53 protein-coding genes (2 of these 53 only partly in view) are annotated in these 55500 nt (G+C 69.6%); 29 read left to right on the top strand and 24 right to left on the bottom strand.

The window, feature by feature from the left end:
- Nucleotides 1-1636, top strand: the 3' portion of a protein-coding gene (locus NGK70_RS21925; RefSeq protein WP_251970586.1) for a right-handed parallel beta-helix repeat-containing protein. The gene continues 263 nt to the left of window position 1, outside the view; 1636 of the gene's 1899 nt are visible here — the last part of the coding sequence; its start codon lies beyond the left edge, outside the window; it ends in the stop codon at nucleotides 1634-1636.
- A gap of 78 nt (nucleotides 1637-1714) precedes the next feature.
- Here NGK70_RS21925 and xth read toward each other — a convergent pair whose 3' ends face one another.
- A complete protein-coding gene (xth, locus tag NGK70_RS21920) occupies nucleotides 1715-2497 on the bottom strand; it encodes an exodeoxyribonuclease III (protein WP_251970585.1) in 783 nt (260 codons plus the stop codon).
- A gap of 69 nt (nucleotides 2498-2566) precedes the next feature.
- Entirely contained in the window at nucleotides 2567-3736 is a 1170-nt protein-coding gene (locus NGK70_RS21915; RefSeq protein WP_251970584.1) for an MFS transporter, read from the bottom strand.
- 153 nt (nucleotides 3737-3889) lie between these two features.
- Between NGK70_RS21915 and NGK70_RS21910 the strand changes: the two genes are divergently transcribed.
- Together NGK70_RS21910 and NGK70_RS21905 are read left to right on the top strand one after the other, a co-directional pair.
- Nucleotides 3890-4876, top strand: a complete 987-nt coding sequence (locus NGK70_RS21910) for a helix-turn-helix domain-containing protein (protein ID WP_251970583.1) — start codon at nucleotides 3890-3892, stop codon at nucleotides 4874-4876.
- Between the two features lie 185 nt (nucleotides 4877-5061).
- On the top strand, nucleotides 5062-5361 hold the full coding sequence (locus tag NGK70_RS21905) for an acyloxyacyl hydrolase (protein WP_251970582.1): 300 nt from the start codon (nucleotides 5062-5064) through the stop codon (nucleotides 5359-5361).
- A 24-nt stretch (nucleotides 5362-5385) separates the two neighbouring features.
- Here the strand turns inward: NGK70_RS21905 and NGK70_RS21900 are convergent, their stop codons facing one another.
- Nucleotides 5386-7302: an amylosucrase gene (locus NGK70_RS21900; RefSeq protein ID WP_251970581.1), complete on the bottom strand. Its 1917-nt coding sequence runs from the start codon at nucleotides 7300-7302 to the stop codon at nucleotides 5386-5388.
- A gap of 273 nt (nucleotides 7303-7575) precedes the next feature.
- Here NGK70_RS21900 and NGK70_RS21895 point away from each other — a divergent pair, with 273 nt between their 5' ends.
- The 8 genes from NGK70_RS21895 to NGK70_RS21860 all read left to right on the top strand — a co-directional run bounded on the left by NGK70_RS21895 (nucleotide 7576) and on the right by NGK70_RS21860 (nucleotide 17894).
- On the top strand, nucleotides 7576-8886 hold the full coding sequence (locus NGK70_RS21895; RefSeq protein WP_251970580.1) for a maltoporin: 1311 nt from the start codon (nucleotides 7576-7578) through the stop codon (nucleotides 8884-8886).
- Between the two features lie 158 nt (nucleotides 8887-9044).
- On the top strand, nucleotides 9045-10313 hold the full coding sequence (locus NGK70_RS21890; RefSeq protein ID WP_251970579.1) for an ABC transporter substrate-binding protein: 1269 nt from the start codon (nucleotides 9045-9047) through the stop codon (nucleotides 10311-10313).
- 60 nt (nucleotides 10314-10373) lie between these two features.
- Nucleotides 10374-11285 carry a carbohydrate ABC transporter permease gene (locus tag NGK70_RS21885; protein WP_251970578.1) on the top strand — a complete coding sequence of 304 codons (912 nt, stop codon included), beginning with the start codon at nucleotides 10374-10376 and terminating at the stop codon, nucleotides 11283-11285.
- Nucleotides 11282-12130: a carbohydrate ABC transporter permease gene (locus tag NGK70_RS21880; RefSeq protein ID WP_251970577.1), complete on the top strand. Its 849-nt coding sequence runs from the start codon at nucleotides 11282-11284 to the stop codon at nucleotides 12128-12130. The genes NGK70_RS21885 and NGK70_RS21880 overlap by 4 nt, the downstream gene beginning before the upstream one ends.
- Nucleotides 12131-12155: 25 nt before the next feature.
- Nucleotides 12156-13814: an alpha-glucosidase gene (locus NGK70_RS21875; RefSeq protein ID WP_251970576.1), complete on the top strand. Its 1659-nt coding sequence runs from the start codon at nucleotides 12156-12158 to the stop codon at nucleotides 13812-13814.
- Between the two features lie 20 nt (nucleotides 13815-13834).
- Entirely contained in the window at nucleotides 13835-14971 is a 1137-nt protein-coding gene (locus NGK70_RS21870) for an ABC transporter ATP-binding protein (RefSeq protein WP_251970575.1), read from the top strand.
- A gap of 24 nt (nucleotides 14972-14995) precedes the next feature.
- Nucleotides 14996-16750 (top strand): glycoside hydrolase family 13 protein, encoded by a 1755-nt coding sequence (locus tag NGK70_RS21865; RefSeq protein WP_251970574.1) that lies wholly within the window; start codon nucleotides 14996-14998, stop codon nucleotides 16748-16750.
- 124 nt (nucleotides 16751-16874) lie between these two features.
- Nucleotides 16875-17894, top strand: coding sequence for a substrate-binding domain-containing protein (locus tag NGK70_RS21860; RefSeq protein ID WP_251970573.1), 1020 nt, complete (start codon nucleotides 16875-16877; stop codon nucleotides 17892-17894).
- Between the two features lie 37 nt (nucleotides 17895-17931).
- Here the strand turns inward: NGK70_RS21860 and NGK70_RS21855 are convergent, their stop codons facing one another.
- Genes NGK70_RS21855 through NGK70_RS21845 form a run of 3 tightly spaced genes read right to left on the bottom strand, consistent with a single transcriptional unit; the run spans nucleotide 17932 to nucleotide 20485 of the window.
- Nucleotides 17932-19404, bottom strand: a complete 1473-nt coding sequence (locus tag NGK70_RS21855) for a sensor histidine kinase (RefSeq protein ID WP_251970572.1) — start codon at nucleotides 19402-19404, stop codon at nucleotides 17932-17934.
- Entirely contained in the window at nucleotides 19401-20063 is a 663-nt protein-coding gene (locus NGK70_RS21850; protein WP_251970571.1) for a response regulator transcription factor, read from the bottom strand. Before NGK70_RS21850 ends, NGK70_RS21855 begins: the two co-directional genes overlap by 4 nt.
- Nucleotides 20060-20485, bottom strand: coding sequence for a PepSY domain-containing protein (locus tag NGK70_RS21845; RefSeq protein WP_251970570.1), 426 nt, complete (start codon nucleotides 20483-20485; stop codon nucleotides 20060-20062). Before NGK70_RS21845 ends, NGK70_RS21850 begins: the two co-directional genes overlap by 4 nt.
- Nucleotides 20486-20612: 127 nt before the next feature.
- On the opposite strand from NGK70_RS21845, the gene NGK70_RS21840 reads away from it, so the two are divergent.
- Genes NGK70_RS21840 through NGK70_RS21825 form a run of 4 tightly spaced genes read left to right on the top strand, consistent with a single transcriptional unit; the run spans nucleotide 20613 to nucleotide 23979 of the window.
- Nucleotides 20613-21074 (top strand): DUF1924 domain-containing protein, encoded by a 462-nt coding sequence (locus tag NGK70_RS21840; RefSeq protein WP_251970569.1) that lies wholly within the window; start codon nucleotides 20613-20615, stop codon nucleotides 21072-21074.
- Nucleotides 21075-21097: 23 nt separating this feature from the next.
- Nucleotides 21098-21616, top strand: a complete 519-nt coding sequence (locus NGK70_RS21835; protein WP_428985546.1) for a diheme cytochrome c — start codon at nucleotides 21098-21100, stop codon at nucleotides 21614-21616.
- Between the two features lie 35 nt (nucleotides 21617-21651).
- Complete coding sequence (locus NGK70_RS21830; protein WP_251970568.1) at nucleotides 21652-22476, top strand: cytochrome b/b6 domain-containing protein; 825 nt, start codon at nucleotides 21652-21654, stop codon at nucleotides 22474-22476.
- A gap of 54 nt (nucleotides 22477-22530) precedes the next feature.
- A complete protein-coding gene (locus NGK70_RS21825; RefSeq protein WP_251970567.1) occupies nucleotides 22531-23979 on the top strand; it encodes an aldehyde dehydrogenase family protein in 1449 nt (482 codons plus the stop codon).
- A 31-nt stretch (nucleotides 23980-24010) separates the two neighbouring features.
- On the opposite strand, the gene NGK70_RS21820 is transcribed toward NGK70_RS21825, so the two are convergent.
- On the bottom strand, nucleotides 24011-24256 hold the full coding sequence (locus tag NGK70_RS21820) for a HypC/HybG/HupF family hydrogenase formation chaperone (protein WP_251970566.1): 246 nt from the start codon (nucleotides 24254-24256) through the stop codon (nucleotides 24011-24013).
- A gap of 187 nt (nucleotides 24257-24443) precedes the next feature.
- Between NGK70_RS21820 and NGK70_RS21815 the strand changes: the two genes are divergently transcribed.
- From NGK70_RS21815 to NGK70_RS21790, 6 genes are all read left to right on the top strand, one after another.
- Nucleotides 24444-25031, top strand: a complete 588-nt coding sequence (locus NGK70_RS21815) for a hydrogenase maturation protease (RefSeq protein ID WP_251970565.1) — start codon at nucleotides 24444-24446, stop codon at nucleotides 25029-25031.
- Nucleotides 25021-26115 carry a hydrogenase small subunit gene (locus NGK70_RS21810; protein ID WP_251970564.1) on the top strand — a complete coding sequence of 365 codons (1095 nt, stop codon included), beginning with the start codon at nucleotides 25021-25023 and terminating at the stop codon, nucleotides 26113-26115. The genes NGK70_RS21815 and NGK70_RS21810 overlap by 11 nt, the downstream gene beginning before the upstream one ends.
- A 3-nt stretch (nucleotides 26116-26118) precedes the next feature.
- Nucleotides 26119-26793, top strand: coding sequence for a nitrate reductase (locus NGK70_RS21805; protein ID WP_251970563.1), 675 nt, complete (start codon nucleotides 26119-26121; stop codon nucleotides 26791-26793).
- Nucleotides 26790-28142: a (Fe-S)-binding protein gene (locus tag NGK70_RS21800; RefSeq protein WP_251970562.1), complete on the top strand. Its 1353-nt coding sequence runs from the start codon at nucleotides 26790-26792 to the stop codon at nucleotides 28140-28142. Before NGK70_RS21805 ends, NGK70_RS21800 begins: the two co-directional genes overlap by 4 nt.
- 4 nt (nucleotides 28143-28146) lie before the next feature.
- A complete protein-coding gene (locus NGK70_RS21795) occupies nucleotides 28147-29889 on the top strand; it encodes a nickel-dependent hydrogenase large subunit (protein ID WP_251970561.1) in 1743 nt (580 codons plus the stop codon).
- Nucleotides 29890-29972: 83 nt separating this feature from the next.
- The gene (locus tag NGK70_RS21790; RefSeq protein ID WP_251970560.1) at nucleotides 29973-30554 is read left to right on the top strand and encodes an NnrU family protein; all 582 of its coding nucleotides are present in this window, start codon (nucleotides 29973-29975) and stop codon (nucleotides 30552-30554) included.
- Between the two features lie 40 nt (nucleotides 30555-30594).
- Here the strand turns inward: NGK70_RS21790 and NGK70_RS21785 are convergent, their stop codons facing one another.
- The 9 genes from NGK70_RS21785 to NGK70_RS21745 form a co-directional block, all read right to left on the bottom strand.
- Nucleotides 30595-31173 carry a DUF4337 domain-containing protein gene (locus tag NGK70_RS21785; protein WP_251970559.1) on the bottom strand — a complete coding sequence of 193 codons (579 nt, stop codon included), beginning with the start codon at nucleotides 31171-31173 and terminating at the stop codon, nucleotides 30595-30597.
- 2 nt (nucleotides 31174-31175) lie between these two features.
- Nucleotides 31176-31712, bottom strand: a complete 537-nt coding sequence (locus NGK70_RS21780) for a dihydrofolate reductase (protein ID WP_251970558.1) — start codon at nucleotides 31710-31712, stop codon at nucleotides 31176-31178.
- The gene (locus NGK70_RS21775) at nucleotides 31709-32638 is read right to left on the bottom strand and encodes a DMT family transporter (RefSeq protein ID WP_251970557.1); all 930 of its coding nucleotides are present in this window, start codon (nucleotides 32636-32638) and stop codon (nucleotides 31709-31711) included. Before NGK70_RS21775 ends, NGK70_RS21780 begins: the two co-directional genes overlap by 4 nt.
- A 30-nt stretch (nucleotides 32639-32668) precedes the next feature.
- Nucleotides 32669-33526 (bottom strand): thymidylate synthase, encoded by an 858-nt coding sequence (locus NGK70_RS21770; protein ID WP_251970556.1) that lies wholly within the window; start codon nucleotides 33524-33526, stop codon nucleotides 32669-32671.
- Nucleotides 33527-33653: 127 nt separating this feature from the next.
- On the bottom strand, nucleotides 33654-34055 hold the full coding sequence (locus NGK70_RS21765) for a hypothetical protein (protein ID WP_251970555.1): 402 nt from the start codon (nucleotides 34053-34055) through the stop codon (nucleotides 33654-33656).
- 40 nt (nucleotides 34056-34095) lie between these two features.
- On the bottom strand, nucleotides 34096-35280 hold the full coding sequence (locus NGK70_RS21760) for a rhodanese-like domain-containing protein (protein ID WP_251970554.1): 1185 nt from the start codon (nucleotides 35278-35280) through the stop codon (nucleotides 34096-34098).
- A gap of 92 nt (nucleotides 35281-35372) precedes the next feature.
- Entirely contained in the window at nucleotides 35373-36611 is a 1239-nt protein-coding gene (locus tag NGK70_RS21755) for a YeeE/YedE thiosulfate transporter family protein (protein ID WP_251970553.1), read from the bottom strand.
- A 126-nt stretch (nucleotides 36612-36737) separates the two neighbouring features.
- Nucleotides 36738-37106, bottom strand: a complete 369-nt coding sequence (locus NGK70_RS21750) for a PilZ domain-containing protein (RefSeq protein WP_251970552.1) — start codon at nucleotides 37104-37106, stop codon at nucleotides 36738-36740.
- 53 nt (nucleotides 37107-37159) lie between these two features.
- Nucleotides 37160-39016: an ABC transporter transmembrane domain-containing protein gene (locus NGK70_RS21745; protein ID WP_251970551.1), complete on the bottom strand. Its 1857-nt coding sequence runs from the start codon at nucleotides 39014-39016 to the stop codon at nucleotides 37160-37162.
- 121 nt (nucleotides 39017-39137) lie between these two features.
- Between NGK70_RS21745 and NGK70_RS21740 the strand changes: the two genes are divergently transcribed.
- From NGK70_RS21740 to NGK70_RS21720, 5 genes are read left to right on the top strand one after another with little or no spacing between them, the layout of a single operon-like run.
- A complete protein-coding gene (locus NGK70_RS21740) occupies nucleotides 39138-39707 on the top strand; it encodes a MarR family winged helix-turn-helix transcriptional regulator (protein WP_251970550.1) in 570 nt (189 codons plus the stop codon).
- Between the two features lie 5 nt (nucleotides 39708-39712).
- Nucleotides 39713-41284, top strand: a complete 1572-nt coding sequence (locus NGK70_RS21735) for an efflux transporter outer membrane subunit (RefSeq protein ID WP_251970549.1) — start codon at nucleotides 39713-39715, stop codon at nucleotides 41282-41284.
- Between the two features lie 57 nt (nucleotides 41285-41341).
- Nucleotides 41342-42592, top strand: coding sequence for an HlyD/EmrA/EmrK family protein (locus NGK70_RS21730; RefSeq protein WP_251970548.1), 1251 nt, complete (start codon nucleotides 41342-41344; stop codon nucleotides 42590-42592).
- Nucleotides 42585-44198, top strand: a complete 1614-nt coding sequence (locus NGK70_RS21725; protein WP_256490701.1) for a DHA2 family efflux MFS transporter permease subunit — start codon at nucleotides 42585-42587, stop codon at nucleotides 44196-44198. Before NGK70_RS21730 ends, NGK70_RS21725 begins: the two co-directional genes overlap by 8 nt.
- Nucleotides 44199-44255: 57 nt before the next feature.
- Nucleotides 44256-45077: an exodeoxyribonuclease III gene (locus NGK70_RS21720; RefSeq protein WP_251970547.1), complete on the top strand. Its 822-nt coding sequence runs from the start codon at nucleotides 44256-44258 to the stop codon at nucleotides 45075-45077.
- A gap of 9 nt (nucleotides 45078-45086) precedes the next feature.
- On the opposite strand, the gene NGK70_RS21715 is transcribed toward NGK70_RS21720, so the two are convergent.
- From NGK70_RS21715 to NGK70_RS21700, 4 genes are all read right to left on the bottom strand, one after another.
- Nucleotides 45087-45491: a type II toxin-antitoxin system VapC family toxin gene (locus tag NGK70_RS21715; protein WP_251970546.1), complete on the bottom strand. Its 405-nt coding sequence runs from the start codon at nucleotides 45489-45491 to the stop codon at nucleotides 45087-45089.
- Nucleotides 45488-45739 (bottom strand): type II toxin-antitoxin system VapB family antitoxin, encoded by a 252-nt coding sequence (locus tag NGK70_RS21710; protein ID WP_251970545.1) that lies wholly within the window; start codon nucleotides 45737-45739, stop codon nucleotides 45488-45490. The genes NGK70_RS21715 and NGK70_RS21710 overlap by 4 nt, the downstream gene beginning before the upstream one ends.
- 99 nt (nucleotides 45740-45838) lie before the next feature.
- Nucleotides 45839-46555 (bottom strand): hypothetical protein, encoded by a 717-nt coding sequence (locus NGK70_RS21705; RefSeq protein WP_251970544.1) that lies wholly within the window; start codon nucleotides 46553-46555, stop codon nucleotides 45839-45841.
- 21 nt (nucleotides 46556-46576) lie between these two features.
- Nucleotides 46577-49300 carry a protein kinase domain-containing protein gene (locus NGK70_RS21700; protein ID WP_251970543.1) on the bottom strand — a complete coding sequence of 908 codons (2724 nt, stop codon included), beginning with the start codon at nucleotides 49298-49300 and terminating at the stop codon, nucleotides 46577-46579.
- Between the two features lie 465 nt (nucleotides 49301-49765).
- On the opposite strand from NGK70_RS21700, the gene NGK70_RS21695 reads away from it, so the two are divergent.
- Complete coding sequence (locus NGK70_RS21695; protein WP_251970542.1) at nucleotides 49766-52207, top strand: hypothetical protein; 2442 nt, start codon at nucleotides 49766-49768, stop codon at nucleotides 52205-52207.
- 81 nt (nucleotides 52208-52288) lie between these two features.
- The gene (locus NGK70_RS21690) at nucleotides 52289-52723 is read left to right on the top strand and encodes a hypothetical protein (RefSeq protein ID WP_251970541.1); all 435 of its coding nucleotides are present in this window, start codon (nucleotides 52289-52291) and stop codon (nucleotides 52721-52723) included.
- Between the two features lie 36 nt (nucleotides 52724-52759).
- Here the strand turns inward: NGK70_RS21690 and NGK70_RS21685 are convergent, their stop codons facing one another.
- Genes NGK70_RS21685 through NGK70_RS21670 form a run of 4 tightly spaced genes read right to left on the bottom strand, consistent with a single transcriptional unit; the run spans nucleotide 52760 to nucleotide 54332 of the window.
- Complete coding sequence (locus NGK70_RS21685) at nucleotides 52760-53146, bottom strand: DUF488 domain-containing protein (protein WP_251970540.1); 387 nt, start codon at nucleotides 53144-53146, stop codon at nucleotides 52760-52762.
- Between the two features lie 19 nt (nucleotides 53147-53165).
- The gene (locus NGK70_RS21680) at nucleotides 53166-53540 is read right to left on the bottom strand and encodes an iron chaperone (RefSeq protein ID WP_251970539.1); all 375 of its coding nucleotides are present in this window, start codon (nucleotides 53538-53540) and stop codon (nucleotides 53166-53168) included.
- Between the two features lie 4 nt (nucleotides 53541-53544).
- Nucleotides 53545-54048: a GNAT family N-acetyltransferase gene (locus NGK70_RS21675; RefSeq protein ID WP_251970538.1), complete on the bottom strand. Its 504-nt coding sequence runs from the start codon at nucleotides 54046-54048 to the stop codon at nucleotides 53545-53547.
- Nucleotides 54045-54332, bottom strand: a complete 288-nt coding sequence (locus NGK70_RS21670; RefSeq protein ID WP_251970537.1) for a type II toxin-antitoxin system TacA family antitoxin — start codon at nucleotides 54330-54332, stop codon at nucleotides 54045-54047. The genes NGK70_RS21675 and NGK70_RS21670 overlap by 4 nt, the downstream gene beginning before the upstream one ends.
- 600 nt (nucleotides 54333-54932) lie before the next feature.
- Here NGK70_RS21670 and NGK70_RS21665 point away from each other — a divergent pair.
- A protein-coding gene (locus NGK70_RS21665) for a hypothetical protein (RefSeq protein WP_251970536.1) crosses the window boundary here: on the top strand, nucleotides 54933-55500 show its 5' portion. Its footprint extends 386 nt past the window's final position; 568 of the gene's 954 nt are visible here — the first part of the coding sequence; the start codon lies at nucleotides 54933-54935; its stop codon lies off the right edge, out of view.

Below are 55500 nucleotides of genomic sequence, written 5' to 3'. Positions count from 1 at the left end.
GTCCGACCCGGCCGATACGTCGGTCGCCGGTGCGGTCACCACGCCCAACCCGACGCTGCAGAACCTGACGGTGGAGTGGGCCTTCACCGGCGACGCCAACGCCAACGCGGTGGTCAACGTGCGCCACCGCCCGGTGGGCAGCAGCAGCTGGTCCACCGGCGCGCCGCTGCGCCGTGTGGCCGCCGGCAGCGCAGGGGGCTTCAGCTGGGCCACGCGCCACTCCGGCAGCGTGTTCGACCTGCAACCCGGCACGAGCTACGAGGTCGAACTCAGCCTCGTGGATCCTGATGGCGGCTCGGCAACTCGTAGCGTCACCGTGGCCACCCGGGCGGTGCCCCAGCCGCTGGCCGGCGGCACGATCAAGGCCGTCACGCCGGCCACCTTCAACAGCGTGATGGCTGGTGCGCAGCCCGGCGACATCCTGGAGCTGGGCGCGGGCACCTACGCCTCGCCCTCGGTGGAGAAGGACGGCACCGCCGCCCGGCCGCTGGTGATCCGCGCCGCCGCCGGCGCTGCCGCGGGCAGCGTGGTCATCAGCGGTGACCTCACCCTGATCGGCCGCCAGCACCTGCAGCTGCGCGGGCTCACCGTCAACGGCCGCATCCGCATCAACCAGTCGCTGGGCATCGCCGTGGTCGGCAACACCGTCAACGCCCAGGCCAGCGTCAACGACGGCAACGGCATCGTGATGCTCAGTCCGTCGGAGGACTGCTACATCGCCGACAACACCGTGGTCGGCACGACGGCCTGGAATGAGGCCGCCTACGGCACCAACGGCAACAACCGCGGCGAGGGCATCCTGGTCAACGGCCCCGGCCACGTGGTGATGAACAACCGGGTGCGGGGCTTCCGCGATGGCATCTCCACCACCGAGCTGAGCGAGGCCTCGCGCCAGTACAGCATCGACATCCTCAACAACGACATCAGCGAGACCGCCGACGACGCCATCGAGGCCGACTACTGCTTCCACAACTGCCGCGTGATGCGCAACCGCATCACCAACACCTTCACCGCCGTGTCGTCCCAGCCCGGCCTGGGCGGGCCGACCTGGTTCATCCGCAACGTGATCTACAACGCGGCCTACGTCGCCTTCAAGCTGCACAACACCTCGTATGGCGATGTGCTGCTGCACAACACGGTGGTGAAGAACGGCGACGCCTTCTCCTCCTACCCCGGCGTGCCGATCTACCACCTCCTCAGCCGCAACAACCTCTTCATCGGCGGTGCGGGCGGTACCTGGGCGGGCTACTCCTCCGGCACCGGCCGGGTGATCAACATGGCCTATGTGGACGTGGCGAGTTCGTCGCTGGATTACGACGCGCTGGGCTCGACGCTGGGCAGCTTCGACGCCTGGCTGGGCAGCACCCGCACCAGCACGCTGGCCGCCCTGCGCGCGCAGACCAGCGAGAAGAACGCGGTGCAGGTCGACCTGGGGACGTTTGCCGCCAGCATCCCCTTCCCGGCGCTGCCGACCACGCTGTTCGCGGTGCCCGACCTGCGCTTGCGCGCCGGCGGCGGTGCGGTCGACGTGGGCCAGGTGCTGCCGGGCATCAACGACGGCTACGCCGGTACCAGGCCCGATGCCGGCGCGTACGAACTGGGTGCGGCGTTGCCGGTCTACGGGCCGCGGCTTTGAGCGAAGGGCCTTGCCCCTTCTCCCCCTGCTGGAGAGGGTCAGGGTGAGGGGTTGGTCGACTGGGTGCCGGGACCGGCCTCAGCCCGCCAGCTCCACCCACACTGGCGCGTGGTCACTCGGACGCTCGTTCTTGCGCGGGGCCTTGTCGATGCCGCAGGCCCGCACCGCGCCGCGCAGCGCCTCGCCGACCAGGATGTGGTCGATGCGCAGGCCCTGGTTCTTGCGGAACGCCAGGTTGCGGTAGTCCCACCAGCTCCAGCTCTTGGGCGGCAGCTCGAACAGGCGGAAGGCATCCACCAGCCCCAGCCCCAGCAGGGCGCGGAAGTGGGCGCGCTCCTCGTCGGTGCAGTGGATCTGCCCGGCCCAGGCGACGGGGTCGTACACGTCCCGGTCCTCCGGCGCGATGTTGAAGTCGCCCATCAGCACCAGCCTCGGGTTGGCGGCCAGCTCGTCGCGCAGCCAGGCGGTGAGCGCCTCCAGCCAGCCCATCTTGTAGGCGAACTTTTCGCTGCCCGGCGCCTGACCGTTCGGGAAGTAGCCGCCCACCACGCGCACTTCACCCAGCGGGCTGCCCACCGTGGCGGCGATCACGCGCGCCTGTTCGTCCGCAAAGCCGGGGATGTTCTTCACCACCGCCGCGGGCGCGCTGCCGCGGCTGAGCAGCGCCACGCCGTTGTAGGTCTTCTGCCCGAACCAGGCCACCTGCCAGCCGGCCGCCTCGATCTCGGCGGCGGGGAACTTGTCGTCGGTGAGCTTGGTTTCCTGCAGCACCAGCACGTCCGGCTGCTGTTCGGACAGCCAGGCCAGCAGCTGCGGCAGGCGCACGGCCAGGGAGTTGACGTTCCAGGTGGCGAGTTTCATCGGCAGGGCTTTCGCAGGAGCGCCGCAGTGTAAGCGTCGCCCTGCGCCCACCAGCGTCCCCGCGCGTCATCACCCCACCCGCCGCGCCCCCACCGCCAGCAGGCCGGCCATCACCGCCACCACGCTCATTGCGGCGGTCAGCGAGACGGCCTGGGCGATGCTGCCGATCAGCGGCGGGCCGATCATGAAGCCGGCGTAGCCGATCGACGACACCGCGGCGATGGCGGCGGCGCGGCTCGTGCCGGGCACGCGGGTGGCGGCGTTGTAGAGGATGGGCACCACCGGCGCGAGGCCGGCGCCGACCAGCGCGTAGCCCAGCATCGCCACCACCGGGTGGCCGCTCAGCAGCACCACGGCCATCGCCACGGCGGCCAGGGCGGCGCTGCCGCGCAGCAGGCTGCGCTCGGGCAGCCGTGCGCGCAGCGCATCGCCGCCGAAGCGCGCCGCGGCCATCGCTCCGGTGAAGGCGGCGTAGCCCATGGCGGCCACGTCCTGCGTCAGGCCGACCTCCTGCTTCAGGTAGAGCACGCTCCAGTCGTACATCACGCCCTCGGCGCTCATGCCGGCGAAGATCATCAGCCCGATCACGAGCAGCAGGCCGCGCGGCCAGGCGAAGTGGGCCTGCGGCTCGTCCTCCGCCGCGGCGGGGTGGCTGGCCAGCATGCCTCGGGCGGCCAGCGCCACCAGGGCGGCCACGGCCGCGCCGATGGCCGCGAGTTGCAACGCCGGAGCGATGCCGGCGCGCAGCAGGGCGCCGGTGAGCGCGGCGCCGGCCATCGCGCCCAGGCTGAACATGCCGTGCAGGTTGCTCATCACGGCGCGGCCGGAGAGGATCTCCAGCGCGGTGCCCTCGGTGTTGATGGCCACGTCGAACAGGCTCATCGCAGCGCCGAACACCAGCATGGCCGGCAGCAGCCACGCGAGCGAAGGCCACCACAGCACCGAGGCCAGCATGGCACCCATCACTGCGGCCGCCAGCGTGCAGGCGCGCTGCACCCCCAGCTGGGCGATGACGCGCCCGGCGGTGAACAGCGCCAGCAGCGCGCCAACTGCGGCCGCCAGCAGCACGACGGCGAGAAGCGCCTCGCCCAGTTCGTACGCCTGCTTGACCGACGGGATGTGCACGCCCCAGGCCCCGGCGAGCAGCCCGAGCGCGGCGAACTGCGCTCGGCAGGCCCAGCGGGCCTGCCGCAGGGGCGGGGCAGGCGCCAGGGTGGGGACATCGATGGCAGAAATCATGGGCACGGGACAGAGGACGGCAGAGCAGGGCGGTCACGCTGGGAGGGCGCCGGCCACGTGACTCGCTCTATGGAGATGGCGAGCGACGAAGGGGACTTTAGGGTCGGACCGGCCTTCTGCTCAAGCATTGCTGCTGGCACAATCCTTGGAACGATGCAAAAAAACCTGGATCAGCTGGGATGCCCGGAGCGCCCCGATCTGGACCTGGCTGCCGGGGCCGACCCCTGGGTGTTCAGCGTCCAGCCCGGGCAGGCAGCCGCGCTGCGTGAGGCGCTGGCTGCTGCCGTGGCGGCGTTGGCGAGCGGGCAGTGGCCGATGTGGCTGGGGCCGCCAGCGGATGCGACGCAGCGGGCGCAGGGGCATTTCCACCTGGCGCCGGAGCTGTTCGTCCAGGTGAGTGGCAGCACGCAGTTTCAGTTTCCCGGTGGCGAGCGCTGTCTCGGGCCGGGCGAGCTGCTGCTGTTGCCGCCCCAGCTGCTGCACGCCGAACGGGTGCAGGCGGGTGCGGCGGGCGAGCCCTTCCGCAACCTGGTGATCTACGCCGAGGCCGGCGTGCTGAGCTGCCACCTGGCGCACGAGTTGCGGCCGGGGTTGCCTGGCGTCCTGCACCTGGAGGCGCGCCGGCATCCCCAGGCGCCGCACGTGCTCGCCTGGCTTGGCGACGCGCTGGACATCGGGCGGGCCCCCAGCGGCACGGCTGTGCCCGCGTGGGCCGCGGCCCAGCAGCGCGCCCTGGTCACCGCCGCCCTGGTCGGGGTGCTGCGCGCACTGGAAGAGCCGGCCGCCGACGACCCCGGCGAGCCGCCGCTGGTGGCCCGCCTGCGCGTGCTGATCCGCAACCAGCTGGGCGACCAGGCGCTGAGCGTGCGCTCGCTGGCACAGCAGTCGGGCTGCACGGCGGACTACCTGTCGCACCTGTTTCGCCGCAGCACCGGCGAGCACCTGGTGGCCTGCATCAACCGGCTGCGCCTGGAGCGGGCCGCCAGCCTGCTCGCCGAAGGCCGCCTGGCCGGCAAGGAGGTGGCCTGGGCCTGCGGCTACGCCAGCCACAGCTACTTCATCCGCAGCTTCCGGGCCCGCCATGGTGTTGCGCCCAGCCAGTGGCAGGCTCGCCGTGCCAGCGCGGCGCAAGGCGGCTGAGTCCAGGCCCGCGCTTGTGCGTCGACGGAACGTTGGATTCACAACGCCTGGTCGATCCGTGGCGGCTTCATCGGGCCGCGGCAGATCACGGGCGGGCATTGGGCGGGCATTGGGCGGGCACTGGGAGTTGAGTGCCGCGGCCTGGGTCCTCCACCCGTTGGTGCGACGGACAGGATAGCGGTGGCTTGGCCCAGATCGGCCTCACGCCGGTGCGGCGCTGGTGGCCGGGCGGCAGCAACCCGGCCACCGGCACCCACCTGGAAGGCGGCATCGGGCTGAACCTCATCATGCCGGTGTGCCGCAGCGCCGATCGGCGTTTCAGCACCTGGTTCAACTTCGGCGACCACCTGGCCTGGGGCTGCACCTTCGGCGCGGGGCGACAGCACGATGTGTCGCTGCGCTTCGAGCACTTCTCGAATGCCAGCATCCGCAAGCCCAACCCGGGGGAGAACTTCGTGCAGCTGCGCCATGCATGGCGGTTCTGACAGCATGGGCCCGCGGCCTCGACCTCAGTCGGGGCGATCGCTGCAGTCCAGCCACAGCAACTCGTAGGGGGCCAGTGTCAGTCCCTCGCGCAGCGGCCGCTGCCGCGCACCGAGCAGGTCGAAGGCACTGGCCGGCTGGGTGGCGAAGACTTCGGCCGGGCAGTGCTGGCCGAACTCGCTGAAGTTGGCCAGCACCAGCACCTGCTGGCCCAGCCGCGTGCGGGTGTAGCCCAGGACGCCAGGGTTGCGGCTGCGAAAGCCGGTCAACGTCCCGCCCGTGAAGGCCGGGCAGGATCGCCGCTGCTCGATCATCCGGCGCAGCCCCTGGTAGATCCGCCCCGCGGGCGTGGCGGGGTCGCTGCGCTGCGCGTGGAGCGCCTCGGCGCGGCGTGGGCGGTGCACCCAGCGGCTGTCACTGGCCTTGGCTGGGTCGTCCAGGTAGGTCGGGTCGTTGAGGGTGCCCACTTCGTCGCCCAGGTAGATCAGCGGGATGCCGCCCGTGCTCAGGGCCACGCCGTGCAGCAGCAGGATGCGCGCCACCGCGTGGGTGTCGCCCTGTTCGAGCCCGGCCAACGAGGCACAGGTGCCGCTGATGCGGCAGTCACCGGTGGCCGGGTTGTCCTGGAAGGGCACGCCGCGCGCGAAGCTGCCCGGAAAGCGGTTGACGTAGAAGCGGTTCAGGAACTGGCGGTGGTCGAAGCCCTGGATGCCTTCGCGGATGGCGTCCTCGTCGGCGAAGGTCCAGCCGATGTCGTCGTGGCTGCGCACGTAGTTGACCCAGGCGGTGCCCGCGGGCAGTGCGTGGCGCTCCTCCAGTGCCTGCTGCAGCAGGTTCACCTCGCGGGTGGCGAGCGTGTTCCACAGCAGCGCCATCTGCAGCGGGTTGTAGGAGATCTGGCACTCCTCTGGGGCGATGTACTTGACCACCTGGTCCGGGTGGACGATGGCCTCGGACTTGAACAGCAGCCCCGGGGCGGCGATGCGGCACACCGCGTTGAAGGCGCGGATCAGCGCGTGCGCCTGCGGCAGGTTCTCGCAGTCGGTGCCCAGCTGCTTCCAGATGAAGGCCACCGCGTCCATGCGCAGGATCTCGGCGCCCAGGTTGGCGATCGCCAGCATCTCGCCGGCCATGGCGGCGAACACTGCCGGGTTGGCGTAGTTCAGGTCCCACTGGAAGCTGTTGAAGGTGGTCCAGATCCAGCGCCCGTCGCTCAACTGCGTGAAGGCGCCCGGATGCTGGTCCGGGAAGATCTCGCGCACCGTCCGGTCGTAGGCGTCAGGCAGCCTGCGGTCCGGGAAGATCAGGTAGAAGTCCTGGCAGGCCGGATCGCCCGCGATGGCCGACACCGCCCAGTCGTGCTCGTCGGAGGTGTGGTTGAAGATGAAGTCCAGCACCAGGCTGATGCCCTCGCGGCGCAGCGCCGCGGCGAGTTCGCGCAGGTCGTCGATCGTGCCCAGGGCCGGGTTGACCTCGCGGTAGCTGCTGACGGCGTAGCCGCCATCGCTGCGATCGGCCGGGCACTTGAAGGGCGGCATCAGGTGCAGGTAGGTCAGCCCCAGTTCCTTGAAGTAGGGGATCCGGGCCATCAGGCTGCGCAGGTTGCCGGCGCAGAGGTCCACATAGCAGACGCCGCCCAGCATGCGCTCGGACTGGAACCAGTCCGGTTCAGCCTCGCGGGCTGCATCCAGTGCGCGCAGGTCGGCGGGCCGCTGGCGCCAGCCCTGCCAGGCAGTGGCGAGCACGCGGGCGAGCACATCGAGAAAGTCCGGCCGCTCGCCGTACACGCTGGCGAGCTCGTGTAGCAGCGCCGGAAAGTGCCGGGTCAGGCGGGCGTCGAAGGCCTCCCAGGCCGCGCCGCGGGCCTGACGGCCGATCTGCCGGGTCAGGGCGTGGCGGGTGTGGGCAAGCGCCAGGTGGGTTTGCTGATCGATCGTGAGCATGTCGTTGACTGCGGCGGAGGGTGGTTGGCGTGCCGGCGCAGGGAAAACAGTTGCCAGGGCGCGCCGAAGTGGCTCGGAAGCGCTTTGGATCAATGTATTCGATGCAGATGAGGTTTGTTTCAGGGTAAACCAGGATCGTCATTCAAAGCGCTTCGGATAAATTTCAAAGCGCTTTGGTTGTGGTCCAAATCATCAAAGGACTGCGCCAGGGCGATGTGAGTTCGATGCGCCGTGCGGGCGGTGTGCCCGCGATGAACTGTCTGAGGAGATCCCATGAGAACCCTGATCAGCGCCGCCTGTGCGCTTGCCGCTGCCGGTATCGCCGCCTCCGCGGCGGCTTCCCCGATCGACTTCCACGGCTACTTCCGCAGTGGCAGTGGGTCCAGCGATCAGGGCGGCAAGGAACTGTGCTTCCGCCTGCCAGGTTCGGCGGTGTGGTTCCGCCTGGGCAACGAATGCGACACCTACGGCAGCCTGACCTTCGCCTCCGAGCTGGGCAAGGTGGACGGCACGACCTTCCGGGCCCAGTTCACCACGGCCTACGGCACGCAGCAGCTGGCCAACTGGGAGCAGACCACGCCGTCCTTCCGCGAGGCCTTCGTCGAGGCGCAGGACATCGGCGCGGCGATGGGCATCGCCGGCCTGAAGGGCGCCACGCTCTGGGCGGGCAAGCGCTTCTACAAGAACCCCGACATCCACATGCTGGACTACGCCTACTGGGAACCGGCGCAGAGCCCGGGCTGGGGCCTGGACAACGTCGACGTGGGCATCGGCAAGCTGTCCTACGCCTACCTGCGCGCCGGCCAGGCCGATTGGTCGTCGAGCAAGTCGGTGGGCCAGTACCAGCCGGGCATCGTCGACGGCGGTGCCCGTGCCGCGACCTCGCATGACCTGCGCCTGCAGGACGTCGCCGTCAACCCCGGCGGCAAGCTGACGGTGGGCGTCAACCTGGTGGTCAAGGACAACCGCGACGACGCGGCGCTGGCCGATGGCGGCCAGACGGGCAAGAACGGCTTCGGACTGACGGCCGCCCACACGCAGGACAACGTCTTCGGCCTGGGTGGGTTCAATACCGTGATCGCGCAGTACACCAAGGACGCCACCGCGCTGAAGGGCTTTGCCATCGTGGCCAGCAACGACTCGCGCAAGGAGTGGATGCTGGCCGACCAGTGGGTGATCGAGCCGCAGGGCTCGCCGCTGACCGCCTCGATGACCGCCGGCCTGCGCCAGTCCGAGGTCAACGGCAGCAAGACGCGCGACATCTGGGTCGGTGCACGCCCGCAGTACCACATCAACAACGTCTGGAGCCTGATGTCCGAGGTGGGCTACCAGCAGGTCAAGCCCGAGGGCCAGGACACCCGCACGCTGGCCAAGCTGACGGCGGGCACGCAGTTCTCGATGGGCCGCAGCATCTGGTCGCGCCCGGCGATCCGCTTCTACGGCACCTACGCCAAGTGGAACGATGCGGCCGCAGCGGCGGGCGGCGTGGCCTGCACCGGCCGGGACTGCGGCACCCCGGTCTCCACCTACGCCAACAAGCGCAGCGGACTGGGCTACGGCGTGCAGGTGGAAGCCTGGTGGTGAACCGGCATCCACACAACCCCGCATGACGTGCGCAGCGCTGCGGACTACACTGAATGGGCGTTCAAAGCGCTTCCGATCGTGATGAACTGTCGGCATCCGAGGGCCTGTCGGGCCTCGGCCGACCTGTCACCGCCTTTCCTCCCCTCTGGAGAATCTCCATGAAGTTCAAGCTGACTCCCCTCGTTGCCGGCGCGCTGATCGCGCTGGGTACCAGCAGCGGCGCGCAGGCCGCCACCCTCACCATCTCCTGCGGCTCGGTGGGCCAGGATTTCGAGTTCTGCAAGCGTCACACCGAGGAGTGGGCGAAGAAGACCGGCCACACGGTCAAGCTGTTCACCCTGCCGCAGTCCACCACGGACCTGCTTGGGCTTTACCGGCAGATGTTCGCGGCCAAGAGCGGCGACGTGGACATCATCAATGTCGACGTGGTCTGGCCCGGCATGATCAAGGACCACCTGATCGACCTGAAGCCCTACAGCAAGGGCGTCGAGAAGGACCACTTCCCGTCGATCGTGGCCAACAACACGGCCGACGGCAAGCTGATCGCGATGCCCTGGTTCACCGACGCCGGCCTGCTCTACTACCGCAAGGACCTGCTGGACAAGCACGGGGAAAAGCCGCCCACCACCTGGGAGCAGCTGGCTGCCACGGCCAAGAAGATCCAGGATGCCGAGCGCAAGGCCGGCAATGCCGACATGCAGGGCTTCGTCTTCCAGGCCAAGGCCTACGAGGGCCTGACCTGTGACGCGGTCGAGTGGCTGACCAGCTACGGCGGCGGCAACATCGTGGATGCCAGCGGCAAGGTGACGGTCAACAACCCGCAGGCGGCCAAGGCGCTGACCACGGCGGCCTCGTGGATCGGCACGATCGCCCCGACCGGCGTGCTGAACTACGGCGAGGAAGACGCTCGCGGCGTGTTCCAGAACGGCAACGCCGTCTTCATGCGCAACTGGCCCTATGCCTGGAGCCTGGGCAATGGCGGCGACAGCAAGATCAAGGACAAGATCGGCGTGTCGGCCCTGCCCAAGGGCGGCGAGGGGGGCAAGAACGCCGCCACGCTGGGCGGCTGGCAGCTGGCGGTGTCGAAGTACTCCAAGGAACAGAAGCTGGCCGCCGAGCTGGTGATGTACCTGACCTCCAAGGAGATCCAGAAGGAGCGCGCGATCAAGGGCTCGTTCAACCCGACCCTCCCGGCGCTGTACAAGGACAAGGACGTCCTGGCCGCCGTGCCCTTCTTCGGCAACCTGTACGACGTGTTCACCTCGGCCGTGCCACGTCCCTCCACCGCCACCGGCCTGAAGTACAACGAGGTCAGCGCCGCCTTCTGGAACGCTACCCACGATGTGCTGTCCGGCAAGGAGCCCGCCGAGGCCAGCCTGAAGAAGCTCGAAGGCAAGCTCAACCAAGTGAAACGCGGCAAGTGGTGAGTGTGTGAATCCCGGGGGCAACGGCCCCCGGGTCTTTGCGGCGCCAAGGAGACCTGTTCGATGAGTTCGAGGACCCGCACGGCCTGGATCTTCCTGGCACCGATGCTGATCACGCTGCTGCTGGTGGCCGCCTGGCCACTGGCGCGCACGATCTGGTTCAGCTTCACCGACGCCAACATCAACGACATCGGTGCGGCCCAGTTCGTCGGCTGGACCAACTACGTCGGCGACTACGGCCTGTTCGCCAACCCCAACAACACCGAGGGTTTCTGGTCCGGCGACTGGGGCGTGTCCATCCGCAACACCTTCCAGTTCGCGCTGGTGTCGGTGGCGCTGGAGACGCTGTTCGGCCTGGGCGTGGCGGTGCTGCTGAACCAGGAGTTCAAGGGCCGCACGCTGGTGCGCGCCGCGGTGCTGGTGCCCTGGGCGATCCCGACCATCGTCTCGGCCAAGATGTGGGGCTGGATGCTGCACGACCAGTTCGGCATCGTGAACGCCATCCTGCAGGGCTGGGGCCTGATCGACACCAAGATCGCCTGGACCGCCGAGCCCGCCTGGGCGCTGTGGACCGTGGTGGCGGTGGACGTGTGGAAGACCACGCCCTTCATGGCGCTGCTGATCCTGGCGGCCCTGCAGACCCTGCCCAGCGACTGCTACGAGGCCGCCAAGGTCGACGGCGTACACCCGCTGCGCGTGTTCTGGAAGGTGACGCTGCCGCTGATCCGCCCGGCGCTGCTGGTGGCGGTGATCTTCCGGCTGCTGGACGCGCTGCGCGTGTTCGACCTGATCTACGTGCTGACCTCGAACAACAACAGCACCATGAGCATGAGTGGCTTCGTGCGCCGCGAGATGGTGGACAACGGTTACATGGGCTACGGCTCGGCCGCCTCCACGGCGCTGTTCCTGATCATCGGAGCGGCCACCATCGTGTGCATGCGCCTGGCGCGCATGAAGCTGTCGGAGGACGCATGAACCCCATCGCATCACGCCCGCGCCTGGGCAACATCGTGCTCTACCTGCTGGCCGCGCTGGTCACGCTGGAGTCGGTGTTCCCCTTCTTCTACGCCATCTCGACCTCACTGAAGACCGGTGCGGACCTGTTCTCCACCAGCCTGGCACCGGCCAGTCCGACGCTGCGCAACTACGTCGAGCTGTTCACCGTGGCCGAGCAGCCCTTCGGGCGGCACATCGTCAACTCGATCCTCGTGTCGGTGTCGGTGGTGGCGCTGTCGATCTTCCTGGGCGTGACGGCCGCCTATGCCCTCGGGCGCATCAGCTTCAAGGGCCGCGGCCTGCTGCTGGCCACGATCCTGAGCGTGTCGATGTTCCCGCAGGTGGCGGTGCTGGCCGGCATGTTCGAGATGATCCGCGCGCTCGGCCTGTACAACCAGTCGCTCGGCCTGGTGCTGCCCTACCTGATCTTCACGCTGCCCTTCACCGTCTGGGTGCTGACCACCTTCATGAAGCAGCTGCCCAAGGAGCTGGAGGAGGCTGCGATCATGGACGGCTGCGGTCCCTGGCGCATCATCTGGGAGGTCTTCATGCCCCTGCTGTGGCCCGCCTTGGTGTCCACCGGGCTGCTGGCCTTCATCGCGGCCTGGAACGAGTTTCTCTTTGCGCTGACCTTCGTGATCGACAACAACGAGCGCACCGTGCCGGTGTCGATCTCGCTGATCAGCGGCGCCAGCAAGTACGAGATCCCCTGGGGAAAGATCATGGCCGCCTCCGTGCTGGTGACGCTGCCGCTGATCGGCCTCGTGCTCGCCTTCCAGAAGAAGATCGTCTCCGGCCTGACCGCCGGTGCCGTCAAGGGCTGAACGCCCCACAGGAATTCCTAGCAACATGAAAGCACCCAACAACGGCTGGTGGCGCGGCGGCGTCGTCTACCAGATCTACCCGCGCAGTTTCGCCGACAGCAACGGCGACGGCATCGGCGACCTGCCCGGCATCACCGCGCGCCTGCCCTACGTCGCGTCACTGGGCGTCGATGCAATCTGGCTGTCGCCCTTCTTCACTTCGCCGATGAAGGACTACGGCTACGACGTCAGCGACTACTGCGACGTCGATCCGATCTTCGGGACGCTGGCCGACTTCCGCACGCTGCTCGACACCGCCCACGGCCTGGGCCTGAAGGTGATGATCGACCAGGTGCTCTCGCACACCAGCGACCAGCACCCCTGGTTCAAGGAAAGCCGTGCCAGCCGCGACAACCCGCGCGCCGACTGGTACGTCTGGGCCGACCCCAAGGCCGACGGCACCCCGCCCAACAACTGGCTCTCCATCTTCGGCGGCAGCGCCTGGCACTGGGACACGCGGCGCTGCCAGTACTACCTGCACAACTTCCTGACCAGCCAGCCGGACCTGAACTTCCACAACCCGGAGGTCCAGGGCGCCCTGCTCGCCACGGTGAAGTTCTGGCTCGACCTCGGCGTGGACGGCTACCGCCTGGACACCGCCAACTTCTACTTCCACGACGCCCAGCTGCGCGACAACCCGCCGCGCGGCCGGCCGACCGGCGAGGATCCGGCCGTCAACCCGCTCAACCCCTACGCCTGGCAGTGGCACCGCCACGACAAGAGCCAGCCGGAGAACCTGGCCTTCCTGCAGCGCCTGCGCGCCCTGCTCGACCAGTACCCGAACACCACGATGGTGGGCGAGATCGGGGATGACGACGGCCTGGCGCGCATGGCGGAGTACACCAGCGACGCAGACAAGCTGCACATGGCCTATTGCTTCGACCTGCTCGGCCAGCCGCACGACGCGCCCTTCCTGCACGCCTTGATGACCCGCGTCGAGCAGGTGATCGGCAGCGGCTGGCCGTGCTGGGCGCTGTCGAACCACGACGTGACCCGCGTGGCCAGCCGCTGGGGCGAAGGCGGCGCGGCGGCACCCGGCCTGCTGCGCATCGCCGCGGCGCTGCAGCTGACGCTGCGCGGCTCGCCCTGCCTCTACCAGGGCGACGAGCTGGGCCTGCCCGAGGCGGACATCGCCTACGAGGACTTGCACGACCCCTACGGCATCGAGATGTGGCCCGACTTCAAGGGCCGCGACGGCTGCCGCACGCCGATGCCCTGGGTGGCCGAGGCGGCCGACCTGGGCTTCGGCAGCGGCGCGACCCGGCCCTGGCTGCCGTTGGCCGAGTCGCACCGTGCGCTGGCCGCCGACCGCCAGGAGGCCGATGCGCAGTCGCTGCTGCACTTCTACCGCCGGCTGCTGCGCTGGCGCCGCCAGCAGCCGGCGCTCATCGCCGGCACGCAGACGCTGCTGCCGGCACACGCCCAGGTCTTCGCCTTCGTGCGCGAGGAAGCCACCAAGGCGGGCCTGCCTGGCCAGCGCCTGCTGTGCGCCTACAACTTCAGCGACCGCCCGGCCCGCCTGGAGCTGCCCGCCAACCTCTGGGTGGCCAGCCTGTGCAGCGCCAGCGGCGTCGTCGGCGGCCGTGCCGATGCCGAGGGCATCGAATTGGCGCCCTGGGGCGGCCTGATCGCCCACCTGTCCTGAACCGAAAGATCGAGCCTGCCATGTCCCGCATCGACTTCAAGAGCGTCTGCAAGCGCTACGCGCCCAACCTGCCCTACACCATCAAGGACGCCAACATCAGCATCGCCCAAGGCGAGTTCTGCGTCTTCGTCGGCCCCTCGGGCTGTGGCAAGTCCACGCTGCTGCGCATGGTCGCTGGGCTTGAGAGCATCACCTCGGGCGAGCTGTCGATCGGCGGGCGGGTGGTCAACGAGCTGGAACCGGCCAAACGCGGCGTCGCGATGGTGTTCCAGAGCTACGCGCTGTACCCGCACATGACGGTGGCAGAGAACATGGCCTTCGGCCTGCGCGTGTTCGGCGCCGACAAGCTCACGATCGAGAAGAAGGTCAAGAAGGCCGCCGACATCCTGCAGCTCACGCCACTGCTGGAGCGCCTGCCCAAGCAGCTGTCGGGGGGGCAGCGTCAGCGCGTCGCGATCGGCCGGGCCATCGTCAAGGAGCCGGACGTCTTCCTCTTCGACGAGCCGCTGTCCAACCTGGACGCCGCACTGCGCGTGCAGACCCGCCTGGAAATCGCCAAGCTGCACCACGACATCGGCACCGCCAGCATGATCTACGTGACGCACGACCAGGTCGAGGCCATGACGCTGGCCGACAAGATCGTGCTGCTGCGCGCCGGCCAGGGCGTGCAGGACCACGGCAGCGTGGCGCAGTTCGGCTCGCCGATGGACCTCTATCACCGGCCGCAGAACCTCTTCGTCGCCGAGTTCATCGGCTCGCCGAAGATGAACATCCTGCCCGGCCGGCTGGTGCGGGCCGAGGCCACGCATGCGGTCGTCGAGGTGCATGGCGAGCAGGTCACCGTCGCGGTGGACGCGCGCCGCGCCAAGGCGGGCGAGGCGGTGTCGCTGGGCATCCGCCCGGAGCATCTGCTGGCCGGCGAGGACGGGCCCGGCTCGGCGCTGCACACCTCGGTGCGCCAGATGGAGCGCCTGGGCGAGGCGTCGATGCTCTACCTCGACGTGGCGAAGGACCTGCCGATGGTCACGCTGCGTGTCGAGGGCTATGCGGGCAACACGGCCGGCGACCGCGTGACGCTGCGCCTGCGCCCCGAGCAGTGCCACCTGTTCGACGCCGCCGGCCTGGCCTTCTCCCGCACCGTCGAGCTGCCGACCTGAGCCGAGACGAACTGGAGCCCGAGCATGAACCAGACCGTGAACCAGACCATGAACCCGCGCCACGACTGGTGGAAGCAGTCCGTTGTCTACCAGATCTACCCGCGCAGCTTCCAGGACACCAATGGGGATGGCATCGGCGATCTGCCGGGCATCACCAGCCGGCTCGATCACCTGCAGCAACTCGGGGTCGACGTGGTCTGGCTGTCACCGATCTACGCCTCGCCGCAGGACGACAACGGCTACGACATCAGCGACTACCGCAATGTCGCCCCCGAGTTCGGCACGATGGCCGACTTCGACGCGATGCTGGCCGGCATGCACGCGCGGGGCATCAAGCTGATGATGGATCTGGTCGTCAACCACAGCTCCGACGAGCACGAGTGGTTCCGCCAGGCCCGCTCCAGCCGTGACAACCCGTACCACGACCACTACATCTGGCGCGACCCCAAGCCGGACGGCTCGCCGCCCACCAACTGGGAGGCCGCCTTCAACGGCTCGGTGTGGGAATGGAACGAGCCGACCGGCGAGTACTACCTGCACATGTTCAGCCGCAAGCAGCCGGACCTGAACTGGGAGAACCCGGCGCTGCGGGCCGAGGTCTACGACGTCATGCGCTTCTGGCTCGACAAGGGCGTCGACGGCTTCCGCATGGACGTGATCAACATGATCTCGAAGCCGTGGAACGCCGACGGCAGCCTGCCGGATGCGCCCGTCGTGCGCGAGGGCTTCCTGCAGCCCAGCTTCCCGATGACCTGCAACGGTCCGCGCCTGCTGGAGTTCCTGCGCGAGATGCGCGAGCAGGTGCTGGACCACTACGACACCATCACCGTCGGCGAGGCGCCGCTGGCCACCATCACGCAGGGCCGCGAGCTGACGAACCCCGAGACCGGTGCGCTCAACATGCTGTTCCAGTTCGAGCACATGGACCTCGATTCCGTCGGGGGGACGGTCGGCGGCAAGTGGGCCTTCAAGCCGCTCGACCTGCGTGACCTGAAAGCCACCATGACGCGCTGGCAGGAGGCGCTGGCCGGCCAGGGCTGGAACAGCCTGTATCTGTCCAACCACGACCAGCCACGCCCGGTGTCGCGCTTCGGCGATGACGGGCGCTACCGGGTCGAGTCGGCCAAGATGCTGGCGATCTTCCTGCACGGGATGCAGGGCACGCCCTACGTCTACCAGGGGGAGGAGCTGGGCATGACGAACCTGCCCTTCGCCTCGATCGACGACTGCCGGGACATCGAAACGCTGAACTTCTACCGCGAGGCGGTCATCCAGCGCGGCGAGAGCCCAGCGCAGACCCTGGCCGCGATCCGCCGCAAGGGCCGTGACAACGCCCGCACGCCAATGCAGTGGACGGCCGGTCCGCAGGCCGGCTTCACCGGCGGCACACCCTGGATCGGCGTCAACCCCAACAGCGTCGAGATCAATGCCGAGCAGGCCTACGCCGACCCGGACTCGGTGTTCCACCACTACCGCCGGCTCATCGAGCTGCGGCGGCGCTATCCGGTGTTTGTGCATGGGCGCTACGCCCAGCTGCTGCCCGAGCACCGCCAGCTCGACGTCTACACCCGCACCTTGGGCGACCAGGTGCTGCTGGTGCTGTGCAATTTCAGCGCCGAGGCGCAGGCTTTCAACTGGCCTGCCGCGCTGGCACGTGACGCTGCCGAGCTGCTGCTGGGCAACCTTGGGGGGCTGCTCCCTTCCGGCGAGCCAGCGCCCGAGTCGCTGCTGCGCCCCTGGGAGGCACGCCTCTACCTCACCCGCGTGGCCAGCGCGTGAGCTTGGCAGGGCCTGCGACGGCAGTGGGCACGGCACCCATGACCCTGACGGCACGGGCGCGGCTGAAGGGGTGGGTTTGAGACAATCCCCGCGTTTCCTGCAGATGCAAACCGGGTGGAACGCCGTGTCGATCGATCTGAAGCAACTGTCCGCACGCCTCGGCCTGTCGCAGACCACGGTGAGCCGCGCGCTCAACGGCTACACCGACGTCAGCGCGAAGACGCGCGAGCGCGTCGCGCAGATGGCCCAGGAGCTGGGCTACCAGCCCAACTCGGCGGCCCGCCGCCTGGCTCGTGGTCAGGCCGATGCGGTGGGCATCGTCTACCCGCTGGAGGCGGGAGACCTGGGTGACCCCAACTTCCTCTTCGTCGTCGAGGGCATGTCCGAGCGGCTCGAAGCCGAGGACATGGATCTGCTGATCGCTTCTGCCCGTTCCCACGCCGAGCTGCGCACCTACGACCGCCTCCTGCGTGGCGGTCGGGTCGACGGCGTGATCGTGGCGCGCACGCAGGTCGAGGACGCGCGCATCGACTACCTGCGTACCGCCGGCTTTCCCTTCGTCGCCTACGGCCGCACCGGCCGCTGCGACGACTTTTCCTGGTTCGACTTCGACAACGAGGCCGGCGGTGCGATGGCCGTGCGGGAACTGGTGCGCCTGGGCCACCGGGACATCGCCTGTGTTCTGGCGCCGCAGCACCTTAATTTCGCCGCGCAGCGCCGAGCCGGGTTTCTGCGCGCACTGAGCGAGGCCGGTCTGCCGGTGCGCGCCGAGGCCGTGATCGAGACCGGCCTGTCGCGCCGCGCCGGCTATGAGGCCGCCCAATGCCTGCTGGCCCTCTCACCGCGGCCGACCGCGATCTTCGTCGACGACAACCTCTGCGGCATCGGTGTGGTGCGCGCGCTGCTGGACCAGCGGGTGGAGATCGGCCGCGACATCTCGGTGATCGTCTACGACGGTGTGCCGCCCGACACCCTGCTGGTGGGCCAGAGCGTTGCGGCGATCGAGCAGCCGACGGCCCACGAAGCGGGCCGAACCCTGGCCGACATGCTGCTGCGGGTGATTCGCCAGCCCGATGCGCCCCCACAGCAGGTGCTGCGTCAGCCGGTGTTCGTCGGCGGCAGCTCGGTCGGCCCGGCGCCCTGAAGGGCCGTGGGCGATCACCCAGGGGCAGTGCTGGGCGTCAGGCCCGCGCGCCCGGCAGGTCCAGCGTGACGCGCAGGCCGCCGCTGGGGGATGGCGCCAGCGTCAGCTGCCCGCCGTAGAGCTGCGCCAGCTCCTGCACGATCGCCAGCCCCAGCCCGCTGCCGGGCACCGATTCGTCCAGGCGGGCGCCGCGTGCCATCACCTCGGCACGCCGCTCGGGCGGGATGCCGGGGCCGTCGTCATCGACCTGCAGCCGCAGCCGCGCGCCGGCCGGCCCGGGTTCGAGCGAGGCGCGTACCGCCACGCCCGTGCGTGCCCACTTGCAGGCGTTGTCCAGCAGGTTGCCGAGCATCTCCTGCAGGTCCTGCGCATCGCCGGCAAAGGCCAGGCCCGGGGCGATGTCCCCGCCGTCGAGGTCCAGGTGCCGCTCGGCGTGCACGCGGTCCATCACCCGCAGCAGCCCGTGCAGCAGCGGCGCGACGGCGCAGTGGCTGCCGGGCAGGCCGGGGGACGCGGCGGCGCGGGCGCGGGCGAGGTGGCGGTCCACCTGGCGGCGCGCCAGCTCCACCTGCTGGGTGACCAGCGCCGGCAGCTCGGCCGCCGCGGCAGGTTCGGTCCGCGCGGCCGTGGCGGCCTGTGCGAGCACCGCCAGCGGGGTCTTGACCGCATGGGCCAGGTCGCCGGCCTGGGTGCGCGCCCGGGCCACGCGCTGGGCGTGGAGGTCCAGCACCGCGTTGAAGTCGTCGATCAGCGGCTGCACCTCGCTGGGGAAGCGCCCGACCAGCCGCGGGGACTGGCCGGCGTGCACCGCCGCCAGCGCGCGCTGCAGGCTGCGCAGCGGTGCCAGGCCGACGGCCACCTGGGCGACGGCCGCGGCGCAGAGCAGCCCCAGCAGGACGGCGAGCGAGCCGGCCAGGGTGCCGTTGAAGCGGGTGATCGCCTGCTCGGTCTCGGCCAGGTCGGCCGCCACCATCAGGCGCCAGACGGGCCGGCCGTTCGCTGGGGTGGCATCGGCAGGGGAGGGGACGGATGGCTCGGCCGAGCCGTTGCGCACGCTGCGTTCGGCCAGCAGCAGCCGGGCGCCGCCCGGGCCAGCCACCTCGTGCAGGTGGACCGTGCCGTCGGCGATGGCATCCGCGGGGGCCTGCAGCTCGCTGTCCCAGAGCGAGCGGGAGCGCAGCACGCCGCGCTGGCTGCCCGGTGCGCCGTGGGCGGTGACGCGGTCGACCTGCCAGTACAGCCCGCCATAAGGGTGCGACCAGCGTGGGTCGCTCAGGCCGGCGGGGTCCAGCCGCGGCTGGCCGGCGGCGTCGATGTCGAGCCGGGCGGTGACCTGGTCGAGCTGGGCCGTCAGCGCCGTGCCGAACTGGCGCAGCACGTGGTCGCGGAACAGCCCGGCCAGCAGGCCGCCTGCCAGCAGCAGGGCGATCAGCAGCGCCACCAGCGTGGCCGTCAGCAACCGCCAGCGCAGCGAATGAAGCAGCGCATCGCGCAGCCCGGGACGTTTCATGCGCCACCCTGGAGCCGGTAGCCCAGGCCGCGCACGGTCTCGATCGCGTCGGCCGGCAGCTTGCGGCGCAGTCGGCCGACGAAGACCTCGATGGTGTTGGAGTCGCGGTCGTGGTCCTGGGCGTAGAGGTGCTCGGTCAGCTCGCTGCGCGAGACCACCTGCCCGGGCCGGTGCATCAGGTAGGCCAGCAGGCGGTACTCGTGGCTGGTCAGCGTGATCGGCTCGCCGCCCAGCGTGACGCGGCCGCTGCGCGTGTCCAGGGTGATCGCGCCGCAGCGCAGCAGCGGCGAGCCCAGCCCCTGCGCCCGGCGGATCAGCGCGCGCAACCGGGCCAGCAGCTCCTCGGTGTGGAAGGGTTTGGTCAGGTAGTCGTCGGCGCCGGCGTCGATGCCGGCCACCTTCTCGTGCCAGCCGTCGCGGGCGGTCAGGATCAGCACCGGCATGGCGTGCCCGGCCTCGCGCCAGCGCTGCAGCACGGTCAGGCCGTCGAGCTGCGGCAGGCCCAGGTCGAGCACCACGGCGTCCAAGGGCTCGGTCTCGCCCAGGTGCCAGGCGTCACGGCCGTTGTCGGCCTCGTCGACGACGTAGCCGGCGTCTTCCAGGCTGCGGCGCAGGGCGGCGCGCAGGGTGGGCTCGTCTTCGACCAGCAGGATCCTCATGGGCGTGTGCCTTCGCGGTGTTCTCCGGCGCGCCCACCCTTGCTGCGCTGCGAGAGCAGGTCGCCGTTGCGTGCGTCCAGCGCGAGCTTGAGCAGCTGGCCGTCGGCGCGCAGCAGTTTGACCTCGTAGACCCAGCGGCCGTCGTCGCGCTCCAGCTCCACCTCCAGCACCCGGCCGGGGTGGCTGCGCTGCAGCCGCTCCAGCAGCGTGGCCAGTGGCAGCACCTCGCCGGCCCGCAGGGCGGCACGGGCACGCTCGTGGTCGTCGTCGCCGTGGGCGCTGGCCGGCAGTGCCGGCAGCAGACCGGCCAGGCCCAGCAGGCCGCTCACCACCAGCTTTGCCACCAGATTCACCACCAGCGTCCCCGCCCGGCTGGCGCGGGCCGCGCGGTGGGGCAGGGCAGGGAGGAATGGCGCCGACATGGCCGGTCATTGTGCGGCCGCGAAGCTGAATGGCGGATGAACGCCGCCTTCAGGTTCGGTTCAAGCGCCCCCGCGAAGAATGCGCTGCATCGACCCACCGAGGTCTGCCTCATCACCGGATGCCACCATGTCCTTCCTCCTGAACCGCGCCCGCCGCGCCCGCCGCGCCACCGTCCCGACGCTGCGCGCCACGCTGCTGGCCACCGGCCTGGCGCTGTGCGCTTCCGTCTCCCTCTCCGTTTCTGCCTGGGCTGCCGACACCAGCCCCGCCGCGCAGCAGGCCCGCTTCAGCGCCGAGGCCAAGGCGCCGGCCGATGCCGAGCGGGGGCGCGTCTTCTTCACCAGCCGCCAGGGCGGCGAGTGGTCCTGCGCCTCCTGCCACGGCAACCCGCCGACGGCGCAGGGCAAGCACGCCAACACCGGCAAGCTCATCAAGCCGCTGGCGCCCGCCTTCAACCCGATGGCCTTCACCGACAGCGCCCGCGTCGACAAGTGGTTCCGCCGCAACTGCAACGACGTGCTCAAGCGCGAGTGCAGCCCCGGCGAGAAGGCCGACGTGCTGGCCTGGCTCAACAGCCTCAAGCCCTGAGCGGAACTGGAAAGGACCTTCCCATGACCCCCCTGATGTCCTCGTTCACCCGGCTGTGGGTCGGTGCCGCGGCTGCCCTGACCCCCCTGGCCAGCGCCTGGGCCGACCATGGACCGCTGCTGCCGCGCAACATGCCGCCGTCCTACGTGCAGGAGTGCGCCTCCTGCCACACCGCCTACCCGCCGGCGCTGCTGCCGGCGGCGTCCTGGCAGCGCCTGATGGGCGGGCTCAAGCAGCACTATGGCAGCGACGCCTCGCTCGACCCTGCCACCGTGGCGCAGCTCAGCCAGTGGCTGCAGGCCAACGCCGGCACCTACAAGCGCGTCAGCGAGGTGCCGCCGCAGGACCGCATCACCCGCGCGGCCTGGTTCGAGCGCAAGCACCGCCGCATCGAGCCGGCCGTCTGGGCGCTGCCCAGCGTCAAGAGCGCCGCCAACTGCGCCGCCTGCCACGGCGGGGCCGACCAGGGCCGCTATGACGACGACGAACTGCGCTACCCGGCCGGCCTGACCCAGCGCCAGCGCTGGATGTGGCACGACTGACGCGCTGACTTCCCCGCTTCCTGGAGGACCTTCCCATGAGCAACACGCCTTCCTTCGGCGCCACGGCCGATGCGGCCCTGCCCGCCGCCGCTGCCCGCACCCGCCGGGTGGTCGACGCGCCCACGCGCATGTTCCACTGGCTGTTTGCGCTGAGCTTCACCGGCGCCTACCTGACCGGGGAGTCCGAGCACTGGCGCGCCCTGCACATCACGCTGGGCTGGACGATGGCCGGGCTGCTGGGCTTTCGCGTTGTCTACGGCCTGGTCGGCCCGCGCCAGGCGCGGCTGAGCACCCTGTGGCGCCGGCTCACCGGTGTGCCGGGCTGGGTGCGCGCCACGCTGCAGGGCAACGCGCCCACCGCGGCGCACTGGCGCCAGGGCCAGAACCTGCTGATGGGCGTCTTCATCGCCGCGCTGCTGGGGGCGGTGGTGCCGCTGGTGCTCAGCGGCTGGGCCACCTACGACGAGTGGGGCGGTGACTGGCTGGAGGAGGTGCATGAGGCCGCCGGCCAGTTCTTCCTGCTGCTGGTGCTGGGTCACCTGGCCCTGCTCGCCGTGCTGAGCGGGCTGCGCCGCCGCAACCTGGCGCAGCCGATGCTCACCGGCCGCACCGAGGGCAGCGGCCCCGACCTGGCGCGGCGCAACCACACTTGGCTGGCCATCGTGCTGCTGCTGGCGGTGCTGGGCTATGGCGCCTGGGAATGGCAGCAGGCGCCCAACGGCCTGCTGCCCACGGCGAGCGTCCGCCAGGGGGCCGGCGACGGCAACGGCGGCGGCGCGGTGATGCCCAGCGGCGGCGGCCGGCTCAAGCCGCTCGACTCGCTTGACCGCTACCACGCCCGCTACCACGACGACGATTGAGTGCCCTGGCCGGGGCATACTGGCTGGTCCTGTCTCGACCCGCCGGGTGCCCCGATGACCGTCCTTGCCCCTCAGCTCAACCTCATCGCCGGTGAGCACAGCCCGGCCGCCAGCGGCCTGACGCTCGACGTGCTCGACCCCTCCGACGGCTCGCCGCTGACCACGCTGCCGCGCAGCGATGCCCGCGATGTCGATGCCGCCGTGGCCGCCGCGCGCGGCGCCTTCCGCGGCGCCTGGGGCCGCTGCACCGCCACCGAGCGCGGGCGGGTGCTGAGCCGGCTCGCCGCGCTGATCCTGCAGCACCACGCCGAGCTGGCCGAGCTGGAAAGCCGCGACACCGGCAAGCCGATCGCCCAGGCGCGCGTGGACATCAACGCCTGCGCGCGCTACTTCGAGTACTACGGCGGCGCGGCCGACAAGCTGCACGGCGAGTCGATCCCCTACGCCGCCGGCAGCACCGTCATCGCGATGCGGGTGCCGCATGGCGTGACCGGCCACATCATCCCGTGGAACTACCCGGCGCAGATCTTCGGCCGCACCGTCGGTGGCGCACTGGCCGCGGGCAACGCCTGCGTCGTCAAGCCGGCCGAGGACGCCTGCCTGACGCCGCTGCGCATCTCGGCGCTGGCGCTGGAGGCCGGCCTGCCGCCCGGCGCGCTGAACGTGGTCTGCGGCCTGGGCGCGGAGGCCGGCGCAGCCCTGGCCGGGCACCCTGGCATCAACCACCTCTCCTTCACCGGCTCGCCGGGCACCGGCACCGCGGTGTCGCAGGCCGCGGCCGTCAACCACGTGCCGGTGACGCTGGAGCTGGGCGGCAAGTCGCCCCAGCTGCTGTTCGCCGACGCTGACCTGGAGGCGGCGCTGCCGGTGGTGGTCAACGCCATCGTGCAGAACGCCGGGCAGACCTGCGCGGCCGGCAGCCGGGTGCTGATCGAGCGCTCGATCTACCCGCAGGTGGTCGCCCGCCTGGTCGAGCGCTTTGCCGCCCTGACCACCGGCCGCGGCCTGGATGGCCCCGACTGCGGCCCGCTGATCAGCCGCCGCCAGCTCCACCGCGTGCAGGAGAAGGTGGCCACCGCCGGCAGCCTGGGTGCCCAGGTGCTGGCCCAGGGCCGGCTGCGTGACGATGCGCCGGCGGGCGGCTTCTGGTTCCCGCCGATGCTGATGGGCAACGTCGACCCGGCCAGCGCGCTGGCGCAGGAGGAGGTGTTCGGCCCGGTGCTGGCCGCCTTCGCCTTCGATGGCGAGGACGAGGCCGCCGAGCTCGCCAACGCCACCCCCTACGGCCTGACCGCCGCGGTCTGGACGCGCGACGGCGGCCGCGCGCTGCGGCTGGCCCAGCGCATCGAGGCGGGCCAGGTCTTCGTCAACAACTACGGGGCCGGTGGCGGCATCGAGCTGCCCTTCGGCGGCATGAAGCACTCCGGCCACGGCCGCGAGAAGGCCTTCGAGGGCCTGCGCAGCTTCACCACCATCAAGACGATCGCCATCCAGCACGGGTAAGGGACCAGGGCCGCCTCGGCCAGGCACTGCCTCACGGCGGGGGCGATGCGCCCACCCCATCCAGCACCGCCTGGATCTCGTCCAGCGTGGCCCAGACGGCGGCGGCCTCCTCGGCACTGAGGCGCTGCACGGCGCGGTCGAGGTGCACCATGAGGTGGTCGCCCGGCGCAGGCAGGTCGTCCAGCAGCGCCCAGAGGCTCACCTGGCGCTCGGCGCCGCGCGCCTCACAGCGGGCAGTCAGCCCGTCAACCGCGATCACCTGCATCGGGAAAGCCATGCACATCCGCTGATTGTCGAGGCCCTGGGCGGATCTGTCTGCATACGCCGCGGGGTACTCCATCAGGGTAGTGTGAATGGATTTCCGGCCTTGACGTAGCTCAAGTAACGAGCTGTGGGCGCGGCCTACCGTCCGTTTGTGTTCGCAGAGTGCGTGAGGCCTTCACGCTCGGCGTGGCGGGCACCGGATGGAGACCACGATGCTGCTGGTGCTGGGATTGGGCAACCGACTGCTGGGCGATGACGCGGCCGGCCCGATCGTCATCGAGCAGTTCGTGCAGCGCCACGGCGAGTGCCCGGGCGTGAGCTGGCGCGACGGCGGCACGCTGGGCCTGAGCCTGCTGCCCGAGATCGAGGACGCCGATGCCCTGGTGGTGGTGGATGCCGCCCGCTTCGGCGCCGCGCCAGGCACGGTGCAGGTCTTCGAGGGCCTGGACATGGACGAGCAGCTCGGCGGGCGCAAGCAGAGTGCGCACGAGCTGGCGCTGGCCGACCTGATGGGCGCCGCCGCGCTGGGCGGCCGGCTGCCGCCGCGGCGAGCGCTGGTGGCGGTGGAGCCGGCCAGCACCGCGCTGGGCCTGGAGCCGACGCCCGCGGTGGCCGCCGCGCTGCCGGTGCTGGTGGCTGCGGTCGAGGCGCTGGTGGCCCGCTGGGCGCTGCCGGGGTCTTCGGGATCGGACCACGCAGGCACGGATGTGAATTCGGATGTGAACTCGGATGAAGGTGTCGCAGCCCCGGTGTGCCCGGCGCTGCAGGAGGTTGCACATGAAGCCTGAATCGATCGGATTGGGTCTGCCCGCGCAGACGCTGGGCGAGCACCTGCGCACGCGCGGCATGACGCGGCGCAGCCTGCTGCAGTACGCCGCCTGCACGGCCAGCCTGATGGGCCTGTCGCCCAGGGAGGCGGCCGCGATGGCGCAGGGGTTGGAGAAGGCCACGCGCCAGTCGGTGATCTGGCTGTCCTTCCAGGAGTGCACCGGCTGCACCGAGTCACTCACGCGCTCGTTCAGCCCCAGCCTGGAAGACCTGATCTTCGACTTCATCTCGCTGGACTACCACCACACGCTGCAGGCGGTCAGCGGCGAAGCGGCCGAGGCGGCCCGCCATGCGGCCATGAAGACGCACGCCGGCAAGTACATCGTGGTGGTGGACGGCTCGGTGCCACTGGGCGAGGGCGGCATCTACTCGGTGATCGCCGGCATGACGAACGCCGCGATGCTGGCCGAGACGGTGGAGCACGCCGCCGCGGTGATCGCGGTGGGCACCTGCGCGGCCTATGGCGGCCTGCCCGAGGCGCGGCCCAACCCGACCGGCGCGGTGCCGATCGCGCAGCTGGTGAAGGGCAAGCCGGTGGTGAACATCCCCGGCTGCCCGCCGATGCCGCAGGCCATGGCCGGCACGCTGACGCACTTCCTGTCCTTCGGCAAGCTGCCGGAGCTGGATGCGCTGGGCCGGCCGAAGGCCTTCTTCGGCGAAACCATCCACGACCGCTGCTACCGCCGCCCGTACTACAACCGGGGCCAGTTCGCCAAGGGCTTCGACGACGAGGGTGCGCGCCGCGGCTGGTGCCTGTACGAGCTGGGCTGCAAGGGCCCGGTGACCTACAACGCCTGCGCCTCGCTGAAGTGGAACGGCGGCACCTCCTTCCCGATCCAGTCCGGCCACGGCTGCATCGGCTGCTCGGAGCCCAGGTTCTGGGACCGTGGCGGCATCTACCAGCCGCTGCCGGCACCGACGAAGAAACGCGGCCGCGTGATCGGCATCGCGGCGGCGGGCGGCACCGTGCTGGGGGCCGGTGCCGCGGTGATTGCCCGCCAGCGTGCCGGCCAGACCGGATCGACCGAGCCGACGCAGGAGTGAATGATGGACTGGACGCCCCTCGAACTGCTCGATTTCGCCCGCGGACCCGCACTCGAGTTCGCAATGATCGTGTTCGTCTTCGGTGTGCTCTGGCGCCTCGTCGGCGTGCTGCTGCTGCCGCGAATGCGGGATCTCTCGCCGGCCCGCGAGGGCGCCCCGCCCGGCTGGCTGGGTGCGGCGCGCACCATCGTGCGCCGCATGTGGCCGCGCCGCGAGTTCATGCCGGCCACGCTGTTCGTCACGATCAACAGCTACGTCTTCCACCTCGGTCTGGCCATCGTGGTCTTTGGCCTCGGTCCGCACATCCTGTTCTTCCAGGAGGTGTTCGGGCTGACCTGGCCGGCGCTGCCGACCAACCTGGTGGCCGTCGTCGGCGCCATCACCTTCGCCTCGCTGCTGGCGGTGCTGGTGCGGCGCATGACGAACCCGGTGCAGCGGCTGCTGTCCCATGCGGGCGACTACCTGAGCTGGGCGGTGACCTTCCTGCCCGTGCTGACCGGCCTGCTGGCGGCCAACCCGATCGGCGGGCGCTACGAGACGCTGCTGGCGCTGCACCTGCTGAGCATCGCCGCGCTGCTGATCTGGTTCCCGTTCGGCAAGCTGATGCACGCCTTCCTGTTTGCCCTCTCGCGCGGTGCCACCGGCCTGCGCTTCAGCCACCGGGGAGTCAAGGCATGAGCGCCCCCGTCACTTCTGTCACTTCCGTTCCCGTTGCGGCCAAGCCAGCGGTCAAGCCGAACTATGACCAGCAGGGCAGCCAGTCTGACCAGGCCCGCGTCGATGCCGCGATGCGGAGCTTCGTGCGCGAGTTCGGCGTCACCGCGGCGCTGCACATGGAGAGCTGCGTGCGCTGCGGCCTGTGCGCCGAGGCCTGCCACTTCCACGCCGCCTCGGGCGAGGCCAAGCACACGCCGATCTACAAGCTGGAGCTCTTCCGCCGCGCCTACTTCCGCGAGGCCTCGCCCTTCGCGCCGCTGGTGCGTGCGCTGGGCCTGGTGAAGGCACCCAGCATCGCCGAGCTGCAGCAGTGGCAGGAGCTGATCTACGACTCCTGCTCGATGTGCGGGCGCTGCACGATGGTCTGCCCGATGGGCATCGACATCGCCGAGCTGGTCAAGGAGGCCCGCCACGGCATGTTCAAGGCCGGGCTGATCCCCGAGCGCCTGGCCCTGATGGACCGCACCGCCCGCCAGTGGGGCAGCCCCGCGACGCCGGCCGAGGACCTGCCGGACATCCTGGCCGAGGTGGCCGAGGAGCACGGCGTGCCGATCCCCTGCGATCTGGAGCGCGCCGACGTGCTGGTCACCGCCGCGCCGGCCGAGCTGGGCGACCACACCAAGGCCCTGGCGGCCGCGGCGAAGATCCTCAACCAGGTGCGCCAGAAGACCGGCCAGAGCTGGACGATGCACCAGGGCGGCTTCGACGCCAGCAACATCGGCTTCAACAACGGCGACATGGAGCTGCAGGAGCGGCTCACGCGCGCCCTGATCGACACCGCGGTGAAGATCGGTGCGCACACCGTGCTGCTACCCGAGTGCGGCCATGCCTACGGCGCGGCGCGCTGGGAGGCCGCCAAGTGGTACGGCCGGGCGCTGCCGGTGCGTGTGATCCACATGACCGAGTACCTGGACGAGCAGCTCCGCGCCGGCACGATCCAGGTCAAGTCGATCGCTGCGACCGCCACCTTCCACGACCCCTGCCAGATCGTGCGCCGGGGCGGGCTGGAGGAGGCGGCGCGGCGGGTCGTCGCGGCGCTGGGCTTCGACCTGCGCGAGCTCAAGGACCACGGCCTGCTCGGCTACTGCTGTGGCGGCGGCGGCGGGGTGGTGTCCAACCAGCGCGCCGCACCGCTGCGCCACAAGGTCTTCGAGATCAAGCGGGCGCAGGTGGAGGCCACCGGCGCCGAGCGCTTCGTCACCAGCTGCGGCCAGTGCCGCATCACGCTGGAGATGGGCGCCAAGCAGGCGCACTGGAACAAGAAGGTCGAGAGCCTGCTGGAACTGGTCGCCGACAACCTGGTGGAATGAAATCATGAATAAACGTGTCGTCGTCGACCCCATCACCCGCATCGAAGGCCACCTGCGCATCGAGGCCGAGACCTCCGCCGAGGGCGCCATCACCGGCGCCTGGAGCTCGGGCACGATGGTGCGCGGCATCGAGATCATCCTGCAGGGCCGCGACCCGCGCGAGGCCTGGGCCTTCGCGCAGCGCATCTGCGGCGTGTGCACGCTGGTGCACGGCATCGCGTCGGTGCGCTCGGTGGAGGACGCACTGAAGTGGTCCATCCCGGCCAACGCGCAGCTGATCCGCAACCTGATGATCGCCGCGCAGCATGTGCACGACCACGTCATGCACTTCTACCACCTGCATGCGCTGGACTGGGTGGACGTGGTCTCGGCGCTCAAGGCGGACCCCAAGGCCACCTCGGCTCTGGCGCAGTCGATCTCCAGCTGGCCCAAGTCCAGCCCGGGCTACTTCGCCGATACGCAAAAGCGCATCAAGCAATTCGTCGAGAGCGGCCAGCTGGGCATCTTCGCCAACGGCTACTGGGGCCATCCCGCCTACCAGCTGCCGCCCGAGGCCAACCTGATGGCCGTGGCGCACTACCTGGAGGCGCTGGCCTGGCAGCGTGACGTGGTGAAGCTGCACGCCATCTTCGGCGGCAAGAACCCGCACCCCAACTTCCTGGTCGGCGGCTCGCCCAGCCCCTTCAGCGCGGGCCCGGGCAGCCAGGGCAGCGCGGCCACCGCGCTGAACGTGAGCACGCTGGCGGACATCCGCGCCATCATCCGCTCGATGCAGACCTTCGTGGACCAGGTCTACGTGCCCGACACGCTGGCCATCGCCGGCTTCTACAAGGACTGGTTCGCCCGCGGCGAGGGCCTGGGCAACTTCATGACGGTGGGGGACTTCCCGTCCAAGGGCATGGACGACCCGGCGTCGATGTTCATCCCCTCCGGTGTGATCCTCAACCGCGACCTGACCCGCTTCGAGCCGGTGGACCTGCGCGACCCGGCACAGGTGCAGGAGTTCGTGAGCCACTCCTGGTACGACTACGCCGGCGGCAAGGACAAGGGCCTGCACCCCTACGACGGCGAGACCACGCTGCACTACACCGGGCCGAAGCCGCCCTACGAGCAGCTCGATGTGGCGGGCAGCTACTCCTGGCTGAAGTCGCCGCGCTGGCGCGGCAAGGCGGTGGAGGTCGGCCCGCTGGCGCGCGTGCTGACGCTCTATGCCAAGGGCCACGAGCCGACCAAGGCGCTGGCCGACCAGGCGCTCAAGGCGCTGGACCTGCCGCTGACGGCGATGTTCTCCACACTGGGGCGCACCGCGGCGCGCACGCTGGAGTCGAAGATCTTCGCCGACCAGATGATGAGCTGGCTCGACCAGCTGCAGGCCAACCTGAAGGCCGGCGATGCCTCGGTGCACAACACCGCGCTGTGGGATCCGAAGACTTGGCCCGCCGAGGCGAAGGGTGTGGGCTTCATGGAGGCGCCGCGCGGCGCACTGGCGCACTACATCGTCATCCGCGACCAGAAGATCGCCAACTACCAGGCGGTGGTGCCCAGCACCTGGAACGCCGGCCCGCGCGATGCCACCGGCCAGCCGGGCGCCTACGAGGCGGCGCTGATGGACCGCCACCAGCTGCACGACCCCAAGCAGCCGCTGGAGATCCAGCGCACCATCCATAGCTTCGATCCCTGCATCGCCTGCGCGGTGCACGTCACCGACCCGGCGGGCGAGGAGCTGAGCTCGATCCGGGTGAACTGAGGCCCGCGGCCGGCTGGGCAGGCCGACTTCCCCGATACTGCGCCCATCGATGGTTTGTCACGAGAGGTGACCGTATGGCGGGCATGGTGGCCTTGGTCCTGGGCTTGGCGATCTTCCTGGGGGCGCATTCCGTGCGCATCGTTGCGCCTGACTGGCGGGAGCGGCAGATCGCCCGGCTCGGCGAGAACCCCTGGAAGGGGCGCTACTCGCTGGCCAGTGCGCTCGGGCTGGGGCTGATCGTCTGGGGCTATGCGCAGGCCCGCACCGCGCCGGTCGATCTCTGGTTGCCACCGCTGTGGACCCGCCACCTCGCCGTGCTGCTGGTGTGGCCGGCCTTCATCCTGTTGGTGGCGGCCTACGTGCCGGGCACGCGCATCAAGGCGAAGCTGCACCACCCGATGCTGCTGGGAGTCAAGCTCTGGGCCGCGGCGCACCTGCTGGCCAACGGGCGGCTGGCGGACCTGCTGCTGTTCGGCAGCTTCCTGCTCTGGGCGGTGCTGGATTTCCGCAGCGCCCGTGGGCGCGACCGGGCTGCCGGCACCCCCTACGCGCCGGGCAACGGCGCCAAGGACCTGGTTGCCCTGGTCATCGGCACGCTGGCCTGGGCGGTGTTGGCGTTCTGGGCCCACGCCTGGCTGTTCGGCGTGGCGCCGCTGGGGCGCTGACCGGGACGGCTCGGACCCTCCCCGCCAGTATGAGCGGGGCTCAGATGTGCATCAGCGCCGCGCCACCCAGCGCAATGCCGATGCCGGCCAGGCCGAACATGCCCCACTCCAGCCACTTGCGGCGGGTCAGCAGGGCCATGGCGGCCATGGCGATCGAGATCTGCAGCGCGGTGGTGGCCTGCGCCCAGCGGTGGTGCAGGTGCATCTGGTCGTCACTCTGCTTGTCCCAGTCCTTGGCTTCGGCTTCGAGCTTGTCGGCGGCGGCCTTGATCTCGCCCTTTTCCTTCTTGTAGCGCTCGATCTCGGACTTGTACTGCTCCTTCTTGTCCTCGGTCACCAGCACCAGTGCCAGCTCGGCCAGGTTCTGCTTGCCGCTCTTGGCCTGGTAGTAGTTCCACTGGTTGGAGGCCTCGGTCTTCTTGATCGCGGCGTTGTTCTTGTACAGCCCGGCGTTGGCCTGGGTGGCGCCGCCCATGTAGGAGAACAGCGCGCCGATGGTGGCCAGGATCGCGGTCATCACCGCGATGGTGCCGGCGAAGCGGTCCTTGTCCGCGTGGTGTGCGGCGTGCTCCAGTTCGTGGTCGTGGGGGCCGTGGACGTGAAAGCCGTGTCCGGACATGCTCAGATTCCTTGCGGGGCGTTGGAGGGGTTGCGTCGGTAGGTGACGAAGGCGAAGTCGAAGCGATTCGGCGGGGCCGCATGATGCCGTTCGCGTGTGACTTCCTCGAATCCGGCGGTGCGCCAGTCCGGGAAGAACACGTCCGCATCGGGCACGTCCAGGTCCAGCTCGGTCAGCAGCAGCTCGTCGGCCAGCGGCAGCGCGGCACGGTAGAGCTCGCCGCCGCCGATCACGAAGGCGCGTGGCGCCGGACCCGCCGCGGCGCGCGCGTCCTCCAGGTTGCCCGCACGCAGGGCGCCCTCGGCCTGCCAGGCGGCATCGCGGGTGACGACGATGTTCGTGCGCCCTGGCAGGGGCCGAAAGCGCGGCGGTAGCGACTCCCAGGTGCGCCGCCCCATGATCACCGGCGCGCCCTGGGTGCTGGTGCGGAAGTGCTTCAGGTCCTCGGGCAGGTGCCAGGGCAGGGCGTTGCCGCGGCCGATGGCGCCGCCGCGCGCGACGGCGGCGATCAGGATGAGGCGGGTCCGGGTCCGGGTCATGGCTGGCGGTCCTGTGGCGCCGGGGCCGGCGCAGGGGCGGGGACCGGAGCGGGAGGCGCACGGCGGATCAGGGCGCTGGCGATGGCGGTCATGATGCAGGCGGCGGCCAGCCAGTCGTTCAGGTGCGGCACCTCGCCGACGATGGCGGTGGCCGTGGCGATGCCCACCAGCGGCACCGCCATGATCGAGAAGGCGCTGGCGCTGGGCGGCAGGTTGCGTGCCAGGCTGAACCAGAGCACCTGGGCGTAGCCGTAGTTCAGGAACACGCCCCAGACCAGCGAGCCCCACATGGCGGGCGAGAAGCGCGTCACGTCCGGCACCGGTTCGGCCAGCGGCGCGGCGATCCAGAAGAACAGCGCGCCGAAGACCAGCATCCACACCGTCACCACCTCGGTGGGCAGGGTGCTGCGGGTGCGGCGCATCATCACCGTGCCGGCGGCCCAGCCGAGCGCGGCCAGCTGCATCCAGGCCACGCCCAGCGGACGTCCGGCCAGGCGGCTCAGTTCATGGAAGGACAGCAGCCCCACCGCAGCGATGGCCGCCACCAGCGACAGCAGCACCCGCGGGCCCAGCCGCTCCATGCCCAGCAGCACGCCGATCAGCACCGTCCACACCGGCATCGTGAAGCCGAGGATCGACGCCCGCCCGGAGGCCAGCTCCTTCAACCCCAGGATGGAGAAGAAGTGCCAGCCGATGATGTTGGGCAGCGCCAGCCAGAGCACCCGCGTCCACTCGCTGCGCGGCAGGCGCAGGCTCTGGCCACGCCAGGAGAAGTACAGCGCCAGCGCGAGGGCGCCACCGCCCATCGTGAGGGCGCGGAACCACAGCGGCGTGAGCTCGCGCAGCGAGAACTTCATCATCGGCCAGTTGGTGCCCCACATCAGCGTGAGCAGCACCAGCATGCCGAGCTGGCGGCGTTGCAGCATGGGTGCGACCTGTGACCGCAGATCGGCCGGTCAGACCGCCACCGGCGCCTTGATGGCGGGGTGGTGGCGGTAGTCGAGCAGCTCGAAGTCCTCGTAGACGTAGTTGAAGATCGACGCCGGCCGGCGCCGGATCTGCAGCGTGGGGTAGGGCAGCGGCTCGCGCGCCAGCTGCGTCACCACCTGCTCGTGGTGGTTGTCGTAGATGTGGCAGTCGCCGCCGGTCCAGATGAAGTCGCCCAGGTCCAGGTCGCACTGCTGCGCCAGCATGTGGGTGAGCAGCGCGTAGCTGGCGATGTTGAAGGGCACGCCCAGGAAGATATCCGCGCTGCGCTGATACAGCTGGCAGCTCAGCCTGCCACGCCCGCCTGGTTGTCCGGCAGGTGCGGTGGCGGGGGTGACGTAGAACTGGAAGAAGGCGTGGCAGGGCATCAGCGCCATCTGGTCCAAGTCGGCCACGTTCCAGGCGCTGACGATGATGCGGCGCGAGTCGGGGTTGGTCCGCAGCTGCTTCACCACCTCGCTGATCTGGTCGATGTGGCCGCCGTCCGGCGTCGGCCAGTTGCGCCACTGCACGCCGTAGACCGGGCCGAGGTCACCGTCCGCGCGGGCCCATTCGTCCCAGATGGTGCAGCCGCGCTCCTGCAGCCACTTCACGTTGCGCCCGCCCTGCAGGAACCACAGCAGCTCGACGATGATGGCCTTGAGGAAGACCTTCTTGGTCGTCACCAGCGGGAAGCCTTCATTCAGGTCGAAGCGCATCTGGTGGCCGAACACGCTGCGCGTGCCGGTGCCGGTGCGGTCGCCCTTGGCCACGCCGTGCATCCAGACATGGCGCAGGAAGTCCTCGTACTGGGAGCGCACGGGGCGCGTGGCGGATGGCTCGGACATGACGTGCTGATGCGGCCGCACAGGCGGCCATGGGCGGGAGGGGTCGCATTGTAGGAGGCCAGGTCCGGCCTCTGCCGGCACCTGGTCAGCCACGTTCAGCGGTCCGCCGTCGCGCCGTCGCTGTGCCTCAGTTGCAGCTGGCGGGCGCGTCGCCGTCCTTGGCGCCCTTCATCAGGAAGGCCCGCAGATCCTCCTGAAGCTCCTGGTCCGGCACGTCGATGAATTTCTCGGCCGCCTTGTTGCCGGCCTTGATGCTGGTCCGGTAGGCCTTGCTCCAGTACTGGCTGACCGTGTCCTTGCCCTTGGCGTGCTTGTCGGCGGCGAGATAGGCCGTCCAACCGGCCTTGAGCCGGGTGCTCGGTGCGATCGAGCCGACGGGCAGCGTCACGTGGCAGGATGTGCAGACGCTGCGGTAGTAGATGCGACCGCGCTTCCAGTCGGCCTCGTAGGCCTGGAGGGTGATCGGCAGGGCCAGCAGTGCGACGAGCGCGGCGGCGGCTGCTGCTGCGGTGGTGGGGCGGTGGTTCATCTGGACACTCCTGTGCGATGCATGCCGGGCGGGCCCGGGGTCACTTCTTCTCGCTGATCGTGACGCTGCCGTCGGCGGCGAACTTCGTGTCGGCGTCCAGGAAGAAGGCCTTCAACTGCGGGCGCAGCATCTTGACCAGGTCATAGGCCTCGCCGGAACGCGCGCCCGTCCCGCAGATGAACACCACCGGCTTGTCGGCCGGCAGGCTGTCGGCCTTCTTCTCGAGGTCGTTGATCGGGAGGTTGACCGATCCCCTGGCGGCACCCGCCGCAAATTCCTTCGGGTCTCGCACGTCCACGAGCATGAGCGACGTCGGCGCCTCACGCCAGACCTGCTGGAACGATGCCACGCTCACCGAGCCCTTCTCCTTGCCCGGTTGCAGCGTTGCAGCGGTGGCCGCCGGGGCTGCACCGCCCATGGCGGCTGCGGACGGTCCGGCTACCGCTGCGCCGTGGGCCTTCTCCCATTCGGGGTAGCCCTCGGGATAGGTCACGACATTGGTGTAGCCCAGCTTGCGTGCCTTGTCGGCCGACTTCTCGGACAGCACGCATTCCAGGCCGCCGCAGTAATAGACCAGCAGCGTCGACTTGTCGGCGGGCAGCTTGTCGACGTTCCTGTCGAACTCCGTGTCCGGGATGTTGATGGCCGTGGGGATCATGCCCTTGTCGGCCACCCGCTTCGGCCGGGCGTCGATCAGGGTGTGGGCGGCCTTTTCCTCGATCAGCTTCCTGACCTGTGCCATCGAGATCGCCACGGTGCCGCCGTTGGCCTTCCAGTCGGGCATGCCGGCCGCGTAGACGCGGATCTGCGAATAGCCCAGCTTCTCGGCCTTGAAGGCCGAGTTGTGACTGAGCATGCATTCCAGCCCGCCGCAGTAGAAGATCAGCTGCGTGGCCCTGTCCTCCGGCAGCTTCTGCACGAGCTTCTCGAACTGCGTGTCCGGGATGTTGATCGCGCCGGGGATGTGGCCCGGGTCGAACTGCCGAGCCGCGGGTCGCGAGTCGACCAGCAGCACACCCTTCTTCGGTGGGATGTCGACGTTCTCGCGCACCTGTGCAAACTCGATGAGGCGCGGGTACCAGCCTTCCCTGGGCTGGCCGGCCGCGGCAGCTGCGCTCCAGGCGCAGCCCGGCAGGAAGGCCAGTGTGAGCAGGGCGGTCGACACGAGGGCCTGGTAGCCCCGTCCCGGCGGCAGCGAATGCAGTCTGATGGATGCCAACTTCATGGGTTTCTCCTCGAACCAGATGGGTGTGCCCACCCGCCTGCCGGCCGTTCAGTTCGCCTGCCGGCCAGGACCGGGCGAGCCCGTTGACTCGCTCACAGCAGCGTGAATCGCTCCGTGGATTCGTTGTATCGAACGAGGCCGTACCAGACCGCCAGGGCGAGTGCTCCGACGAGCAACGTCGGCCCCCAACCTCCGATCAGATCGGGCCAGTAGGCCTGGAAGCCCACCCCGGTGACCTCGAAGGTTTCCAGGTTGGTCTCGTCGATCGCCGTCCAGCCGGCCTTCTTGAACAATGCGCTCGCGATCGAGCCGATCCAGGCGAAGGACAGCAGCGTCACCCACAGCTTGACGTGCCCCTCCCCCATGCGCCAGAGCGAACCCGACGCACAGCCGCCGCCAAAGACCATGCCGATGCCGAAGATCAGGCCGCCCAGCAGCGAACCCACCCAGAACGTGGCGGGGATGGCCAGGTAGGGGTCGATCACCTTCTTGTGGAACAGCAAGGCCGCCATCGGCATCGCAATCGCCAGGGCCAGGATCACGGCCTTGGTCATCTCGCCCTCGGCGGTCACGAAGGGTTCCCGGAAGGCCCGCGCAAAGCACAGGCGCGAACGATGCAGCACGAACCCGATCGCGAAGCCACCCAGCACGATGGCGGCGCGCGTCACCAGAGCCGCATCGCCGCTCTGGTACCAGCCAACCGCCCAGGCCAGCACACCCGCCACCACGGCGATGCCGAACCAGGGCATGGCCCGCACCGTGCCGGCCGACAGGGACGTGGCCTGTGGGGGTGCCGTGCCCCATTCGATGTGCTCGATCGCCCAGAGAAGCAGCTTCATGCCGAGGGCTGCGCCCGCCAGCAGTCCGATGCCCATCACCCAACCGGCGGGAGAGGCGTACATCACCGGGTTGAAGAACCCGCCGGTCGTGCAGCCACCGGCGAGTGCGGCGCCAATGCCCATCAGGCCGCCGCCCAGCACCGCCCAGACGTATTCGAGTCTGGGAGCACGCTGCGGCCGGAACTGGGCAGACAGCAGCGCGGCCGCGAAGGCGCCGAGCACCAGCGCCGTGTTCATCAACGACATGCGGTGGGTCAGGAACCCGTCGAACTCCCCAGGCAGGCCCAGCAGTGGCCCGAGCCCGAGCAGGGCGTTGATCCGGTCACCCCAGTACTTGACGCCACCGAAGACACCCCAGATGGCCCCGTTGACCATCAGCCCGAGCACCACCATGACCAGCAGTACCGCGCCGAGATAGGGGGACCAGGGATCGACGAAGACCCTGCGAAAGTCGGCGCGGAAGCCCTCGCGCACGACCGGAGAGCTGCTCATGTTGCCCGTCCGCGTGATTCACGATACGTGAACCAGTATGGGCTTGAAGGGGGCTGTGCCCTTGATGCAGGTCAGCGTTGCCCGACCCCGGCAGTGTCCCGGCGACCGGCCTTGATGCAACGCGAATCAGGCTCCCAGGCGCAGCCGGCGCACCCACTGGTGCAGGAAGTGCTGCGCTTGCGGGCCGATGTTGGCCCACACGCCGCCGATGCGGAAGTCGTGGCCCTGCATGACGACGAACATCACCTTGAGCGTGGCCGGCACCGCCAGCACGTGGGTGGGGTCTTCCAGGTCCGGCACGCCCAGGGTCAGCTGCAGGTTGCTGCGGGCCTGCGCGCAGTAGTCGGACTGCAGGCCGATGCCGTTCTCAGAGATGTCGCGCACCTTGGCGTCGTACTGGCGGCCGTCGGGCAGCTCGATGCGCGCACGCCAGGCCACGGTATAGCGTGGCTCGCGGCGGGCGTCGATCTGCTGGTCGAGGTGGGGAGCGCTCATCGGTCTGGGAAGGATGCTGGCCAACAACGATACACCGGCGGCCGCCTCCTCTGTTACCTATCGGCCGAGCTGGCGTCCGGCTGTAGCTGCGGCACGTCGAACTGCATGGCGGCCAGACGGGCGTACAGCCCGCCGCGCGCCACCAGGTCGGCGTGGGTGCCCTGCTCGACGATGCGGCCCTGATCCAGCACCACGATGCGGTCGGCGCGCTGCACCGTGGCCAGGCGGTGGGCGATCACCAGCGTCGTGCGCCCGGCCATCGCCGCCTCCAGCGCGGCCTGCACCATGCGCTCGCTCTCGGCGTCCAGTGCGCTGGTGGCCTCGTCGAGCAGCAGCAGCGGCGGGTTCTTCAGCATCGCGCGGGCGATGGCGATGCGCTGGCGCTGCCCGCCCGACAGGCGCACGCCGCGCTCGCCGAGGAAGGTGCGGTAGCCCTGCGGCAGCGCGCTGAGGAAGTCGTGCGCGAAGGCGGCGCGGGCGGCCGCGACCACTTCGTCGTCGCTGGCGTCGGGCCGGCCGTAGCGGATGTTCTCCATCGCATCGGCGGAGAAGATCGTGCTGTCCTGCGGCACGATGCCGATGCGCTGGCGCAGCGCGGCCAGCGAGGTCGCGCCCACCGGCACGCCGTCGAGCTCGATCGCGCCGGCCTGCGCGTCGTAGAAGCGCAGCAGCAGCTGGAACACGGTGCTCTTGCCCGCGCCGCTGGGGCCCACCAGCGCCACCGTCTCGCCGGGGCGCACCGTCAGGTCGATGTCGTCCAGCGCGGCGCGGTCCGGGCGGCTCGGGTAGTGGAAGCGCACCCCCGCCAGCCGCAGCGCCGAGCCGCCGCGCACCGGCGGCAGCGCCACCGGCGCGGCCGGCTCGGCCACCGGCGAGCGGCTGGCGAGCAGCTCCATCAGCCGCTCGGTGGCGCCGGCGGCGCGCAGCAGGTCGCCGTAGACCTCCGACAGGACCGCCACGCTGCTGACCAGCAGGATGACGTAGACGACCGTCTGGCCCAGGTGGCCGGCGCTGATCTCGCCGTGGATCACCGCCTGGGTGCCCTGGTACAGGCCCCAGAGCAGCGCGCCGAAGGTGGCGCTGATGATGAAGGCGACCAGGAAGGCGCGCACCCGCGTGCGCCGCCGGGCGGTCTCGAAGGCGTGCTCGGTCGACGCGGCGAAGCGCTGCGCCTCACGCCGCTCCTGGGTGTAGCTCTGCACCACGGGGATGGCGTTGAGCACCTCGGCGGCGATCGCGCTGGAGTCGGCCACGCGGTCCTGGCTGGCGCGGCTGAGCTTGCGCACGCGCCGCCCGATGAACAGGCTGGGCAGCACCACCAGCACCAGGATGCCCAGCACCTGCGTCATCACCGTCGGGTTGGTGATCACCAGCATCACCAGCGCGCCCAGGCCCATCACCGCGTTGCGCAGGCCCATGCTCAGGCTGGAGCCGACGACGGTCTGCACCAGCGTGGTGTCGGTGGTCAGGCGCGAGAGCACCTCGCCGCTGCGGGTGGTCTCGAAGAACTCGGGGCTTTGCTGCACCACGTGGCCGTAGACGGCGTTGCGCAGGTCGGCGGTGACGCGCTCGCCCAGCCAGCTCACCACGTAGAAGCGCGCCGCCGAGAACACGCCCAGCGCCGCCCCCACCGCGAACAGCGCCAGGAAGTGCCCGCGCAGCGCCATCACCCGCGCGCCGGGGTCGGTGGCGACCAGGCCCTCGTCGATCAGCGCGCGCAGCGCCAGCGGGAACACCAGCGTGGCCAGCGCCGCCAGCACCAGGAACAGCCCGGCCAGCACGATCACGCCGCGGTAGGGCCGCAGGAAGGGGAACAGCCCGCTGAGCGAGCGCACCGGGCGCCGCCCGGGTGCGGGGTCGGAGCCGGCGGCGCTCAGGGTCGAGGCCAGCGTCGAGGAGGTGGATGCCATGGGGCGCGAGTGTAGGCAGCCGCCGTGACCGGATCACTGCCGCCCGGAAACTCCCAGGAAATTATGAGCCTATTCAATGTTTGTCTGAGCATTCATTGACTGATCAATTATTATCCGACCGATGGACCCTGTTCCGACCCCTTCCTCCGACCCGTCGCCGCCTGCCGGCTCGTCCGCGTGCTCGTTCTACCAGCCGGACACGCTGCGCCCCGAGCAGAGCATCGGCTACCTGATGCGGCGTGCGCTCACCTCCATCGCCGCCCAGGTAGACCGCCACTTGGTGCAGCACGACCTCACGCACGCGCAGTGGCTGCCGCTGTACAAGCTCACCCGCTCCGGCCCGAGCCCGGTGGCCACGCTGGCGCGCGAGCTGCAGCTCGACCCGGCCGCGGTCACCCGGGCGCTCGACCGCCTGGAGGCCAAGGCGCTGGTGCGGCGCGTGCGCTCGCTGACGGACCGCCGCGTCGTGCTGGTCGAGCTCACCGACGAGGGCCGGCGCCAGGCCGAGGTGGTGCCCGGCGTGCTGGCCGATGTGCTGAACCGCCACCTGACCGGCTTCAGCGAGGCCGAGTGGCAGACCCTGGTCGAGCTGCTGCAGCGCCTGGCGGCCAACGCCGAGGCCCTGCGTGACCCCGGCTGCTGCGCTGCGGCGCCGGCCTCCGTGCTGCCCCTCTCTTCCGACGCGCCATGACTCTGATGCCCTCTTCCTCCCTCACCGCACCGGGCCAGCGGGCTGCCACTCGTCCCCACCGGGCCCGCGCCGCCACGAAGGCCGCCAAGAAGGCCGCCACAAAGGTCGCCGTGCCGGCCCTGCTCGCCCTCCTGCTGGCCGCCTGCGCCTCGCCGGGCGTGCAGCGTGCCCCCGCCGCGCTGGCCGCACCCGCCGACCTTGGCCTGGCCGATGCCGCCAGCCCCGCGGTGGCCGTCGCCTGGTGGCAGGCCTGGGGCGATACCGGGCTGGATGCGCTGGTCGAGCGCACGCTGGCTGGCCAGCCCACGCTGCGCCTGGCGCAGGCCCGGCTTGAACGCGCTGGTGCGGTGATCGGTGCCGTGCGCGGCGAGGACGGCCCGCAGGTCGCCCTGAACGCCGACGCCACCCGCCAGCACTACACCAAGAACGGCATGGTCCCCGCGCCAATTGCCGGCCACACCTGGGACAGCGCCAACCTGACGCTCGGCCTGGGCTGGGAGCTGGACCTGTGGGGCCGGCGCCAGGCCGCGCTGGCCGCGGCCCTGGGCGGCGAGCGCGCCGCGCGCGCCGAGGTGGCCGCCGTGCGCAATGCGCTGGCCACCCAGGTGGTGCGCGGCTGGGTCGCGCTGGCCCGGCTGTTGGCCCAGCGCGAGGTGGCCCAGCGTGCCCTGGCGCAGCGTGAGGAGATGCTCGCCCTGATCCGCCAGCGCGTGGCCGCCGGCCTGGACACCCAGGTCGAGCAGCGCCAGGGCGAGGCGGCGTTGCCCGATGCCCGCGTGACGCTGGAGGCACTGGACGAGCAGATCCGCCTGCAGCGCCACCAGCTGGCCGCGCTGTCGGGCCAGGCGCCGCAGGCCCTCGACGCGCTGGCGCCGCGGCTGGACGCGCTGCGGGCCGCGCCGGTGCCGGAGGGCCTGGGCGCCGACCTGCTCGGCCGCCGCCCGGACGTGGTGGCCGCGCGCTGGCGCGTCGAGGCCGCCAGCCAGGAGGTGGTGCAGGCGCGCACGCGCTTCTACCCGGATGTGCGCCTGTCGGCCTTCGTCGGGCTCAGCTCGCTCGGGCTGGATCGCTTTTTGGACTTCGACAGCCGCACGCTCGGCGCCGGCCCGGCGCTGCGCCTGCCGATCTTCGAGGGCGGCCAGCTGCGCGCGCAGCTGCAGGGGCGGGCCGCCGAGCGCGACGCCGCGATCGCCCAATACAACCAGACCGTGCTCGACGCGGTGCGCGAGGCCGCCGATGCGCTGGCCTCGCAGGCCTCGCTGCAGCGCCAGCGTACCGGGCAGGCCCAGGCCCAGGCCGGGGTGGAGGCCGCCTACGGGCTGGCGCAGCAGCGCTACCGCGCCGGGCTGGGCAACTACCTGGTGGTGCTCAACGCCGAGAGCCAGCTGCTGGCGCAGCGCCGCCTGGCGGTGGACCTGGCCGCGCGCCAGCTCGACACGCAGGCCGCACTGATGAAGGCGCTGGGCGGCGGCTGGGCCGACCCGGTCGCGGCCACCGCCTCAGCCAGCGCTACTGCCAGCACTACTGCCAGCACTACTGCCAGCGCCACGGCGACCCCTGTCGCTGCAGCCCGCTGACCGGCGCGCGCTGCCGGCGACCCCGAACCGAACACCTTCGAACCCGAATCCGCTCCCATGTCCACTCCGACTTCCCCCGCCACCGCCGATTTCTCTGCCCAGGCCCGCCGCCGCAAGGCGCTGGGCGTGGTCGGCACCGTCCTCGTCCTGAGCGCCGCGGGTTACGCCGCCTGGGCGCTGTTCGCCACGCCGCGGGAGAGCACCGACAACGCCTACGTGCAGGCCGACGTGGTGCAGATCACCCCGCAGGTGGCCGGCACGGTGACGGCCATCCACGCCGATGACACCGACTTCGTCCGCGCCGGCCAGCCACTGGTGAGCCTGGATGCGGCCGATGCGCGCATCGCGCTGCAGCAGGCCGAGGCCCAGCTGGCCCAGGCGGTGCGCGAGGCACGCACCCTCTACGCCAACCGCGCCGGACTGCAGGCGCAGGTCAAGCTGCGCGTGGCGGAGGTGGAGCGCATGCAGGCCGACCTGAAGCGCCTGCAGGACGACGTGGCGCGCCGCCAGCCGCTGCTGGCCAGCGGCGCGGTCGGCCAGGAGGAGTTCAAGCACAGCCAGGCCCAGCTCGACGGTGCGCGCAGCGCACTGGCGGCGGCCCAGTCGGCCCTGGCCGCGGCGCAGGAGCAGCAGCTGGCCGGCGCGGCGCTGACCGAAGGCACCGACGTGGCCGGTCACCCTAACGTGCAGCGGGCCGCGGCCCGCGTGCGCGAGACCCACCTCGCGCTGACCCGTGCTGCGCTGCCGGCGCCGCTGGACGGCTACATCGCCCGCCGCAGCGTGCAGGTCGGCCAGCGCGTGCAGCCCGGCGCGCCGCTGATGGCCGTGGTGGCGCTCGGCCAGGTCTGGGTGGACGCCAACTTCAAGGAGGGCCAGCTGCAGCGCCTGCGCATCGGCCAGAGCGCCGAGCTGACGGCGGACGTCTACGGCAAGAAGGTGGTCTACCACGGCACCGTGGCCGGCCTGGGTGCCGGCACCGGGGCGGCCTTTGCGCTGCTGCCGGCGCAGAACGCCACCGGCAACTGGATCAAGATCGTGCAGCGCGTGCCGGTGCGCATCCGCCTCGACCCCAAGGAGCTGGCGGCGCACCCACTGCGCGTGGGCCTGTCGATGGAGGCCACGGTGGACGTCTCGAAGCAGGACGGCAAGATGCTCGCCGACGCCCCGCGCAGCCAGCCGCTGGCCAGCACCAAGGTGTTCGATGCGCCCGAGCAGGCCGCTGAAGCGGCGGTGCAGCGCATCATCGCCGCCCATCTGGGCGCCCAGCCCAAGCCGGTGGCCGCCGCCAAGGCAGCCCGCCATGGCTGAGGCGATCACCGCGCCTGACGCCGGCAGCCCACCGGCTCCGGCACCGGCGTCGTCTGGAGCGCGTGCAGCGCCCGCCCCGCTGACGGGCTCCGCCCTGGTGCTGGGCACGCTGGCGCTGTCGCTGGCGACCTTCATGAACGTGCTGGACTCGTCGATCGCGAACGTCTCGCTGCCGGCGATCGCGGGCGACCTGGGCGTGAGCCCCAACCAGGGCACCTGGGTGATCACCAGCTTCGGCGTGGCCAACGCGATCTCGGTGCCGCTGACCGGCTGGCTGACGCGGCGCTTCGGCGCGGTGCGGCTGTTCGTCGCCAGCGTGTGGCTGTTCGTGCTGGCGTCCTGGCTCTGCGGTTTCGCCCACAGCCTGGAGTGGCTGGTGGCCTTCCGCGTGCTGCAGGGGCTGGTGGCCGGGCCGATGATCCCGCTGTCGCAGACCCTGCTGCTGTCGAGCTACCCGCCCGCCAAGGCCGGCATGGCGATGGCGATGTGGGGCATGACCACGCTGGTCGCGCCGGTGGTCGGGCCGCTGCTGGGCGGCTGGATCACCGACAACTTCGCCTGGCCCTGGATCTTCTACATCAACGTGCCGGTGGGCATCGGCGCGGCGCTGCTGGCCTGGGCGCTGTACCGCCACCGCGAGACGCCCACCCACAACGTGCCGATCGACAGCCTCGGCCTCGCCCTGCTGGTGGTGGGCGTGGGCTCGCTGCAACTGATGCTCGACAAGGGCAAGGAGCTGGACTGGTTCGCCTCCGACCAGATCGTCGTGCTGGCGCTGGCCGCGGCGGTGGCGCTGGTGCTGCTGGTGATCTGGGAGCTGACCGATGACCACCCGGTGGTCGACCTGCGCCTGTTCGCGCGGCGCAACTTCCTGGTCGGCTCGCTGAGCATCTCGGTGGCCTACGGGCTGTTCTTCGGCAACGTGGTGCTGCTGCCGCTGTGGCTGCAGCAATTCATGGGCTACAACGCCACCCAGGCCGGCATGGCGATGGCGCCGGTGGGCCTGCTGGCCATCGTGCTGACGCCGCTGGTGGGCCGCAAGGTGTCGGTGTGGGACCCGCGCCGCATGGTCACCGGCGCCTTCATCGTGTTTGCGCTGGTGCTGTGGCTGCGCTCGCAGTTCACCGTGCAGGCCGACTTCGGCACCATCCTGGTCCCCACCCTCCTGCAGGGCGCGGCGCTGGCGTTCTTCTTCATCCCGCTGAACATGCTGACGCTGTCGGGCCTGACGCCCGACCGCATCCCGGCGGCGGCGGGCCTGTCCAACTTCCTGCGCATCACCGCCGGCGCGATGGGCACCTCGGTGGCCACCACGCTGTGGGAGAGCCGCGCGGCGATGCACCATGCCCACCTGGCCGAGCAGCTGCACGCCGGCAACGCCACCTTCCAGCAGGCGCTGGCGGGGCTGACGGGCAGCGGCCTGTCACAGCAGCAGGCGCTGGCCCAGGTCACCCGGCTGATCGACCAGCAGGCCTACACCCGCGCGGCCGACGACATCTTCCTCGCCTCGGCCTGGATCTTCCTCGGCCTGATCGGGTTGGTCTGGTTCACCCGGCGGCCTGCGGTGCGCGGCGGCGTGGCGGGGGATGCGGGCGGCGCCCACTGATCGCCACCGGAGCAATCCTGCGCACAACCTGCGCAGGTTCTGCGCACAATCGGCGCCATGACCAAGATCTACTCCTGGAACGTCAACGGCATCCGCGCCGTCATCAAGAAGGGCCTGTTCACGCCCTTCATCGAGGCCCACCAGCCCGACATCCTCTGCCTGCAGGAAACCAAGGCCGAGCGCGGGCAGGTCGAGATCGACCTGCCCGGCTACCACGAGTTCTGGAACTCGGCCACCAAGAAGGGCTACTCCGGCACCGCCATCTTCAGCCGCGAGCAGCCGCTGTCGGTGAGCTACGGCTACCCTGAGGCGTTCGCCCGGCGCTGGCAGTTCACCGACAGCGAGGCCCGCGACGCGAACGACGAGGGCCGCATCGTCACCGCCGAGTTCGAGCGTTTCTACGTGGTGAGCGTCTACACCCCCAACGCCAAGGACGACCTCAGCCGCCTGCCGCTGCGCCACCAGCACTGGGACCCGGCCTTCCTCGCCTGGTGCCTGGAGCTGCAGCAGACCAAGCCCGTGGTGTTCTGCGGCGATCTCAACGTGGCCCACACCGAGCTCGACCTCGCCCACCCGCGGCCCAATCGCGGCAAGAAGGGCTTCACCGACGAGGAGCGCGAGGGCTTCCAGCACTTCGTCGACGCCGGCTTCATCGACACCCTGCGCCTGTTCAAGCAGGGCAACGGCCACTACAGCTGGTGGAGCATCCGCAGCAACGCGCGCGAGAAGAACGTCGGCTGGAGAATCGACTACGTCCTCGTCTCCCCGGCGCTGCGCGCAGCGGTGGTGGACGCCGCCATCCATGCCGACGTCATGGGCAGCGACCACTGCCCGGTCAGCGTGACGCTGGATGAGGCGGTGCTGGGCGGGCTGGCCTGAGGCCGAACCTCAGTCTGGGAGCCAGGCGGGCACGAGATCGGTCTGCGCGAAATCGTTCCCCTTGAACAGCAGCGGCAGACCGCGCACCTTGGCGAGTGCATAGCTGAACACGTCGCCAAAGTTCAGCCCGGCGGGGTGCCCGCTGCCCCTGCCGTAGGTGATGAACGCGGCGTAGGCGCAGTCCATCTCCTCCTTGCCGGCGGCGACGATCTCGAACATCGGCAAGCGCAACAGCTCATCGACCAGCAGCACAGCGCGCTCGCCGCGACGGCCATGGACCACCATGCGGGTCTCCAGTGCGCTCACGGTGCTGATCAGCACGCGGTCGGTGCTCAATATCCGCTCGGTGAACACGGCGCGCTCAGGTTCGCTGAACGCGATGGCCACCAGGGCCGAGGTATCGACGACGATCATGCCGGCAGGCCGTGTTCGTCCCAGACCAGTGGGTCATGTGCGTCTGGGCGGTCCGGGATGCGATCCAGCTGCGCCAGCAGCGCGCCCAGGCGCTGCGCCGGTGCGGCGCCGGTCGACTGTGGCTGGGACAACGCCTGCATCAGCGCATCCACGGCGCGTTCGACGGCTGCTGTCTTGTTCAATCCGGTCAGCCGGGCGAGCTGCTCAACCTTGTCGACCACGGTCGGGTTAGCGATCTGCAGTGGCATATTTCGCTCCTGATGTTGATATCAACATCATCAATATACATCGATCAGCAAGATCGCTGCGGTCCATAGTGGCGCTGTCTCTCCGGGTCGTAGCATCGCTTACCGGAACTCGAACGCCAGCCTGACGTACGGGCCGCGTGTGTCCGCCGTGAGGTCGGACTGCCAGCTGTCCGGCGTGGAGGCGCGCAGCGAGCGGCTGGCCCAGCCCAGGCGCAGGCGCACCGGTGCCGCGAAGGTGAACGCCAGCCCCAGCTCGGTCTGCGCCCAGTCGATCGAGGAGGGTGTGTCCGTCACCAGTCCGCTCACCCCCCCGAAGGCCGCAGCCTCCAGCGCCAGCAGCGGCGTGACCTGCCAGGCCGCCAGCACGCCCCCCGCCGGACCCGAGCCGGAGACGGTCCCGCGGTAGGTCTGCGGCGGCTGCGCCTGGGGGACGCTGTCCCACCTCGCCTTCGCCCAGCCGATGCCGGCAAACCACTGCAGGCGCACTGGCTGGTCCGCAAACAGCTGGTGGTTGTAGCCCAGGAAGGCACGCTGCACCGTCGCACTGTTGCGGAGGTCCAGCGGGCCCGTCAGCGTCGTCTGCTCGCTGGTGAACACCGAGGTGTTCTCATCCAGGTGCTGCGTGGACTTGGCCCGGTAGCCCTCCACCTGCACCTGCAGCCCGCCCGCACCGCTGCGCGTGAGGCGCCACACCGCGTCCACCGACCCCGAGGTGACGTTGGACTGGTTGATCTGCAGCGGCGTCAGCCCGCAGCCGCTCAGGAGGGCGAGCAGGGCGGTGGTGTAGGCGATCGGGGGACGGGCGGACGGGGGCATGGTGTTGTGCTCCTAGGGTGTTCAGGGCCGAGCCGGGTTGCGAGACGCTCGGTCGGAGGAGGAATTCCCCAGACGGTCGAGCCAGCGGTTCACTTCTTCGGCGAGCCGTTTGGCATTGGGACGGTTGTTCGGGTGATCCGTCAGGAAGGCCTTCGCGCTGTGGAGTTGCTGCGCTGCCCTCTCGGGCTCACCGCGCAGCAGGGCGTAGCGACCTCGTTCGAAGGGGAGAGCGGCTTCCCAGACCTCGCCCGGTGACGCCTCACGCAGCGCCTCCACCGTCAATCCGTCGAGCAGCGCGGCCACGCCATCGCTGCGTCCCTGGTCCAGTCGTGCCGCAGCCAGGTAGAGCCTCAGTCCCTGTACGACCGGGGCGTCGTTCGCAAAGTCCGGGCGCGCCAGCTCGATGGTCTGAGCCAGCAACCGCTCGGCTTCCTGAAGCTGCCCGCCGTCGCGCAGGGACAGCGCGGCGTTGTGGCGGGTCACGATCACCCCGAGTGAGCGCTCGCCCTGCAGCGCCCGGTAGGTGTTCGACAGATCAAGGAAGGTCTTGGCAGCCTCGCCAAAGCGCTGTGCCTTGTACAGCAGCTGGGCGTGGACATACCGGGACGATGCCAGTTGCCCACTGTCCGGTCCCACTTTCTCGCGCAGGCATTGCGCTGCGGCAGCGGCGATCGGCAGGGCGTCGTCGACCCGGCCAACGTCGCCGAGCGCCTTGGCCAGATGGGTTCGCGCATAGCAACTGCGCAGGTGGTCGGCACCCACACGCGCCTCGGTGCGTTGGGTCAGCTCTTGCGCGAGGCTGAGCGCCACGTCGTAGCGTTCACTGTTCCCCGCGGTATCCGACTGGAACTGAATCGCCGCCATCGCCAGTGAAAAGTCCTCCTCTTCCAGCGGGCCGGCAAGCAGGCGCTGCGCCAAGTTCACCGCCTTGGTGCCTGCATCGAAGGCCTGCGCAGTGCGCTGTTGCTGCGCCAACAGCATCGAGCGCCGCGTCCACAGGCGCAATTGCAGCGTCAGCGGAGGCGCCTCAATTTGGCTGAGCTCCTGTTCGGCCTTGGTCAGTTGTTGCTCGGCTTCGGGAAAGCGCTGCAAGGTGCTGAGCACATAGGCCTGGTCGACGCGGATCTTCGGCAGCGCTACCTCGTGGCTCCGCCCCGATCCCTCCCAGGCAGCGATCGCATGTCCCCCCGATGTGACCGAGTCCGTGTACTTGCCGAGGTAGAACAGCGCCTGGCGCATGGCGTCGTGCACCGCGGCGCGGGCTGCGGGGTCGGCCTTGGCCAGCCGGGTGTCGACTTGGCCCGCTGCCTTGATCACCGCATCGGCCATGCTCACGTCGCGCTTGCCGGTGTAGGCCGGGTTGCCCGCGCGGATCAGGTCCTCGCTCAGGAAGCGGCTCAGCGCCTGGGCCGAGGCCAGCTGGCGGGCGGTTTCCGCGTGCGCCTCGCTGGCGCGGACATAGAACCAGGTCGTCGAGACCAGCCCCAGCAGCAGGGTGCCGACGGCGGCCACCAGCCAGGGCCGGCGTGCCCGCACGCGCGCCAGGCGCTCGCGCAGTTCGGCCTGCTGGGCGCGCTCGCCGACCAGCCGTGCCGACTCGGCGTGGCGTTCGGGCATCTGGCGCAGCGCATCGGTCAATTCCCCCACGCTGTTGAAGCGCCGTGCCGGATCGCCGTCGGTGGCGCGAGCGATGTCGGCGCGCAGCAGCTCGTCGTCGATGTCGCGCTCCCAGCCGCTGTGCATGCCGCGCTCGAAGTCGGCCACGATCAGCTGGTACAGCAGCACGCCCAGCGAGTACACATCGCTGCGCACCGTGGCCGGCTCGTCGGCCAGCAGCTCCGGGGCGGCATACAGCAGCGTGCCCCGCGCGGCGTCGCTGCCGACACCGGCGGCCATCGTCAGCCCCAACGGCGTCACGCCCAGCTCGCCCAGGCGGGCAAGTTCGAGCAACCGGCCGCTGCCGAAATCGGCCAGCCGGCATTGCCAGCCCACCGCCTGCTGGTCGCTGGGCGACAGGAGGATGTTGGCGGGCTTGATGTCCTTGTGCAGCACCGTCAGCGCATGGGCGGCGGATACGGCGTCGGCCATCTGCAGGAAGATCTCCAGCCGCTGCGACCGCGGCAGCGCCGCCAGCCGGCCGTCCTCCACCGCCCAGTCCTGCAGGTTGTCGCCTGCATATTCACTTTCGATGAAGCAGGGCGGGGCATCGAGGTGCCAGTCCAGAATCCGGACCAGATCGCGGCGACCGCCGAGTGCCGTGAGCAGCACCCGCGAAATGGTCACCTCGCGGCGCAGGGAGGCCGGGTTGCCGTCGCTGGCCAGATACTTGTACACGCGCAATTCAGCGGTCTTGGCCTGGCGAGCCAGCCAGACATCATGGTCCGGTGACTGCCCCAGCCGCCGCACCAGCCGAAAACCCTCGCGCCCCGGTGCCGGCGCGCCGGGCTGCAAATCCAGCGCCGCCGTGCGAACCTCGCCGACCAGGGTCTTCTCAATGCTGCCGGTCAGGCGATAACCCACCCGGGGAATGTTTTCGATCCACCCCGCCTGCAGCGGCCCCAGCGCGTTGCGCAGTTTGGTGATGGCATTGGCCAGGACGTTGTCCACCGTCGGCTGACCGCGCCAGATCTGCAGGATGAAATCCTCCCGCCGAACCACCTCACCGGCATGTTGCAGCAAGAGATTCAATACCTGCAGCGGCTTGCGCTGGATATCCGCGGCCTGGCCATCGACGGAGAGTTCCATCCGCTTCTCGTCAAAGACACAGGCACCAAACTTGTAACGATATGTCTCAGTCAAGCGGCCTCCTTGATGTTTGTCAATATAGGCAATGAGCCGGACGAATCACCTGCAGCAGATGACGCTGTGCAGACCTGGGGCCGGGCGGCTCCACCATGGTTGCGCCGTGGGTCCATTCTAGGAACACGCCTCGTGCCTCAACAAGCAGGCCGGTGCACCTCGTGCGCCTCGACGTTCCCCCGGTGAATGTTTGGTGATCACCGGGTGAAGCCTGCCAGGCCGCCCGCCCGCTATGGTTTCACCATGCCGATTCCGGTGTCGAAGGTGAGCGCGGGGCTGCGGAGATGTCCGAACCTCTGAGCCGTCGCGACCGCGCTGACTTGGCTCGGCAAGGGCTGCCAGGGGCACATCATCTGCACGGTGCAGCGTATTCCTGAATGAGTTCCTCAACGAAGGCAGAGGAGTGAGTCGATGAATCGAATGAGAGGGTGGTTGCGAGGCTGGGGCCTCGTTCTTGCCGGGGTATTTCTCGGCATCCTGATGACCGCCTGCAGCAGTGGTGGCGGGTCAGGCGGATCGCCGGAAAACATCGGCATTGTTTCCCAGCCCACCGACCAGACGGTGGTGGCCGGTGATGACGTGAACTTCAGTGTCCAGGTCAGCGGGGAGGTCAGTGGTTATCAATGGCAGACCAGCAGCGATGGCGCCATCACCTGGAACGATATTGCCGGTGCCACCCAGGCTGCCTATACCCGCGCCGCCGTGGACGTGTCCCTCAGCGGCCGGCAATATCGGGTGCAGGTATCCGGCGCCGGCGGGCCGATTTACAGCTCGGCCGTGACGCTGACGGTTTCCGAGCCGGCGCCCGTCAGTATCTCGGTGCAGCCGGCGGCACAAACCGTCGTGGCCGGACAGGATGCGTCCTTTTCTGTCACCGCATCGGGCACGGCGATCCAATACCAGTGGCAGTCCAGCGCGGATGGCCGTACCTGGGGGGCCATCTCCGGCGCCCACGCCGCGACGCTGGTGGTGAATGCGGTGGCGTTTGCCGACGGCGGGAAGCAGTACCGCGTGGTGGTTTCGAACAGCCTGAGTGCAGTCACCAGCGCGGCAGCGGGCCTGACGGTCCATGCGGCGCCGGCGGCAGCCCAGATCACCACCCAGCCGGCATCGGCGAGCGTCACCGCTGGGGCGACAGCCACCTTCGCGGTGGTGGCCACCGGCACGCCGGCTCCCACCTACCAGTGGCAGCGCAGCAGCAATGGCGGCAGCAGTTTCAGTGACCTGAGCGGCGCCACTTCGCCCAGCTACACGACGCCGGCGACGGCCACGGCGGACAGCGGCACGCAGTTCCGGGTGGTGGTCAGCAACACCAGCGCCAGCGTGACCAGCCAGGCGGTGACCCTGAACGTGGCGGCCGCACCGGTGGCACCGAGCTTCACCACGCAGCCAGCGGCGGCGAGCGTCACCGCACCGGCCGGCGCGACCTTCACCGCCACGGCCAGCGGCACGCCGACGCCAACCTACCAGTGGCAGCTCAGCACGGACGGCGGCATCAGCTTCACCAACATCAACGGGGCCACTGGCGCCAGCTACACCCTGGCCAGCACCACGGTGGCGAACAACGGCCAGCGCTACCGCGTGGTGGCGACCAACGCGGCGGGCACGACCACGAGCAACGGCGCGACGCTGACCGTTGCTGCAGCACCCAGCGCTGTGGTGTCGTCGCACCGCTTGAGCACGACCTATGGCCACACGCTGGCTGTGCGAGCTGACGGTAGCGTGCTGGCCTGGGGCAGCAACATGAGTGGCGGCAGCGGCACGGCGCTCGGCGGCAGCGCGGCAGTCGTCGTCAGCGGTGCGGGTTCGGCTGCAGCGGCCTATGCCTTCGAGGATACGGGCAACGGCATCGGTAACGAGAGTGTGGTGATCCAGTCGTCCGGTGCCGTCCAGGGCTGGGGGTCGACCTCGATCGTTGGCAGCGGGCTCGGTGTCTACAAAGTGGCTTCCAGTGCCCAGCTGGTGTCTGCCTCGCCGTTCACGATCAGCCAGCTGTCGGGCATCCGGGACCTGCGGCTGCTACCCAATGGCGTGACGCTGGCGCTGAAGGCCGATGGCACCTTGTGGCTCCTGGGCGGGACGATCACATACGACGTGGTGACCCGAATCGGCACGGTGCAGGCGCTGCAGGTTGCGGGCGTAGGCGCCATCGCGGCCCTGGGCGACGCCATCAGTGCGGGGCCGACCGCCGCCGGTATCAGGCAGGCCAAGGTGCCGCTCGTGGACAGCAGCGGCGCAGCCAAATTGCTGACCGTTGCGAGCACCGGTGGCAGCACCCCGGTGTCCAGTGGCACGAGCCTGGTCTACACCGCGACCTACTCGGTAGCGGCCATCACCGGCCTGCCGACCGTGTCCAAGGTGACCTGCTCCGGCACCTTCATCCAGTGGCACTGCCTGGCGCTGGCCACCGACCGGACGGTCTGGAGCTGGGGCACCATCGGCACGCACGGCGAGATGGGGGACGGCACGGACGTGGCCAAGACCACGCCGTTCCGGGTGGCAGGGCTGGCGTCCATCCAGGACGTGGCAGCGACGAACTTCGCCTCCTTCGCCCTGACCGAGTCCGGCAGCGTCTACAGCTGGGGCAACGGGGCGGACATCGGTCGTGCCGTGGTCACCTACGTCGGTCTGGGTGACGGGACACCGGCGCTGGTGACCGGCGTCTCCGGTGTTGCGGAGATCACGGTGTCCGGGGCCGACGACAGCGGTCTCGGGATCTACCAGCGCGTGCTGGTGCGCACCGGCAGCGGTGCGGTCTGGGGCTGGGGCGACAACGGCCGTGGCGAACTGGGTGACGGCACGACCGCATTCGCCAGCCGCCCGGTGCAGGCGGTGGGCGTCCACCTGAACTGAGCACGGCTCGCAACCTTCGCAGCGGTGCCGCGGTCCCGCCCGGCACCGGCTGCCTACCCAATCTTCCGGAAGCAACCAACCATGAAATGTCCCCAATGCGGTTCCGACACAACCCAACGCCTGCAGGTCGTGCATGAGCAGGGAACGCAGCTCATCAACACGACCAGCAACACGGTGGGCACCGGCTTCAACGCCAGTCCGCTGGCCTCACTCGGTCTGGCTGGCGCCAGGACCAAGACCACAGGCACGGCCCAGTCCGCGATGGCGCAACGAGCCGCTCCGCCGCCCCGATACCCGGTCGTCGCAGGGCTGGGCGTCGTGCTCTTCGGGCTTCTCTGTCTGGCTGGCGATGGGTGGGCGAAACTGGGCGGTCTTGCGCTGATGGCTACCGGCCTCTACGCGTCCCATTGGGCACATGCCTACAACCGGGAGAAATGGCCAGCCCTGTACGCCCGCTGGGAATCGTCCTGGCTGTGCAGCAAGTGTGGCTGCATCTACGTGCAGGAGTTGAACTGAGCCCACCGCACGTCGTGGGCGGGCCATCCGGGGGCGCTATCGGACCTGTGCCCCAGCCTCCTCGAAGAGCTGGCGCAGCACCGAGCGGTGGCAGCGCGCCTCGTCCTCGCAGTAGCAGCCCACCGAGAAATTCGTCTGCCTCGACAGCGCCGCCAGCAGCTCGATGCTGCGCGTGTTTTCCGCCGTCGCCATCTCGCGGCGATAGGCCTTCTCGAACGCCCGCCAATCGGCCGGAGTCTGCGCGGCCTGGCCGAGTTTCACCGTCTCCGGGCTGGGCGAGAGATTCGGGTACCAGACGTCGTACCAGTTGCCGGAGGCAAACGCCGCCTTCGGCACACCCCGCGGCGGGCGCCGTACGGTGCCGATGCGCAGGCCCTCGTCTTCATGGCGGGCGCTGCCGAGCTGGACGATGCGGATGGTCATGGGGTGGCTCCTCGTTCAATCAGGCCGGTTTGTGGGGCTGCTCTCGTTCGAGTTCATATTCCCGGTGCAGCGCCACCGCGACGCGGCCGATCAACTCGATCGGCAGGGGCTGGTTGAGCGGGAAGGAGAGATTGCCCTTTTCGCCCCGATACGGCGCCAGCTCCGCGATCAGCGCCGCATCGTGGCGCAGCGGCGGATAGACACCGATGTGCTTCTTGAACGCTGCGAAGTAAAAAAAGATCCGCGTGCGGCCCCGGTAGGCGGGCATGCGGTAGCTGATGCAGCGCGTGGCGTGGGGTAGCAGCGATTCGACTTGGGCCTGGATCGCTGCCAGACGAGGGCGCACGTCTTCCGGGCTGCTGGCGAGGTACTCGTCATGGGGGGCGTTGGGCATGTTGTCAGTTCCCCAACGCCGCGCGCAGATCCGCGATCGTGGTCATCAAGGTCAGCGGCTCCAGGGGCGACGGGTCCAGGCCGATTTTCAGATAGAAATCACGCGCCTCGTCCGACAGCGCATGCACGATGAGGCCGCGGATGCCGATCGCCTCACCCGCGTGAAGCACTCGTCGCGCAGCGTCCTGAAACAAGGCCCGGCCGAGCCCCTGCCCCTGGCAACGGTTGTCGATGGCCAGCCGTGCGAGCACGACGACGGGGATGGGGTCGGGCATGTTGCGCCGGAACCGACCCGTGGCCCTGTCGGGTGTGATCGCGCTCGAAGCGAGCGCGTAGTAGGCGCCCACCTGGTGGCTGTCGAGGTCGGCAGCGACAAAGGTGCGGGTCGCACCGCTGAGCTGATTCTGTGCGGCGCGCCGTTTCAGCCACTCGTTGAGTGACGCCACCCCGCAGTCGAACTCCCCGACGACATGCCGATTCCCCAGCGGCTCGGGGGCGGCCAGCCTCACGGCTGCGCCCAGGGCGAGGGGCTCTGCATCGTCTGGCGCAGCCGTTCATTGGGCTGCGCGGGCACGTCGAGCCGGGCCAGGAACTCTGCATAGGCCTCGGGCGAAACCGCCATCACAGAGCGGTCGAGCAGCGCATCCTCGGCCGCCCGGCGCGCCGCACCCAGGATGAAGTCCGTGCGCGTGACCCCCAGCGAGGCCGCCGCCCGGTCGATCAGGTTGCGCTCGGCGGGCGCGATGCGCAGGTTGAGGGCGTCACGGCGGGGGGCGTTGTCGGCGGTGGGCATGGCGGGGCTCCTTGGGAGGAGTCAGCTTAGCACTTCGTAATGACGGTGTCGGTACGAAGTGGCTGTGTGGTTGCGTGATGGAGCGTGTCCACGACTTGTCAGGAAGAAGGCGATAAAGGCAAGTCCCCGGTGCCTGCACATGGTAAGTTGGGCGACCGGTGTAGGCCCTACCTCGCCATCTTTCATGCTCCTCGATCTTGTTTGTTGCTTTTTGTTTCAAATTTGAGGGTGGTGGCTGGCCTTCCGTGGATGACGATCACCTGATTCGGCTTCTAAGATTCGACGTGTATCGGACGCATTTAATCGGAGGGGTAATGTAACTAGCCTCTCGATCCTTACTGTATTGTGGATAACTTCACGGATCCAATTGGATTATGTATTGGAAAATAATTATCCGTTTGAAGTGTAGTGAGGCAACATCTGGGATAAGTCTGTTGTTGATGTTACTCCAACGTTTAGGTATTCAAATCTTTGGTTCATTTCTCAAAGTACCGAAGCTTCGATCTACTGATGCGCCTATCCATCCGAGATTTTGCGTGTCTTCGTTGTGACATTTTCTTGCCTTAAACTTGGTCAAATACCGTTTGGAGGAGAAGTGCGATGCGTTTGGGTAAGTGGATTAAGGTCTTTCACAACTCCATCCCGATTCCTATTACATTTTCGGCATCATTCGGCTTACGGGAAGGCTCTCGCCTGTACTTGGCCCCGGTGGTGACAGGTTATCCGCGCGCCAGCAGCGATGCGGAAATTATTGTTTCGCCAGTCCCGACAGCGGCTTGGCGTTCGGTATGTCGACTTAGCGTGAGACTTCATGACCGTCCACATGCCCTTGCTGCGGCGAGCTCTTTTCTTCGGCATAAAGGAATCAATATCATCTTGTCGGAGGCTGCTGCCACATTCCAAGAGCGAGCGCATTGGGATGCGGTTTGTGACCTTGGAGCTTGTCCAGAGTTCGCTTCCATAAGAAATCTGACATATGAGGCATACATTAAAAGAATGCCGAATTTCCTTGGTGAACTCTCCGCAGAGTTTGCGCACTGGGCGGCTGCGCCGTCGATGCGGGATAATTTTCTCACGGGAGATGATGCCCATATCGAATTTTCATCTCTTAGTGGACTTAATATAGCTTCATTTCGTGTTGGGCATGTTGCCAACTATTATTCCGACT

It is taken from the genome of Sphaerotilus microaerophilus (assembly GCF_023734135.1).
In the GTDB taxonomy this organism is placed as follows: Bacteria; Pseudomonadota; Gammaproteobacteria; order Burkholderiales; family Burkholderiaceae_C; genus Sphaerotilus; species Sphaerotilus microaerophilus.
This window is presented reverse-complemented; position numbering and strand designations above follow the sequence as displayed.

Coding starts and splice junctions, on each gene's coding strand:
- NGK70_RS21890 (WP_251970579.1), top strand. CDS start 9,045: ATGAAGTTCAAGCTGACTCCCCTCGTTGCCGGCGCGCTGATCGCGCTG.
- NGK70_RS21845 (WP_251970570.1), bottom strand. CDS start 20,485: ATGTCGGCGCCATTCCTCCCTGCCCTGCCCCACCGCGCGGCCCGCGCC.
- NGK70_RS21745 (WP_251970551.1), bottom strand. CDS start 39,016: ATGGCATCCACCTCCTCGACGCTGGCCTCGACCCTGAGCGCCGCCGGC.
- NGK70_RS21840 (WP_251970569.1), top strand. CDS start 20,613: ATGTCCTTCCTCCTGAACCGCGCCCGCCGCGCCCGCCGCGCCACCGTC.
- NGK70_RS21765 (WP_251970555.1), bottom strand. CDS start 34,055: ATGAACCACCGCCCCACCACCGCAGCAGCAGCCGCCGCCGCGCTCGTC.
- NGK70_RS21690 (WP_251970541.1), top strand. CDS start 52,289: ATGAAATGTCCCCAATGCGGTTCCGACACAACCCAACGCCTGCAGGTC.
- NGK70_RS21670 (WP_251970537.1), bottom strand. CDS start 54,332: ATGCCCACCGCCGACAACGCCCCCCGCCGTGACGCCCTCAACCTGCGC.
- NGK70_RS21780 (WP_251970558.1), bottom strand. CDS start 31,712: ATGACCCGGACCCGGACCCGCCTCATCCTGATCGCCGCCGTCGCGCGC.
- NGK70_RS21815 (WP_251970565.1), top strand. CDS start 24,444: ATGGAGACCACGATGCTGCTGGTGCTGGGATTGGGCAACCGACTGCTG.
- NGK70_RS21700 (WP_251970543.1), bottom strand. CDS start 49,300: ATGGAACTCTCCGTCGATGGCCAGGCCGCGGATATCCAGCGCAAGCCG.
- NGK70_RS21705 (WP_251970544.1), bottom strand. CDS start 46,555: ATGCCCCCGTCCGCCCGTCCCCCGATCGCCTACACCACCGCCCTGCTC.
- NGK70_RS21725 (WP_256490701.1), top strand. CDS start 42,585: ATGGCTGAGGCGATCACCGCGCCTGACGCCGGCAGCCCACCGGCTCCG.
- NGK70_RS21755 (WP_251970553.1), bottom strand. CDS start 36,611: ATGAGCAGCTCTCCGGTCGTGCGCGAGGGCTTCCGCGCCGACTTTCGC.
- NGK70_RS21850 (WP_251970571.1), bottom strand. CDS start 20,063: ATGAGGATCCTGCTGGTCGAAGACGAGCCCACCCTGCGCGCCGCCCTG.
- NGK70_RS21835 (WP_428985546.1), top strand. CDS start 21,098: ATGACCCCCCTGATGTCCTCGTTCACCCGGCTGTGGGTCGGTGCCGCG.
- NGK70_RS21715 (WP_251970546.1), bottom strand. CDS start 45,491: ATGATCGTCGTCGATACCTCGGCCCTGGTGGCCATCGCGTTCAGCGAA.
- NGK70_RS21750 (WP_251970552.1), bottom strand. CDS start 37,106: ATGAGCGCTCCCCACCTCGACCAGCAGATCGACGCCCGCCGCGAGCCA.
- xth (WP_251970585.1), bottom strand. CDS start 2,497: ATGAAACTCGCCACCTGGAACGTCAACTCCCTGGCCGTGCGCCTGCCG.
- NGK70_RS21875 (WP_251970576.1), top strand. CDS start 12,156: ATGAAAGCACCCAACAACGGCTGGTGGCGCGGCGGCGTCGTCTACCAG.
- NGK70_RS21795 (WP_251970561.1), top strand. CDS start 28,147: ATGAATAAACGTGTCGTCGTCGACCCCATCACCCGCATCGAAGGCCAC.
- NGK70_RS21740 (WP_251970550.1), top strand. CDS start 39,138: ATGGACCCTGTTCCGACCCCTTCCTCCGACCCGTCGCCGCCTGCCGGC.
- NGK70_RS21910 (WP_251970583.1), top strand. CDS start 3,890: ATGCAAAAAAACCTGGATCAGCTGGGATGCCCGGAGCGCCCCGATCTG.
- NGK70_RS21870 (WP_251970575.1), top strand. CDS start 13,835: ATGTCCCGCATCGACTTCAAGAGCGTCTGCAAGCGCTACGCGCCCAAC.
- NGK70_RS21710 (WP_251970545.1), bottom strand. CDS start 45,739: ATGCCACTGCAGATCGCTAACCCGACCGTGGTCGACAAGGTTGAGCAG.
- NGK70_RS21720 (WP_251970547.1), top strand. CDS start 44,256: ATGACCAAGATCTACTCCTGGAACGTCAACGGCATCCGCGCCGTCATC.
- NGK70_RS21855 (WP_251970572.1), bottom strand. CDS start 19,404: ATGAAACGTCCCGGGCTGCGCGATGCGCTGCTTCATTCGCTGCGCTGG.
- NGK70_RS21805 (WP_251970563.1), top strand. CDS start 26,119: ATGGACTGGACGCCCCTCGAACTGCTCGATTTCGCCCGCGGACCCGCA.
- NGK70_RS21865 (WP_251970574.1), top strand. CDS start 14,996: ATGAACCAGACCGTGAACCAGACCATGAACCCGCGCCACGACTGGTGG.
- NGK70_RS21800 (WP_251970562.1), top strand. CDS start 26,790: ATGAGCGCCCCCGTCACTTCTGTCACTTCCGTTCCCGTTGCGGCCAAG.
- NGK70_RS21915 (WP_251970584.1), bottom strand. CDS start 3,736: ATGATTTCTGCCATCGATGTCCCCACCCTGGCGCCTGCCCCGCCCCTG.
- NGK70_RS21885 (WP_251970578.1), top strand. CDS start 10,374: ATGAGTTCGAGGACCCGCACGGCCTGGATCTTCCTGGCACCGATGCTG.
- NGK70_RS21880 (WP_251970577.1), top strand. CDS start 11,282: ATGAACCCCATCGCATCACGCCCGCGCCTGGGCAACATCGTGCTCTAC.
- NGK70_RS21810 (WP_251970564.1), top strand. CDS start 25,021: ATGAAGCCTGAATCGATCGGATTGGGTCTGCCCGCGCAGACGCTGGGC.
- NGK70_RS21830 (WP_251970568.1), top strand. CDS start 21,652: ATGAGCAACACGCCTTCCTTCGGCGCCACGGCCGATGCGGCCCTGCCC.
- NGK70_RS21760 (WP_251970554.1), bottom strand. CDS start 35,280: ATGAAGTTGGCATCCATCAGACTGCATTCGCTGCCGCCGGGACGGGGC.
- NGK70_RS21770 (WP_251970556.1), bottom strand. CDS start 33,526: ATGTCCGAGCCATCCGCCACGCGCCCCGTGCGCTCCCAGTACGAGGAC.
- NGK70_RS21685 (WP_251970540.1), bottom strand. CDS start 53,146: ATGACCATCCGCATCGTCCAGCTCGGCAGCGCCCGCCATGAAGACGAG.
- NGK70_RS21775 (WP_251970557.1), bottom strand. CDS start 32,638: ATGCTGCAACGCCGCCAGCTCGGCATGCTGGTGCTGCTCACGCTGATG.
- NGK70_RS21785 (WP_251970559.1), bottom strand. CDS start 31,173: ATGTCCGGACACGGCTTTCACGTCCACGGCCCCCACGACCACGAACTG.
- NGK70_RS21695 (WP_251970542.1), top strand. CDS start 49,766: ATGAATCGAATGAGAGGGTGGTTGCGAGGCTGGGGCCTCGTTCTTGCC.
- NGK70_RS21900 (WP_251970581.1), bottom strand. CDS start 7,302: ATGCTCACGATCGATCAGCAAACCCACCTGGCGCTTGCCCACACCCGC.
- NGK70_RS21680 (WP_251970539.1), bottom strand. CDS start 53,540: ATGCCCAACGCCCCCCATGACGAGTACCTCGCCAGCAGCCCGGAAGAC.
- NGK70_RS21790 (WP_251970560.1), top strand. CDS start 29,973: ATGGTGGCCTTGGTCCTGGGCTTGGCGATCTTCCTGGGGGCGCATTCC.
- NGK70_RS21735 (WP_251970549.1), top strand. CDS start 39,713: ATGCCCTCTTCCTCCCTCACCGCACCGGGCCAGCGGGCTGCCACTCGT.
- NGK70_RS21820 (WP_251970566.1), bottom strand. CDS start 24,256: ATGGCTTTCCCGATGCAGGTGATCGCGGTTGACGGGCTGACTGCCCGC.
- NGK70_RS21825 (WP_251970567.1), top strand. CDS start 22,531: ATGACCGTCCTTGCCCCTCAGCTCAACCTCATCGCCGGTGAGCACAGC.
- NGK70_RS21895 (WP_251970580.1), top strand. CDS start 7,576: ATGAGAACCCTGATCAGCGCCGCCTGTGCGCTTGCCGCTGCCGGTATC.
- NGK70_RS21730 (WP_251970548.1), top strand. CDS start 41,342: ATGTCCACTCCGACTTCCCCCGCCACCGCCGATTTCTCTGCCCAGGCC.